This is a genomic window from Aequorivita sp. IT1282, assembly GCF_058068205.1.
Map to the genome: position 1 here is coordinate 57672 of NZ_JBYRHR010000007.1, position 57671 is coordinate 115342.

General features: G+C 36.6%; 47 protein-coding genes (2 of these 47 cut by a window edge). 21 read left to right on the forward strand and 26 right to left on the reverse strand.

Going from position 1 to position 57671, the window contains the following annotated elements; genetic code table 11:
* Both AC3RVG_RS15070 and greA read right to left on the reverse strand, forming a co-directional pair.
* Positions 1-30 carry the 5' end (the start) of an HIT family protein gene (locus tag AC3RVG_RS15070; protein ID WP_489692304.1) on the reverse strand. 366 nt of this gene lie to the left of the window's left edge, so only the first 30 of its 396 coding nucleotides appear in the window; the start codon lies at positions 28-30; the stop codon falls past the left edge of the window.
* Positions 31-32: 2 nt separating this feature from the next.
* Positions 33-509 (reverse strand): transcription elongation factor GreA, encoded by a 477-nt coding sequence (greA, locus tag AC3RVG_RS15075; protein WP_489692305.1) that lies wholly within the window; start codon positions 507-509, stop codon positions 33-35.
* Between the two features lie 294 nt (positions 510-803).
* Here greA and AC3RVG_RS15080 point away from each other — a divergent pair, with 294 nt between their 5' ends.
* Positions 804-1241 carry a hypothetical protein gene (locus AC3RVG_RS15080; RefSeq protein ID WP_489692306.1) on the forward strand — a complete coding sequence of 146 codons (438 nt, stop codon included), beginning with the start codon at positions 804-806 and terminating at the stop codon, positions 1239-1241.
* A gap of 44 nt (positions 1242-1285) precedes the next feature.
* On the opposite strand, the gene AC3RVG_RS15085 is transcribed toward AC3RVG_RS15080, so the two are convergent.
* Entirely contained in the window at positions 1286-3673 is a 2388-nt protein-coding gene (locus AC3RVG_RS15085; protein WP_489692307.1) for a TonB-dependent receptor, read from the reverse strand.
* Positions 3674-4004: 331 nt separating this feature from the next.
* Here AC3RVG_RS15085 and AC3RVG_RS15090 point away from each other — a divergent pair, with 331 nt between their 5' ends.
* Positions 4005-6479, forward strand: coding sequence for an ATP-binding response regulator (locus AC3RVG_RS15090; protein WP_489692308.1), 2475 nt, complete (start codon positions 4005-4007; stop codon positions 6477-6479).
* Positions 6480-6481: 2 nt separating this feature from the next.
* Here the strand turns inward: AC3RVG_RS15090 and AC3RVG_RS15095 are convergent, their stop codons facing one another.
* The 9 genes from AC3RVG_RS15095 to AC3RVG_RS15135 form a co-directional block, all read right to left on the reverse strand.
* Positions 6482-7861: a sigma-54-dependent transcriptional regulator gene (locus AC3RVG_RS15095; RefSeq protein ID WP_489692309.1), complete on the reverse strand. Its 1380-nt coding sequence runs from the start codon at positions 7859-7861 to the stop codon at positions 6482-6484.
* Between the two features lie 123 nt (positions 7862-7984).
* On the reverse strand, positions 7985-8374 hold the full coding sequence (locus AC3RVG_RS15100; RefSeq protein ID WP_489692310.1) for a hypothetical protein: 390 nt from the start codon (positions 8372-8374) through the stop codon (positions 7985-7987).
* Positions 8375-8592: 218 nt separating this feature from the next.
* Positions 8593-8997 carry an alternative ribosome rescue aminoacyl-tRNA hydrolase ArfB gene (arfB, locus tag AC3RVG_RS15105; protein WP_489692311.1) on the reverse strand — a complete coding sequence of 135 codons (405 nt, stop codon included), beginning with the start codon at positions 8995-8997 and terminating at the stop codon, positions 8593-8595.
* Complete coding sequence (locus AC3RVG_RS15110) at positions 8994-10520, reverse strand: DUF4301 family protein (protein ID WP_489692312.1); 1527 nt, start codon at positions 10518-10520, stop codon at positions 8994-8996. The genes arfB and AC3RVG_RS15110 overlap by 4 nt, the downstream gene beginning before the upstream one ends.
* 96 nt (positions 10521-10616) lie before the next feature.
* Positions 10617-11156 (reverse strand): AAA family ATPase, encoded by a 540-nt coding sequence (locus AC3RVG_RS15115; protein WP_489692313.1) that lies wholly within the window; start codon positions 11154-11156, stop codon positions 10617-10619.
* Complete coding sequence (gene pnuC / locus AC3RVG_RS15120) at positions 11153-11791, reverse strand: nicotinamide riboside transporter PnuC (protein ID WP_489692314.1); 639 nt, start codon at positions 11789-11791, stop codon at positions 11153-11155. The genes AC3RVG_RS15115 and pnuC overlap by 4 nt, the downstream gene beginning before the upstream one ends.
* A complete protein-coding gene (locus tag AC3RVG_RS15125; RefSeq protein WP_489692315.1) occupies positions 11775-12035 on the reverse strand; it encodes a thiamine-binding protein in 261 nt (86 codons plus the stop codon). The genes pnuC and AC3RVG_RS15125 overlap by 17 nt, the downstream gene beginning before the upstream one ends.
* A 102-nt stretch (positions 12036-12137) precedes the next feature.
* Positions 12138-12833, reverse strand: a complete 696-nt coding sequence (locus tag AC3RVG_RS15130; protein WP_489692316.1) for a phosphoglycerol geranylgeranyltransferase — start codon at positions 12831-12833, stop codon at positions 12138-12140.
* Between the two features lie 9 nt (positions 12834-12842).
* The gene (locus tag AC3RVG_RS15135; RefSeq protein ID WP_489692317.1) at positions 12843-13472 is read right to left on the reverse strand and encodes a 4'-phosphopantetheinyl transferase superfamily protein; all 630 of its coding nucleotides are present in this window, start codon (positions 13470-13472) and stop codon (positions 12843-12845) included.
* 93 nt (positions 13473-13565) lie between these two features.
* Between AC3RVG_RS15135 and ahcY the strand changes: the two genes are divergently transcribed.
* The 5 genes from ahcY to AC3RVG_RS15160 all read left to right on the forward strand — a co-directional run bounded on the left by ahcY (position 13566) and on the right by AC3RVG_RS15160 (position 20021).
* Positions 13566-14882 carry an adenosylhomocysteinase gene (ahcY, locus tag AC3RVG_RS15140; protein WP_489692318.1) on the forward strand — a complete coding sequence of 439 codons (1317 nt, stop codon included), beginning with the start codon at positions 13566-13568 and terminating at the stop codon, positions 14880-14882.
* Between the two features lie 197 nt (positions 14883-15079).
* Positions 15080-16222, forward strand: coding sequence for a methionine aminotransferase (locus tag AC3RVG_RS15145; protein WP_489692319.1), 1143 nt, complete (start codon positions 15080-15082; stop codon positions 16220-16222).
* Positions 16223-16354: 132 nt separating this feature from the next.
* The gene (gene katG, locus AC3RVG_RS15150) at positions 16355-18634 is read left to right on the forward strand and encodes a catalase/peroxidase HPI (protein WP_489692320.1); all 2280 of its coding nucleotides are present in this window, start codon (positions 16355-16357) and stop codon (positions 18632-18634) included.
* 74 nt (positions 18635-18708) lie between these two features.
* A complete protein-coding gene (locus AC3RVG_RS15155; RefSeq protein WP_489692321.1) occupies positions 18709-19182 on the forward strand; it encodes an ankyrin repeat domain-containing protein in 474 nt (157 codons plus the stop codon).
* 62 nt (positions 19183-19244) lie between these two features.
* Positions 19245-20021, forward strand: coding sequence for an amidohydrolase (locus AC3RVG_RS15160; protein WP_489692322.1), 777 nt, complete (start codon positions 19245-19247; stop codon positions 20019-20021).
* Here the strand turns inward: AC3RVG_RS15160 and AC3RVG_RS15165 are convergent.
* Both AC3RVG_RS15165 and AC3RVG_RS15170 read right to left on the reverse strand, forming a co-directional pair.
* The gene (locus AC3RVG_RS15165) at positions 20008-21612 is read right to left on the reverse strand and encodes an Ig-like domain-containing domain (protein WP_489692323.1); all 1605 of its coding nucleotides are present in this window, start codon (positions 21610-21612) and stop codon (positions 20008-20010) included. The genes AC3RVG_RS15160 and AC3RVG_RS15165 overlap by 14 nt on opposite strands.
* A gap of 80 nt (positions 21613-21692) precedes the next feature.
* Positions 21693-22355, reverse strand: coding sequence for a ComF family protein (locus tag AC3RVG_RS15170; protein ID WP_489692324.1), 663 nt, complete (start codon positions 22353-22355; stop codon positions 21693-21695).
* 83 nt (positions 22356-22438) lie between these two features.
* Between AC3RVG_RS15170 and AC3RVG_RS15175 the strand changes: the two genes are divergently transcribed.
* Both AC3RVG_RS15175 and AC3RVG_RS15180 read left to right on the forward strand, forming a co-directional pair.
* A complete protein-coding gene (locus AC3RVG_RS15175) occupies positions 22439-23323 on the forward strand; it encodes a hypothetical protein (protein WP_489692325.1) in 885 nt (294 codons plus the stop codon).
* Positions 23324-23407: 84 nt separating this feature from the next.
* The gene (locus AC3RVG_RS15180) at positions 23408-24946 is read left to right on the forward strand and encodes a glycine--tRNA ligase (RefSeq protein ID WP_489692326.1); all 1539 of its coding nucleotides are present in this window, start codon (positions 23408-23410) and stop codon (positions 24944-24946) included.
* A gap of 46 nt (positions 24947-24992) precedes the next feature.
* Here AC3RVG_RS15180 and AC3RVG_RS15185 read toward each other — a convergent pair whose 3' ends face one another.
* Entirely contained in the window at positions 24993-25382 is a 390-nt protein-coding gene (locus AC3RVG_RS15185) for a hypothetical protein (protein WP_489692327.1), read from the reverse strand.
* A 100-nt stretch (positions 25383-25482) separates the two neighbouring features.
* Positions 25483-28944, reverse strand: a complete 3462-nt coding sequence (locus AC3RVG_RS15190; protein WP_489692328.1) for a DUF8818 domain-containing protein — start codon at positions 28942-28944, stop codon at positions 25483-25485.
* Between the two features lie 214 nt (positions 28945-29158).
* Between AC3RVG_RS15190 and AC3RVG_RS15195 the strand changes: the two genes are divergently transcribed.
* From AC3RVG_RS15195 to AC3RVG_RS15205, 3 genes are all read left to right on the forward strand, one after another.
* Positions 29159-29941 carry an exodeoxyribonuclease III gene (locus tag AC3RVG_RS15195; protein WP_489692329.1) on the forward strand — a complete coding sequence of 261 codons (783 nt, stop codon included), beginning with the start codon at positions 29159-29161 and terminating at the stop codon, positions 29939-29941.
* Positions 29942-29986: 45 nt separating this feature from the next.
* Positions 29987-30538, forward strand: a complete 552-nt coding sequence (locus AC3RVG_RS15200; RefSeq protein ID WP_489692330.1) for a hypothetical protein — start codon at positions 29987-29989, stop codon at positions 30536-30538.
* A 95-nt stretch (positions 30539-30633) separates the two neighbouring features.
* Entirely contained in the window at positions 30634-31671 is a 1038-nt protein-coding gene (locus AC3RVG_RS15205) for an NADP(H)-dependent aldo-keto reductase (protein WP_489692331.1), read from the forward strand.
* A gap of 92 nt (positions 31672-31763) precedes the next feature.
* Here the strand turns inward: AC3RVG_RS15205 and AC3RVG_RS15210 are convergent, their stop codons facing one another.
* The 3 genes from AC3RVG_RS15210 to radA form a co-directional block, all read right to left on the reverse strand.
* Positions 31764-33128, reverse strand: a complete 1365-nt coding sequence (locus AC3RVG_RS15210; RefSeq protein ID WP_489692332.1) for an acyl-CoA dehydrogenase family protein — start codon at positions 33126-33128, stop codon at positions 31764-31766.
* Positions 33129-33194: 66 nt separating this feature from the next.
* Complete coding sequence (locus AC3RVG_RS15215; RefSeq protein ID WP_489692333.1) at positions 33195-34331, reverse strand: peptidoglycan DD-metalloendopeptidase family protein; 1137 nt, start codon at positions 34329-34331, stop codon at positions 33195-33197.
* A 33-nt stretch (positions 34332-34364) separates the two neighbouring features.
* On the reverse strand, positions 34365-35735 hold the full coding sequence (gene radA, locus AC3RVG_RS15220; RefSeq protein ID WP_489692334.1) for a DNA repair protein RadA: 1371 nt from the start codon (positions 35733-35735) through the stop codon (positions 34365-34367).
* A 47-nt stretch (positions 35736-35782) separates the two neighbouring features.
* Here radA and AC3RVG_RS15225 point away from each other — a divergent pair, with 47 nt between their 5' ends.
* From AC3RVG_RS15225 to AC3RVG_RS15235, 3 genes are all read left to right on the forward strand, one after another.
* Positions 35783-38644, forward strand: a complete 2862-nt coding sequence (locus AC3RVG_RS15225) for a sensor histidine kinase (protein WP_489692335.1) — start codon at positions 35783-35785, stop codon at positions 38642-38644.
* Positions 38645-39298, forward strand: a complete 654-nt coding sequence (locus tag AC3RVG_RS15230; RefSeq protein WP_489692336.1) for a response regulator — start codon at positions 38645-38647, stop codon at positions 39296-39298.
* A gap of 145 nt (positions 39299-39443) precedes the next feature.
* Entirely contained in the window at positions 39444-42467 is a 3024-nt protein-coding gene (locus tag AC3RVG_RS15235) for a sensor histidine kinase (protein WP_489692337.1), read from the forward strand.
* A 133-nt stretch (positions 42468-42600) separates the two neighbouring features.
* Here the strand turns inward: AC3RVG_RS15235 and AC3RVG_RS15240 are convergent, their stop codons facing one another.
* The gene (locus AC3RVG_RS15240; protein ID WP_489692338.1) at positions 42601-45828 is read right to left on the reverse strand and encodes a T9SS type A sorting domain-containing protein; all 3228 of its coding nucleotides are present in this window, start codon (positions 45826-45828) and stop codon (positions 42601-42603) included.
* Between the two features lie 383 nt (positions 45829-46211).
* On the opposite strand from AC3RVG_RS15240, the gene AC3RVG_RS15245 reads away from it, so the two are divergent.
* Positions 46212-46856, forward strand: coding sequence for a response regulator transcription factor (locus AC3RVG_RS15245; protein WP_489692339.1), 645 nt, complete (start codon positions 46212-46214; stop codon positions 46854-46856).
* A gap of 90 nt (positions 46857-46946) precedes the next feature.
* Here the strand turns inward: AC3RVG_RS15245 and AC3RVG_RS15250 are convergent, their stop codons facing one another.
* The 4 genes from AC3RVG_RS15250 to panC all read right to left on the reverse strand — a co-directional run bounded on the left by AC3RVG_RS15250 (position 46947) and on the right by panC (position 50359).
* A complete protein-coding gene (locus AC3RVG_RS15250) occupies positions 46947-48095 on the reverse strand; it encodes an alpha/beta hydrolase (RefSeq protein WP_489692340.1) in 1149 nt (382 codons plus the stop codon).
* A gap of 82 nt (positions 48096-48177) precedes the next feature.
* Complete coding sequence (locus tag AC3RVG_RS15255; RefSeq protein WP_489692341.1) at positions 48178-49149, reverse strand: lysylphosphatidylglycerol synthase transmembrane domain-containing protein; 972 nt, start codon at positions 49147-49149, stop codon at positions 48178-48180.
* 1 nt (position 49150) lies between these two features.
* A complete protein-coding gene (panD, locus tag AC3RVG_RS15260; RefSeq protein ID WP_489692342.1) occupies positions 49151-49501 on the reverse strand; it encodes an aspartate 1-decarboxylase in 351 nt (116 codons plus the stop codon).
* A 12-nt stretch (positions 49502-49513) separates the two neighbouring features.
* Entirely contained in the window at positions 49514-50359 is an 846-nt protein-coding gene (gene panC / locus AC3RVG_RS15265) for a pantoate--beta-alanine ligase (RefSeq protein WP_489692343.1), read from the reverse strand.
* A 129-nt stretch (positions 50360-50488) separates the two neighbouring features.
* On the opposite strand from panC, the gene AC3RVG_RS15270 reads away from it, so the two are divergent.
* The 5 genes from AC3RVG_RS15270 (at position 50489) to AC3RVG_RS15290 (ending at position 57035) form a co-directional block, all read left to right on the forward strand.
* Positions 50489-51298, forward strand: a complete 810-nt coding sequence (locus tag AC3RVG_RS15270; RefSeq protein WP_489692344.1) for a glycogen/starch synthase — start codon at positions 50489-50491, stop codon at positions 51296-51298.
* 148 nt (positions 51299-51446) lie between these two features.
* Positions 51447-52994: a BamH family beta-barrel-assembly machinery protein gene (bamH, locus tag AC3RVG_RS15275; RefSeq protein ID WP_489692345.1), complete on the forward strand. Its 1548-nt coding sequence runs from the start codon at positions 51447-51449 to the stop codon at positions 52992-52994.
* 9 nt (positions 52995-53003) lie between these two features.
* Complete coding sequence (gene glmS / locus AC3RVG_RS15280; protein WP_489692346.1) at positions 53004-54851, forward strand: glutamine--fructose-6-phosphate transaminase (isomerizing); 1848 nt, start codon at positions 53004-53006, stop codon at positions 54849-54851.
* Between the two features lie 330 nt (positions 54852-55181).
* Entirely contained in the window at positions 55182-56687 is a 1506-nt protein-coding gene (gene atpD / locus AC3RVG_RS15285) for a F0F1 ATP synthase subunit beta (protein WP_489692347.1), read from the forward strand.
* A 72-nt stretch (positions 56688-56759) separates the two neighbouring features.
* Positions 56760-57035 (forward strand): FoF1 ATP synthase subunit delta/epsilon, encoded by a 276-nt coding sequence (locus tag AC3RVG_RS15290; RefSeq protein ID WP_489692348.1) that lies wholly within the window; start codon positions 56760-56762, stop codon positions 57033-57035.
* A 135-nt stretch (positions 57036-57170) separates the two neighbouring features.
* Here AC3RVG_RS15290 and AC3RVG_RS15295 read toward each other — a convergent pair whose 3' ends face one another.
* On the reverse strand, positions 57171-57482 hold the full coding sequence (locus AC3RVG_RS15295) for a type II toxin-antitoxin system RelE/ParE family toxin (protein WP_489692349.1): 312 nt from the start codon (positions 57480-57482) through the stop codon (positions 57171-57173).
* Positions 57469-57671: the 3' portion of a type II toxin-antitoxin system ParD family antitoxin gene (locus AC3RVG_RS15300; RefSeq protein ID WP_489692350.1), read on the reverse strand. Its footprint extends 73 nt past the window's final position; 203 of the gene's 276 nt are visible here — the last part of the coding sequence; its start codon lies beyond the right edge, outside the window — the gene reads right to left on this strand; its stop codon occupies positions 57469-57471. Before AC3RVG_RS15300 ends, AC3RVG_RS15295 begins: the two co-directional genes overlap by 14 nt.

The window sequence follows — 57671 nt, forward strand, 5'->3', positions numbered from 1 at the left end:
TTCAATTATTTGTGTGAAAATTGACGCCATAATTAATCTCTTGTAATTTCTAAAATTTCAAATTTAAGGACGCCATTTGGCACTTGTATTTCGGCAACTTCGCCTTTTTGTTTACCCAACAATCCTCTTCCGATAGGGGAATCTACGGAAATTTTTCCGGTTTTTAAATCGGCTTCACTTTGTGCTACCAACTTATAGACCATTTCCATTCCGTTATTTTGATTTTTAATCTTCACATTTGAATGCACCAAAACTTTGCTTAAATCTAATTGCGACTCATCTATTAAACGGGCATTTGCAAGCACTTCTTCCATCTTCGCTATTCGCATTTCAAGCATTCCCTGCGCCTCTTTAGCAGCGTCATATTCGGCATTTTCACTTAAGTCACCTTTATCGCGAGCCTCAGCAATTGCGTTGGAAGCTTTTGGCCGCTCCACATCGCGTAATTGATCTACTTCATCTCTTAATTTTTTTAATCCTTCGACTGTATAATAAGATACTTTGCTCATAATTTCATCGTTTGTGTATGTAGAACATACATATTCTTTATATAACAAAATCCCGACAATTGGCGGGACTCACTTTAATAAATTGAAAAAATCCCATACGCAGACGGGATTGTGTTTAACAAATATACTAAAAATTTAGTTGTTGCGTAATTTGTTGTAATTTCGTCCAGAATATTTTTTTGATGAATTGCCCACTCACAGATTACAAACCAATTACAGCAAATTTTTAGGAGTATTTCACAGCCTTGGCGTGTGTAGCTTTAGTACCCCATTTTCTAAATATATTATATAAAAATGAAAAATAATATCCTTTTACTTTTACTTGTTTTAGTAACACTATCGTGTTCAAAAAATGACGACAAACAAGATCAAAATCCCTATTTAACAAACCCAGTAGTAAATTTAAATTTAAACCTAAATTTACCAGAATACAACCCGTTGAAATTTCCAGGAAATTACGTTATCACCTCCCAAGGCATCAAGGGGATTGTAGTTTATTGCGTTACCGAAACCCAATATTTCGCATATGATTTAACAGATCCAAATCACGCGCCAAGTAGTTGTTCACGGATGGAAGTTAACGGAATAATTGCAACTTGCCCTTGTACTACCGATGAAAATGAATACAACATCGTTAATTTTGGAAGACATGTTACAGAGCCAGATGCAAAATACCCTATGCAGCAATATCTTGCAATTAGAAATGGTAATACTGTAAACGTCACTAATTAGCACTTTAGCTCCGTTATAGAGAAACGGAGCTAAAGCGTAAATTCTTAAAACTTTACCGTCGCTCCCACCAAAAAGTTAATTGTTGCCTGCGGATAATAGCCAGCGCCTTCAACAGTAGTAATGGCTCCCGGATTGCTGAAATCGTCATCATACGTATAAAAATAACCGTTGGAGATATATTTCACATTGAAAATATTGTTCACCAAAGCTGAAAAAACAACTTCTTTTATCCACGGAAGTGTGTCTAAAGTGTAAACAATATTGATGTCATTTATGAAATAACTACTAAGTTTTGAAGCTTCACTATCAATATTCCCCATATACTGCTCCCCCACAAATTTGGAAAGAAAACCAAGTTGCAAATTATTAATTGGCGAGTATTCCAGCATATTTGCTGCAACAATTGAAGGTGAAAACGAAATATCTGTGTTTCCTAAATTTACCAATTCACCATCGCGGGAGCTAACAAAATCTATATTTTTATTCGTGCTAAGTGCTATATTTGGTAAGGTTCTCAAGTTTTTCAAAAGTTGAATTTCGGCATCTATTTCAAGTCCTAATCGGTAACTATTACCGCTACTTGTTCGTAAGGCAGCGCCCACATCGTTCAATTCGCCAGAAAGCACTAATTGATCTTCGTAATTCATAAAGTAAATATTGGAGTTCACCTTTGCTTTTCCTGAAGCGAAACGCCAGCCAAGTTCAAAATCGTCTAATTTTTCTGGTGTAATTATTCCCTGTTCGTAATCGTTTCTTGAAGGTTCGCGATGTGCTTTTCCATATGAAAAATAGAATTGATTCGAAGCACTTAATTTATAGGTTATTCCAGCTTTCGGGTTGAAAAATGCATAGTTTTCATCATAAATCATTTCAACTAAATCTGAAGTAATTCCGGAAGTTTTATAGTTTAGAAATCTTCCCTGCAAATCGCCAAAAACGCTCCATTGACTGTCTATTCTGTACGTAGCTTTTGAAAAAACGGTGAATTCACTTTTTTCACCATTACTGTCGTAATACCTATCGCGAATCTCAGAATTGCTGGCGTAGCGCGCCCAAATTACTTCGCCATAATGGTCGCCAGTATAGTAACTATAGAATGCGCCACCCGTAAAATCGATTTTATTGTTTTTGTAATTTACGTTTGCATTCGCTGCATAAAAATGGTTATCCAACCAACGACGACGTATTAAATCGGTTGAATTAATGGTGTCATTCCCTGTTTCAACAGGTTCAAAACCGTAGGTTTCAAAATCCTCACCTTCCTTGTACTGCTCAAAATAACCCTTTCCTCTGGTGTAGTTGAAAGATATATTCGTGCTCCAATTATTATCGAAGCGTTGGTTCCAAAGTAATTGATAGTGATCCTGCGAATAATTATCTACTTCCTTATCATAAAACTGAATATTTCCGTCTTCATCTGTGTACATACCAGCACTGTTGTATGTTCTATCATTCTCCAATTTTTCGGGGTCTTCAAGGCCGTTCCAAGATTGGTATGTTTCTTCCGTGCCACCAAAAACTAAGGCTTTTATAAGTGTGTTTTTGTTCACAAAGGCGCCTTGTAAAAAGTATGATTTTAAGTCGGAACTGGCTCTGTCAATATATCCATCAGATTTGATGGTAGATAACCTTCCCGCTAATTCAAAATGATTGGAAAGCAAGCCAGTGCTGAACTTAACATTGTGTTTATATGTATTATAACTTCCGAATGAATTGGAGAATTCACCATTTGCTTCATTTGAAACCGCATCGCTTAATAAGTTTAAACTAGCGCCAAAAGCCCCCGAACCGTTGGACGAAGTGCCCACACCGCGTTGTAATTGTAAGCTTTGAATCGACGAAGTAAAATCGGGTAAATTCACCCAAAACGATCCCTGACTTTCCGAATCGTTATACGGAATTCCATTTAGCGTAACATTCACCCGTGAAGCATCGCTCCCACGAACCCGAATGTACGTATAACCCACGCCTGCTCCCGCATCGCTAGTTGTAACTACCGATGGCAGGTAGTTAAGCATATACGGAATGTCTTGCCCAAGGTTTCGCTTTTCAAGCTCCTCTTTGTCGAGATTTGAGTGTGTAATAGGCGAATCTGCATCAACACGAACGGCGTGTACTAAAACTTCGTCTAAAGATTCTGGTGCTCTATTTAACGTAATATTCAATTCTAAATCGCCATTTAAGATTACAGAACGATTATCGGGTAAATAGCCGATGTGGCTAAAATGAATTGTTTGAATTCCAGAATTTAAAGAAACTTTATATTTTCCATCAAAATCTGTAATGGTACCCCCATCCCCTTTCAGAATAACATTTGTTCCAGGTAAAGGTTGCCCGTCAATATCAGTCACAAAACCCGACACGGTATATTCCTGAGCAAAAATGATAAAACTAAAAAAGGTGAAAACTGTAGAAATCAATAACTTTTTCATTCGTAATAATTTTAAATTATACGAATAAAAGGGGCATTATTCTTTATTAGTTAAATGTTAAAATAAAAAATCCCTGAAAACAATGCGTCGCGCATTATTACAGGGGGTTCCTATTGTTTCCCTTGGCAGCATTACCCGCCCAGGTTCTTTGGGTATAATCTCAGCTTTTCTCAATTATGAATTCAGAATTCAAAATTTCGATTGGCACCCCTTTGAGATGTTCGGCAAATGTACATTTCTTTTTTAAATTCCACTTTCATTTTCATTTTCAATTTCTACATTTTATCATATCATTAATACTTCGCCTTTTAATAGTCTTTATATTTGAACAATGACTAATTCAAAAAATAAATTCACTTTTAAAATAATCCTAAGCTACCTTGTTTTGGGAGCCTTATCGGTTTTGGTTGGCTTTTTTTTATATTCTGAATTTAAATCTTTCACTGCTGAATCTGCTGAAAAAACAGGTGAAAAAAAGTTTATTGAAACAGGCACGCTTATAAACCTTGTGTATAAAACCGATGGATTTTCAAGGCTCGCTCTTTTAACAGAAAGTGATGATGATTTTGAAAAATATATGGAAAAAACCGATTCTCTTTTCAAAAAAATTGAAGAGATTAAATCGCTTACCACAAACGAATTTCAAATAAAACAATTAGACAGTGTCCATTCGCTGCTCAAAGAAAAAAATAGAAATATTGAGCAATTACGCATACTAAGGCTTACAAATCAAAAAGATACTTCGCTTGACGATATAATGCGCGAAGTGCGTAAATTGGAGGCTTCCGTGGGCTTAAACTCTGTGGAATCGCTTATCCGCACCCCCTCAGATTTAAATAATCAAGAGCGCAATTTCTGGCAGAATTATGCCGATTACCTCAACAGTGATGCTATTCGCGATACTTCTACCGTTAAGTCTAAAACCGTAGATTCTATGCTTATTGCGTCGCGCTACATTGTGGCGGAGGCTAAAAAAGAAAACTCGCGAATTCGTGAATCTTTAATTCAAAAAGAGAATGACCTTATTCGCAATGACCTTAATATTTCCGAGCGTTTGCGCGAAATAATTGCAAGTTTCGACCGCGAGATTACCAAAAATAATAATCTCGAAAAACTACAGCGTGCAGAATCAATTGAGCGCACCAAACAGATTTTGAAGATTGCTGGGATTTTAGGCGGGATCGTGGTTTTACTATTTTCATATTTTATCCTTTCAGACTTTTTTAGGGCAGAACGTTTTAAAAAGAATTTAGAAGACTCAAAAAATTATGCAGAATCACTTCTAAAAAGTCGCGAACAGCTTATTTCTACAGTAAGTCACGATTTAAAAACCCCACTGAATACAATTAGTGGCTACGCCGAATTATTTCAAAATTCAAGCCTTTCCGAAAAGCAAAAATACTATTTAACGCAAATTACTTCCAGCTCACATTTTATTTCGCATTTAGTGGACGATTTGATGGATTATTCAAAATTGGAAGCGGGAGTATTGGCAATTGATAGTGTGCCTTTTTCACTAGAAAACATAATTGCCGAAGCCGGAAACGCTGTAAAACAACTGTATCCACAAAAACAAGTTGCTCTAAAAATATCAATTGCCGAAGAGATAAAAAACCAAATCTTCGAAAGCGATCCGTTGCGAATTCGGCAAATAATAAACAATTTGGTGGGCAACGCTTTTAAGTTTACCGAAGAGGGATGCGTTAAAATAGAAGTGGAAGAAATTGAAAAGAAAGGCAAAATTTCAACCATTCAAATTTCAGTAATCGATTCGGGAATCGGTATTTCAGAAGAAAAACAGCAACTTATATTTAACGAGTTTACGCAAGCGGAAAGCGAGATTGCACAGAAATTTGGCGGAAGCGGTTTGGGCTTGGCGATCTCTAAAAAACTTACTGAATTATTAAACGGAAATTTAAAAGTACAAAGCGTTTTAGGTGAAGGGAGCAGCTTCTCTTTAGTAGTACCACTTAAAAATTCTGATCGAATTTTAACCAAAGCGAAAGAGCAAAATTCCTTTAAAGGTTTGAACGCGGTGATAATTGACGATGACGAAGCAATGCGTGCGCTTTTACAGGAAATTTTTCAACAAATGGAGATTAGCTCACGGGCATTCAGCAGTTTTGAAAACTTCCTAGCTTCAAACTTTGTTTTCGGTACTCGAGCAGAGTTGAGGAACGAATTCGTTTTAACCGACATTCAAATGCCACAAACCGATGGTTTTACGGTTTTAAAAAGATTGAAAAATCGTGAAATTTCGTCGTATAACAATCAGCCAGTTATAGCAATGACGGGAAGTCGGGAGCACGAGCGCAGTTTTTACTTCGAAAAAGGATTTGCAGAAATGCTTCCAAAACCCTTCACTAAGCAGCAACTAACTGCAGTTTTGGTGAAAATTTTTCCTAAACAAAGCAATTTAGTAGTAGAAGAACAATTGGTTGAAACAACACAACAAAGTGCTTCCCAAGATGAAAAATTTGACCTTTCACTTTTAAAATCTTTTTTGAATACACCCGAAGCGATGGCAGAAGTGCTGGAAGTTTTCAATGATCAAACCGAGAATGATTTAAAACAACTGAACAGTTTGATAGCGCAAAAGGCCATTAAAGAAATCTCAGAAATCGCCCACCGTATGCTTACAATGCATCGACAAATTAGGGCGACGGCTGTAGTTTCAATTCTTGAAAAAATGGAAGATTACGATAAGATTGATGCCAAAAAAGTTGGAGAAATTGAATTGCAAAAGGATTATGAAAAGTTGATTTTGAATATAAAAGATTTACAAAAAGCGCTTGAAAGTCGGTGATTTTAAAGCTCAATTTTATAAAGCTCAAGCTTGTTGTAGAGCGTTTTCCGGGTAATATTAAGCAATTTTGCGGCTTTGGTTTTGTTGTAATCTGCTTCCTTTAAAGCGTTCAAAATAAGTTGTTTTTCGTTACTTTCTGTGGAATAATCTATTGTTTCTTTTTTTGATTCTGAAGAAAAAAGAACTTCTCTGGGAATCACTTCCAACGGAACTAAATCTGAATTGGTCAATAATACGGAGCGTTTAATAACGTTTTTCAACTCACGCAAATTCCCAGGCCAAGCGTATTTTTTAAAAGCTTCTTCCACTTCTTTTGAAAATCCTTTTACCTCTTTGTCCAAAGAAACATTTGCCTGCGCCAAAAAGTATTCTATAAATAAAAATAGATCCTCTTTTCGCTCATGCAGCGAAGGAATGTGAATTGAAAATTCATTTAACCGATGGTATAAATCTTCACGAAATTTACCTTCGGCAACGGCTTTTAACAAATCTTCATTTGTAGCTGATAGAATACGTACATCCACTTCAATTTCAGTATTGCTACCCACGGGTTTAATGCGTCTTTCCTGCAAAGCACGTAATAATTGAATCTGGTTTTCATAGGAAAGATTTCCTACTTCATCCAAAAAAAGCGTCCCGCCATCTGCAGCTTCAAAATGACCTTTTTTGTCGTTTACGGCACCTGTAAAACTCCCTTTTACGTGACCAAAAAATTCGCTTGCCGCAATTTCTTTTGGGATTGCACCACAATCTACGGCGATAAAATTGCAGTCATTTCGCTTGCTATAATTGTGGATGGCTTTTGCGGCAACTTCCTTTCCGGTACCGCTCTCACCTTGAATTAAAACGCTCATGTCCGTTGGGCCCAAGATTTTCAAATATTCATTGAATTTTTTCGAAGATTCACTAATTCCAACAACAAATTGAGGTTTTTCTATATGATTTGTCTGCTCGCTGGTTTCATTTTCTTCCGTGCTTTTCGATACTTGTGTTTGCGAAGAAACATTTTCTGAGCTTGTTTTATTCTTAGAATCTTCTTCAATAATCATCAACAATTCCTCTGGACGAAAAGGTTTCGAAATATAATCTAAAGCTCCCTTTTTTATGGCTTTTACCGCTGTATCTACTTCGGCATAACCAGTCATTAAAATTACTTTTGTTTTGGGAGATATATTTTGGGAGTATTCTAAAAGCTCCAAACCAGAGTCGTCGGGAAGTTGTAAATCAGTAATTAAAATGTCGAAATTATTTTCATTCAACATTTTTCGGGCATTTTCACCGGTTAGGGAAACGGTAATTTGAAAGCCCCTTTTTTCCAAAAAAGTAGTTAGCATTTTTCCAAAAGCTACGTCGTCTTCAACTATATGTATTTGCTGCGTCATTAGGTTTTTCAAGATGGTAAAAATAATCAGTAAATGAGCGGCTAACCTCTAAATTTTTCACAAAAAAAAGGCGTCCAAAATTGGACGCCTTTTCTGAAGTATTGAATCTAAAATACCCGCAGCTTACTGCTTCTTTAATTCATTTTTAATCCACTCACCTTTTGCGTTTGCATAAACAGTTGCGCTTTTTGCATCGGCAGTTGCAAGTTCGATTTTATATTCTCCTTTGGCATTTACATAAGCCTTAGAAATAGTAGCCTCGCTAAAATCTTTAGCTACGGCAGCTTGAACCGTTTGCGGTAATTTAGAAGCTTGTACTTCCTTATAATCTTGTGCTGCTTTAGCAACAATTACTGCATCCGTATCCTGAGCAACATCCAATCTGCTTTCCACTTGCGCTTCAACAGCGGTTTGTTTTTGCTCGTTCATTGCGGTTGGTTCCTTGTCTGTTTGCGCAGTTGCTGCAGTTAGACCTCCTAATAAAATTGCTGTACTTAAAATTAACTTTTTCATAATGTCTGTTTTAAATTTTACTTATTATTTATTCGTTTCTAAGTTTGTTTGTTGACTTGTATATAGAAAAAGTAGTGCCATAGAAATATAGCAACAGAACATAGCTGTAAGAACCTATAATACAGTAGTTTAGAAAATATTTATTTATTCTGAAAAACGTGGAAAGTGTATAAAAAGTAGAACAACTGTGTAAATTTTACACAACTATTGTATAATCGTTACTCAAGTTTGGGTGGTTTGCGATTGGCTTTTTTAAAGGCGTTCTCCTTTTTTGATTTTATTCGCCTTTCAATTGCCCCTCTCGAAGGTTTTGTTTTCTTGCGAGGTTTTGCAACTTTCAAATTGTGTTCAAGGATATTCACCAACCTTTCAATAACAATTGCCTTGTTACGATGCTGGCTTCTGGTTTCGCCGCATTGCAGCATTATAATTCCTTCGGAAGTAATTCGTGAAGATAATTTAAGATGAAGTCGCTCCTTTTCTCTTTCCGATAGCGCTTGTGAAGAATCAACGTTGAAGGATACCTCAACTTTCGAAGCCGTTTTATTTACGTGCTGTCCGCCCGGCCCGCTACTGCGGATGGCTTTAAAAGAGAGTTCAGATATTAATTGGTCTTTGTTCACTTTGGCTGGTGTGCTTCGTTTAAAAGGTCGTTTACGGTTTTTACAGGATTGAAAGTAATGAGCGGCACTTCAACAAAAACAGTATTCCAATTTGCCATAGCCCCATTCCAAAGTCCGGGAAGTTCTAATGCTTTTATGCGTTGTCCAAAAAATGATTTTTCAGAAATAAATCCTGTGTCTGGATTTGAAAATTTCGTCAAATCATATTTTTCACCTTTATAATTGCGAACCCCACAAACTAAATCTACAGGGTTAAAGTGAGTTGCTTTATCAACAAATTGCTTTTGTTTCGGATTATGGATGTCTATCTGCGACATTTCCACAATCTGATAGGACAGGTTTCCATTCTTGTCTTTTATAAGAAATGGTCCGCCGCCGGGAGCACCCGTGTTTTCAACCACACCGCAAATGCGAATTGGCCGTTCCAAAACATTTAAAAGCGCCTCTATATTTATAGGTGTATCCTTAATTTTTAATTCTTCGGAAATAAATTTAGAAGCAGATTTTAGAATTTCTTCGGAATAATTATTTGAATGAAGTTTTTCAACAAACTCGAAAATTTGCTGCTGAAAGGAAATCAATTTGCCGGCAAGTACTTTTTTCTGAAAAGCGATTGTTTCTACAAAGTTTTGAGAAACTACATTGTCTATATTTTTTATGAAAACAATATCTACATCCACATCATTTAAGTTTTCCAACAATGCGCCGTGACCCGAAGGACGGAAAAGCAAATTGCCGTTTTCATCTAAAAACAAATTGTTATCGGGTGTTGCAGCTACTGTATCTGTTTCATTTTTTTGAAATGAATACGAAATATTATACGTCACTCCAGTTTTGTTCGCCACTATTTCCTGTATTTCAAGGTAGCGTTTTTTGAATTTTTCTTCATGTTCTGCAGAAACGGTAAAATGCAAATTTGCAGTCCCATTTGAGGTTGCGTAGAAAGCCGCTTCGTACAGTTGTTCGCCAAAGGCAGTAACATAATTGGCGTCGTATTTATGAAAAGGAACAAGTCCTTTCGGCGTATTGCCGAAATTTAAACCTGTCTCTGCCAGCATTTCTTGAACGAATAAAAAGTACTGTTTCCCTTTATTGAAATCTTCAAAATTAGAATACTTTTCATTCAATTTTTCTTTCACCAAAGTAGAAAAAGCAAAATTGTCAATGCTGCCCAAAAATCTTTTTAGATTACTATTTTCCTCCTTTAGAAGAAATGTTTCAAAAACATCATTTTCGGGATTGAAATTATCTAAAAACTGATGCAAAAATTTAAACATACGCGTTGCTGCGCCTGAAGCGGGAACAAATTTAAGAAGCTCCAACTCATCTTTTTTACTATCAAAGAGTGAAACAAAATCTGCTTGCTGTGCTGTAGATAAGATTTCAATTCCATTATTTGCAGAAGCGGGAGCAACGACGTTTGCAAACGGAATTCCATTCTTAAATATTTGCAACTGTTCTTTAACCTTTGCCTCGGAAAGTCCGTGGGCTTTTATTTGATTTATGTCTTTTTCAGTAAACATTTTTTGTAATTATTTCTCTGTGACGCTCTTTGACTTTTCTCGGTGTAACTCTGTGTTATAGTTGTTTCACAGAGTAGCGCAGAGAACCGCAGAGGTTCACAGAGATTTTGATTTTAGCAATTGGTCAATAATTTCAACTGCGCTATTAAATCTCTCTTCTTTGTTTCCTTTTAATATTTTATAAGGGAAACCTTGCGTTTTTAATTCGGCCTCGAAAATACGAAACATTTCTTCGCGATTGTTTGGTCGATCCCGCAAAATATCTGCTTCCCAAGGCGTATCAATATATGTTAAAAGGTAGATGCTATTATTACTTTTGGTTGCTTCATTTTTAATTTCCGACGCGCAAAATCCGTTGTAATAGTATTCAGAATACACTTTTAATTCAAGCAGGTTTGTGTCGCAAATCAGAAGATTTTCAGCAAGTTGCAAGGCTTCATTTTCAAGTTTTAGCTGCCCTTTTGCGACAGGAATTAAATCTTCTTTTGAAATCAATTTTTTTTCAGAATCCCACTTTTCCTGAAGGTATTCCCGCATAAATTCAGGCACCCAAAGCGTATCGTAATGCTCCGCCAATTGTTTTGCAAGCGTAGTTTTTCCCGTAGATTCGGGGCCGTATAAAACTACTTTTATCAATTCAGCAGACTGGTTTCGGGTATGTTCAAGTTTCTCTTCCAAGCGCGGTATCCATAAATGGCAATAATAGTGAATAAAAGGTATTGAAACGAAGTAAACACGAGTCCTTTATAAAGATAGAGCGGCACCGAAATAATATCGCCAATAATCCAATAAATCCAGTTTTCAACTTTCTTTTTCGCCATAAGCCACATTCCTACAAAGAAAATGGCAGTTGTAATTGTGTCAACGTAAGCGGTCCAACTATTCCATTTTTCGAAAAATTCATAAAGTGCAAAAACTAAAATCAGTGATCCTACAAAAATATATATAGAAGTTTTTTGCTCTTTTTTTGTGGTTTTGGTAATTGGAGTATAATGGGTTTCATCCACTTTTCTTGTCCAAATATACCAACCGTAAATGCTCATTGCAAAATAGTAGGCATTTATCATCATATCGCCCAAAAGCCCATAAATTGCTAAGATATAAACGAAAATTGCCGTACTAATAATTCCCGTGGGATACACGAGAATATTATCCTGCTTGCTATACCAAACACTTAAAAACCCAAAGAAAACGCCAATCAATTCCAAAACAATTAAATGTGTTGGAACCTCAGCGTATTGGGCAAAAAACCAATCAAAAATGAGGTTCATAGTCGCTACGGTCTGATTTTACTATTTTTATATAAAGCAAACCTCTTTCCACGGCTTCCAATGCAATTTTCATTTCCTTTTGAAGCAGGCTCATTACAGCATCATAATCGCCGTAAACTTGTGTACTCAACGGATTTTCCAAAACTGTGAGTCCTGAATTTCGCAAACTTTTTATGAAGTCGATAATTGCAGGTTCGAAGTCGTCCTGTAGTGGCGAAAGCGTTAATTCTACTGAAATATTCATTTCTTTATTTTTCTTCAAAGTTACAAGTTCCTTTGCGTCCTTTACGACTTTGCTTGGCAATTTTACCGCAGAGGTGCAAAGAACACAGAGATTTAAAATCTTTTAAAATTCGTACGCCGTTCCCATTACAATCATATCTGCCCCTGCGTTATAAGCTGCCTTTTTCTGCAATTCAGTTTTTATACCGCCACCAACAATTAGCGGAATCTGAATAGCCTTTTTAACTTCGGAAATAATTTCTGGGTTTACAGGAAACTTGGCTCCGCTACCCGCTTCCAAATAAATTAATTTGGCGCCCATAAATTGTCCCGCAAGTGCTGTATTTACTATTGTTTCAATATTATCTTGCGGAAGTGGTTCCGTTTGAGTCACTTTTGAAACGGATGAATTATTTCCGCCATCAATCAAAATATAGCCAGTGGAGATAATTTCCAACGCCGATTTTTTAATTTTCGAAATAGATTTTATTTGCTGCCCTATTAAATATTCAGCATTTCTTCCCGAAAGTAAGGTTAGAAACAATAGCGCATCTGCCAAATGGGTAATATGCGAATAGTCGCCCGGAAAAAGAAAAATTGGAAGTTTTGTCTCTGCTTTTACAGCTTTTACTGTCGCCTCAGTTTCGCCATTTGCGACACTGCTTCCTCCTATAAAAAGATGTGTAGTTTCCTTCGGAATTTTACTTAGAAATGATTTTGTTTCAGAAATAGTAAACTTATCTGGATCTATTAAAATAGCAAGTTGCTTTTTCTTTTCGGCAATAGATTTCAGTAAAGAATTATAGAACGACTCTTCCATCTACTGTTTTCAGGATTTTAGGGCGTATGCACAAGTGAAACCTTCAAACTCCAAATAATCTACATTATAAATTTCGGTTTTGTCTTCGAAAGTTACCGTAGCAGTAGTTTTGTAGTCTTCAAGTGCAAATTCTTCCACATAAATATTTTGCAAAAAGCTAACGCCTTTTTCGGCAAAACTTTTATAGAGAGATTCTTTCGCGCACCAAACAATGGTAAGTTTTCTCATCATTGCATCTTCGTTTGCAATGGTTCGGTATTCTTCAATTGGAGTAAATTTATGAGCGATACGTAGAATTTTGTTGCGTTGCATTTCAATATCAATTCCCACTTCTTTATCGCTAATAATTATTGCAGAAAAATTGAAGGAATGTGTAATTGAAATATGCTTATCGCCCGTTAAATGTGGCTTTCCGTTTTCGTCGTAATATAAATCGTGATCGGTAAAACCCTCTAAAGCCATTAAATGCCGAATACTCATAAAGCCACGCTGATGCAGATCGCTTTTCATATTCAACACTCTATTAGAACAGTTTTCGGTTAAACTAATTTCTTCAGCGAGCGATTCAAACGACTCTTCAATCTTCCAAATGAAGACTTTAGTTGTGGGATTAACTGTTATAGTTTTGTAAAGTGGCATAGATTTTTAAGAGATAATTTGTACTTTTGCGGACTGAAAAACAGAAATTATTCTTAACAAATACCCGCATTCGAGGGTATAAATATAACAAATATGTCAACGAAAACTGTGCCTTACACGGCGTTTAAAGTAAAAGATATTTCCCTAGCAGACTGGGGAAGAAAAGAAATTGAGCTTGCTGAAGCAGAAATGCCAGGGCTTATGTCTCTTCGTGAAGAATACGGAAAAGAGCAGCCTTTAAAAGGTGCGCGCGTTGCTGGTTGTCTTCACATGACCATTCAAACCGCAGTTTTAATTGAAACTTTAATTGCCTTAGGTGCTGAAGTTACTTGGAGTTCTTGTAATATTTTCTCTACTCAAGATCACGCTGCCGCTGCAATGGCTGCTGCTGGAGTAGCAGTTTATGCTTGGAAAGGAATGACCGAAGAGGAATTTGAATGGTGTATTGAACAAACACTTTTCTTTGGCGAAGACCGCAAACCGTTGAACATGATTCTTGATGATGGTGGCGATCTTACTAATATGGTTTTAGATAAATATCCAGCACTTGCTGAAGCAGTAAAAGGTATTTCTGAAGAAACTACTACTGGTGTTCACCGTCTTTACGAGCGTGTAAAAAAAGGAACTTTGCCAATGCCTGCTATCAATATTAACGATAGCGTTACTAAAAGTAAATTCGATAATAAATACGGATGTCGCGAAAGTGCTGTGGATGCAGTGCGTCGCGCAACTGACATAATGATGGCCGGAAAACGCGTTGTTGTTTGTGGTTATGGCGATGTTGGTAAAGGAACTGCCGCTTCTTTTAAAGGAGCCGGAAGTATCGTTACCGTTACAGAAATTGACCCTATTTGTGCGCTACAAGCTGCAATGGACGGTTTTGAAGTGAAAAAATTAGAGACTGTTGTTGGAAATGCAGACATCGTAATTACTACAACTGGAAACAAAGACATCGTTCGTCCAGAACATTTTGAAGCGATGAAAGACAAAACAATCGTTTGTAACATTGGGCATTTTGATAACGAAATTGCTGTTTCTTGGTTGAAAAATAACCACGGAAAGTCACACGTAGAAATTAAGCCACAGGTTGATAAATATACTATCAACGGAAAAGATATCATTCTTTTAGCTGAAGGTCGTTTGGTAAACCTAGGTTGCGCAACTGGTCACCCAAGTTTTGTAATGAGTAATAGTTTCACCAATCAAACTCTAGCACAGATTGAGCTTTGGAAAAATGGCGAAAACTACGAAAATGAAGTATATATGCTTCCAAAGCATTTGGATGAAAAAGTAGCGAAACTTCACCTTGCCAAAATTGGTGTTGAACTTACAGAACTTTCTACCGAACAAGCCGAATACATTGGTGTAACTGTAGAAGGGCCATTCAAGCCAGAGTACTACAGATACTAATAATTCCCGCCTTTCGGCTATCGCTCAAGATAGACTCTGGCTGGAATCTCTTACTTTTAAAATTGAAACCCTTGTAGCGATGTGAGGGTTTTTTTATGTTTAAAAATGAGCTTCGATACATATCATTTTTGGACGAGTGAAAAATATAGTAACTTAGGCAGTCGCACTTGAAATAGACTTTTCAAATACCTTAAAAAATGACTAAAAACTCAAAACTTCCAAACATTCCAACTTCCATTTTTTCAGTAATGAGCAAAATGGCAACAGAACACAATGCTTTAAACCTAGCGCAGGGATTTCCGAATTTCCCCAGCGATCCGGCTTTAAATGCATTGGTAGATCAAGCAATGCGCGACGGATTTAGTCAATACGCCCCGATGCAAGGCGATTTTGAGCTGCGCATGGAAATCTCAAAAAAGATTGAAAACCTGCATAATCATTTTTACAATCCCGAAACTGAAATCACTATTACTGCTGGGGCAACGCAAGCTATTTTCACCATAATTGCAGCTACAATAAGTAAAGGAGATGAAGTAATTATTTTCACTCCGGCATACGATTGTTATGTGCCAACGGTGGAATTGTTCGGTGGAAAGGTTATCCCCATTCAACTAAAACCTCCATTTTACGCTGTCGATTGGCAGGAAGTTGCAGATAAAATCACTTCCAAAACGAAGATGATAATCATCAATAGTCCGCACAACCCAAGTGGAATGCTTCTTTCTGAAGAAGATATGCTTCACTTGCAAAATTTGGCAGAGAATAACGACTTATTGATTTTAAGTGACGAAGTTTATGAACACATTATTTTTGATGGCAATATGCATCAAAGCGCTTCAAAGTTTGAAGCTTTGGCATCGCGAAGTTTTGTTACTGCTTCCTTCGGAAAAACATTTCATAACACGGGCTGGAAAATGGGGTATTGTGTTGCGCCCGAAAGTTTGATGAAAGAGTTTCAAAAAGTACATCAATTTGTAGTTTTCTGTGTGAACCATCCTTTTCAAAAAGCATTTGCTACTTATCTGAAAGATCCTGAACACTATTTAAAACTTTCAAATTTTTACCAGCAAAAGCGCGATTTCTTTTTGCATTTAATGGAAGGTTCAAACTTCAAAATAATTCCGTCAAAGGGTACTTATTTTCAAATGCTCGATTTTTCAGAAATTTCAAATGAAAGTGATATCGCTTTCGCGGAAAGGCTTACGAAGGAATTTAAGATAGCCACAATTCCTACTTCAGTTTTCAACGAAGGGAAAAAAGACTTTAAGCAAATACGTGTTTGCTTCGCCAAAACAGATAAAACTTTAGCACAAGCAGCTGAAATTCTTAAACAATTCTAATTACTTAATTTTATTCCGTCTTTACGTCACAATAAGTTTTAGCAATCAAAACATTAAAACAACCGATTGCTTTTTAAAGCATTAGCACTTTTAATCGTTATTTTCGTAAAGCTCACAAAAACCCTTTCAATTATGGAAAATAACAAAGACAAAAACTACCACAAAAGCGGAAACCCAAGTGGAAATACAGGCGATGCTTGGGAAATAAATGATGATGGCGCAGCAGATCAATGTCCATATTTCGGCAATACCCAACAGCAAGTTGCTGGTGGTGGTACAACTAATGGCGACTGGTGGCCGAATAGTTTACGATTGAATGTGCTTCGTCAACAAAGCGCAAAGTCGAATCCGATGGAAAGTGATTTCGACTATAAAAAAGAATTCAAAAAACTAGATTACGGTGCTTTAAAGAAAGACCTCATAAATTTAATGACCGATTCACAAGACTGGTGGCCTGCAGATTATGGCCATTACGGAGGTTTATTCATTAGAATGGCTTGGCATAGCGCGGGAACATACCGTGTTACCGATGGTCGCGGTGGTGGTAATACGGCAAACCAACGCTTTGCACCTTTAAATAGTTGGCCAGATAACGGAAACTTAGATAAAGCACGTTTATTACTGTGGCCAATCAAACAAAAATATGGCAAGCAAATTTCTTGGGCAGATTTATTACTTCTTACAGGAAACTGTGCTTTGGAATCAATGGGTTTCAAAACCTTTGGTTTTGCTGGAGGTCGCGAAGACGTTTGGGAGCCAGAACAGGATGTTTATTGGGGTTCAGAAACACAGTGGCTCGGCAACGACAAAAGATATGAAGGGGGGCATCTTGAAAAACCTTTAGCAGCAGCCCATATGGGTTTGATTTATGTAAATCCAGAAGGTCCCAATGGTGAGCCAGATCCGTTAGGTTCTGCACATGATATTCGAGAAACCTTCGGCCGAATGGCAATGGACGATTATGAAACAGTAGCTTTAATTGCTGGCGGACATACCTTCGGAAAAGCCCACGGCGCTGGCGATGCTGAAAAATATGTAGATTCTGAACCTGCGGGAGCAGGCATTCAACACCAAAGTAAAGGGTGGATAAATAGTTATAAATCTGGATTTGGTGACGATACCATAACCAGTGGTTTGGAAGGTGCTTGGACGCCCACGCCAAATAAATGGGACCATGATTATTTTAGGGTATTGCTAGATTATGATTGGGAATTAACCAAAAGTCCGGCTGGCGCACACCAATGGAAACCAACGGCGGCTTCTAATGCGCACAAAGCGCCAATGGCTCACGATGCTTCAAAAACGCAGGATTTAATGATGTCTACCGCAGACATTGCATTAAAAATGGATCCTAAATATTTAAAAATCTCAAAGCACTTTCGTGAAAATCCTGAAGAGTTTGAAGATGCTTTCGCAAAGTCTTGGTATAAATTAACCCACCGCGACATGGGGCCAGTTTCACGTTATTTAGGTCCCGAAGTTCCGAAGGAGGAATTGCTGTGGCAAGATCCAATTCCCGCAGTTAATCACGCCTTAATTGACGAAAACGATATTGCTTCATTAAAGACTAGCATCTTCGATTCTGGTTTAACTGTTTCTCAATTGGTTTCTACCGCTTGGGCTTCGGCTTCAACGTATCGTGGGTCTGATATGCGTGGAGGAGCCAATGGTGCTCGAATTAGATTAGAGCCACAAAAAAACTGGAAAGTTAATAATCCTTCCCAACTTTCAATAGTTTTGGGAAAAATGCAAGAAATTAAAAACGATTTCAACAATAATCAAAATGGCGATAAAAGAGTTTCAATGGCAGATTTAATTGTTTTGGGCGGAAGTGCAGCAATTGAAAAAGCCGCTAAAAATGCTGGCCATAATGTAAATGTTCCATTTACACCAGGAAGAGGCGACGCTTCGCAGGAACAAACAGATGTTGATTCATTTAAACATCTTGAACCTTCTGCAGATGGTTTTAGAAATTATTTGAACCCAAATCAGCACGCTTCTTTTGAAGAACTTTTAGTTGATAAATCGCAACTTTTAACGCTCACCATTCCAGAAATGACTGTTTTAATTGGAGGAATGCGTGTTTTAAAAACTAATTACGACGGTACAGACCACGGTGTGTTTACCGATAAGTCCGAAACATTAACGAATGATTTCTTTGTAAACCTTCTCGACTTAGGGACTACTTGGAAAGCCATTGGCAATGACGATCGTGTTTTTGAAGGGCGCCATCGCTCATCAAATACTTTTAAATGGACCGGCACGAGAGCAGATTTAATTTTTGGTTCTAATTCAGAATTACGTGCAACGGCTGAAGTTTATGCGTGCGAAGATTCTAAAGAGAAATTTGTAAACGATTTTATTGCCGCTTGGCACAAAGTGATGAATTTAGATCGTTTCGATTTAAAATAAGAGAAATGTCAAATATTTTATAAATAAAACAGAGTTGCTAATTATGTGACTCTGTTTTTTTACTTTTATAACAAATGAAAGAACAACTTTTTAATGCCATCAGGCAGGAAAATTTAGGTGATGTTGAAAAAATTTTGAAGCAATCGCCAGAATTAATTTCTGTAAAAGATCCACGTGGATCTACACCTTTACTGCTTGCAACTTATTATGGCCTTTATGAAATTTCAGAAGTGCTTTTGAAGTATTCACAGAATCTTGACGAACAGGACGCATCAGGCAATACGGCTTTAATGGGTGTCTGTTTTAAAGGATTTGACACACTCGCAAAACTATTATTGGAAAACGGTGCAAACCCAAATATTGCGAATTTTAATGGCGCGACAGCACTTATTTTTGCCGCCACTTTTGGAAGAAAAGAAATAACAAATATGCTTATGAAAAATGGTGCGGAAAAATTTACTAAAGACGATAAAGGACTCAATGCTATAGACCACGCCAAGATGCAGGGAAATCGTGAAATAATAAACCTCTTGGAAAGTAAAAACTAATTTTTCATTAAGCTTATTCAATTAGGGAAAAACTATCAAACACTATCAAACACTATCAAATTTTGAAAAAAAATCTCAAAATAACAATCATTCAAAGTGAGCTTCATTGGGAAAATGCAGCGGCTAATCGCGACATGTTTTCAGAGAAAATAAAGAATATTGAAGGTGAAACAGACTTAATTATTCTCCCAGAAATGTTTACTACGGGTTTTACAATGAATGCCAAAAAACTTGCCGAGCCCAATGATGGTGAAACGCTGCAATGGATGATTCAGGAAGCGAAAAATTACAATACCGCCATTACGGGTAGTGTTATTATTACTGAAGAAAACAATTTTTACAATCGCTTGTTTTTTGTTTTTCCAGATGGAACACACGAAAAATATGACAAAAAACACACCTTCACTCTAGCCCGAGAAAATGAAACTTATACTAACGGAACAGAACGCATAATAGTAAACTACCACGGTTGGAAAATCTGCCCATTGGTTTGTTACGATCTTCGTTTTCCTGTTTGGGCGAGAAACACAGAAGATTATGACGTTTTAATTTATGTTGCTAATTGGCCAAAGGTACGCACCGTTGCTTGGGACACGCTACTTCGCGCTCGAGCAATTGAAAATATGGCATATTGCATTGGTGTAAACCGTGTAGGCTATGACGGCAATGATCACGAATACATTGGCCACTCCGCAGTTTATGATGTATTGGGAATACAAATTTCTTCCTCAGCTTTTGGAGAATTTATTGAAACTGTGAGTTTAGAAAAAAAGTATATTTCAACTAACAGAAAACACCTTCAATTTTTGAATGATCGCGATCAATTTACTTTAAAATAAACGTCTCGTTTAAGCCCCAATTAGCGCGCACTTCAATTTGTTTGGGATAATAAATTATTTTTTCGGGTTCCATACGGGTTAGGAAATTACCAGAATCCCACCTTTTATTTTTGTTATCGTCGTAAATAATCCGCAGAAAATATTTGTCTGGCGATAGCGCATCGAAAAACACATTTTTGTTTTCGAAAAGGTATTCTTCTGCCACCATATTATACTTACTATCTAACAATTGTACAATTATTGGCAACCGATCAATATTTTCGATTTTAAGGCTTAAAGTGCCGTAATCTGACGCTAGGCGCGTGTTTACATTAAATAGAATAGAGTCGTTAGTTTTTTCAAAAAAATCGGTCAATGCTCCTGGCAATACTTTAATGGAATAACTTTGCTCTTCCTTTTTCGGAAAAAATATTTCAGCCCAGTTGTATTCTGTGTTCAATCGTACCGTTGATTCAACTACTGTTGAATCTTTCGTCATTACTTCAAATTTTGATGCATCAAAAGAAATAATCGGAGTATTGGCGCGCAATTTAAACGTATCCTTCAGTTTTAGCGTTCCTGTTTTCAATGCTGAAATATTCAACGAATCCTTAAAAAGAGCTCGCATTCGCACTGTAGTTGTATCGACACTATTTTTGTTCGCAACTTTAAAAACCAAAGAATCTACTTCTATTGCGGGCTTAAACCAATAATGAAGCGAGTCCTTTTTTTCATCTTTAAAAACTGCAGAAGTATAATCTTCCGGCACTTCAGAAAGCACATCAATCGCTAGACTATCGGCACGACCTTCGTAACCAAAAACTATATGGTTTTTACCAACTTGGGTTGGACGAATAAACTTATAATCGGGGGTTTCCTTAAATAGCGTCAATGCGTATGTAGAATCTGTGGGCAGTGTAATTAGCTCTTTCACAAAACCAATCTTATCGTTTTTTGGCTGAAAAGTGTAATCGTTACTTTTTTCTTTTAATGCTAAAAGCAGATACTTGCCTTCCTTTAAATTGCTTAATTCAAATATTCCTGTTGAGTCTTTAGTTACGGTAATGTAGGTTGGTTTTTCAGAATAAATAAGTGAATCTGAAAAGGTTTCATTTACCTCATAAAGCATTACTGTAGTAGGGAATTCTGGCGCAATTAGCTTTGCATCTTTAATCTTTCCTGAGAGTTTTAAACTATCTATATAACTTCCTGTGGAGAAAATATATTTAAAATAATCATACTTATTTTCTTCGTTATTATCCACAATACTGTTTCCGAAGTTGAAGGAATAGGTAGTATTTGGCTTTAAAGTATCGAGAATTTTTATCTTCAAACTTTTAGAAGTACTTAAAGGTGTTATAAGTGGCGCAAATTTCATTGGTGGTGAAATGATGAGCTCTTTAGTTATTTCCTTTAGTTTTATGTATTCGTTAAATCTGATTTCAATTTCGTCACCCGAAAAATTGGTAGTGTAGTTTTCAGGGATGCTCCTAACAATAACCGGCGGAATGGTATCGCGTGGGCCACCCGATGGCGATCCCTTTTTTGCACAGTCTACAAAAGAGAGTATAAATAAAAAGGCGATGGGAATATAAAGTAGGCGGTGTTTCACTTAGAATTCTTTAAAATTACTTGACGCAGGGTTATGACTTCAAAATTAAACAATAAGTAGCTACAATTAACAAATAACTTTTAAGCTATCGCAATTGTGGCTATACTGATGGTTACCTTTTCTGCTTTTAATAATTGGATGGCGCATTTTTCTAGGGTTGCCCCCGTGGTTATAATATCGTCAACCAACAAAACATGTTTGTTAGTTATTGCTTCCAAATTTTGAATTGTAAACATTTCTTCGGCTTCAAAGCGTAAAACTCGGGTTTTAAAAACTTGCGACCCAGATTTTGATACTTTTATTAAAACATCATCGCGATAGGGAACATTAAGAGCTTTGGCAATTTCTTTTCCAAAGCCTTCCACCTGGTTGTATCCGCGTCTTTTCATCTTTTGTTTATGAAGCGGCACAGGAATTACCACCTCGATTTCTTTATACGAATCTATTTCTGCTAGTTCAGCACCCAGCCATTTTCCGAAAAAACTACTCACCTCCTTCTTACCTCGGTATTTTAAATTATGTAATAATTCTTGGGTCAAACCTCTCTTTTGAAAATGAACAATTGCCGTGGCGTTTTTCACTAAAAACCTGCCGTAAAATCTATTTATTAGTAAATTACTCCCTGATTTATGAATATTCGCCAATGGCAGTGAGTGAATGCATTTTATACAAATCACCTCTTCGCCCTTTAATAACAGCTGTTTACACCCTGTGCAAACCTTCGGAAAAAGTAGATTTAACATAATTTAAGAATTTTTACCATTTTATAAACGTTTGTTAAAGAATTACCTACCTACATTTACGGACTAAACTTAACTAGTTAATTATGACAACAAACGAAAACAATAGTGGTAAATTTAAGATACTCATAGGAGTACTTTCTGTTTTACTTATCGCCCTAGCCGTATACACGGTTACCCTATTTAATGATAGTAAAAATACGGTTTCAAATCTTGAGATGCAAAAAGCAGACATCGAACAAGAACTGGAAGGATTAATTGCGAATTATGATGAAGTAATAAAAGACAACGAACTGAAAGACAAAGACTTATTAGCTGCTCGCGAGAGAATTACAGTTCTTTTAGATTCAGTAAAAGACTCACAAGCAAACGTATCTCTTATAACCAGATACAAAGCAGAATTAGGCCGATTAAAGCAAGAACGCATCATGCTTTTTAAACGTGCTGACAGTTTAATTGCGGTTAATAGAAAACTGGTTGTGGAACGAGATAGCACTTCGAATGAACTTCAAAATACACGTATGGTTGTAGATTCTGTGAGCCAAGAAAATGTGGTAATGAACGAAACCATTAAAAAAGGTTCTGTCGTTAAAGCGACAGATTTACGGGGTGAAGCGGTAATTATCAGAAACAGCGGTAAAGTAGTTGACACAAAAAGAGCAAGTCGTGCAGACAAAATTAGAGCATGCTTTACTTTAGCTCCAAATGCTATTGCTCAAAAAGGAGATAGAACGCTTTACATTCAAGTAATCAACCCAAGAAACAAAATGATGGGCGATGATGCTGTTAAGCAATTTGAAGCCAAAAACATTAACTACAGTGCATCCACAAACGTTTTCTACGAAAATGAAGAATTAGATGTTTGTATTTTAGTTAATTCTTCTGAATCAAACCTAATTGAAGGTCGTTATACAATTAATCTTTATGACGGTGCAAACCTAATAGGTACCACAACAATGGAGCTGAAATAAACTTCTTAGAAAATAAAGAGAAGGTTAGTTTAAAATAAATGAAACCGCTGTGAGTTATCACGGCGGTTTTTTTATTTTTGCGCTATGGCAAACAACGACGATCAATTTAAGAAAGTAGTCTCTCACGCAAAGGAGTACGGTTATATTTTCGCATCGAGCGAAATTTATGACGGACTTAGCGCAGTATACGACTATGCTCAAAACGGAGTAGAATTAAAGAAAAACATTCGCGAATACTGGTGGCGAAGCATGGTGTATATGCATCAAAACATTGTAGGTATCGATTCTGCAATTTTAATGCACCCAACAATTTGGAAGGCTTCCGGCCACGTTGATGCTTTCAACGATCCGTTGATAGACAACAAAGATTCCAAAAAACGTTACCGCGCAGATGTTTTGGTTGAAGATTATGCCGAAAAAATCTATCAAAAAGCCCAAAAGGAAATTGAAAAAGCTAAAAAGCGTTTCGGCGATAGTTTTGATGAAGCGGAATTTGTAACAACAAATCCACGCGTTGTAAGATATTTAGAAGAACAACGCACCATTTTAGAACGTATGGCTCGCTCGCTCGAAAAAGAAGACTTGGCAGACGTAAAAGCGTTAATTGAAGAGCTTGGCATTGCCGATCCAGACACTGGTTCTAAAAATTGGACAGATGTTCGTCAGTTCAATTTAATGTTTGGAACTAAACTGGGTGCTTCTGCCGAAAGCGCAATGGACCTTTACCTTCGCCCAGAAACTGCGCAGGGTATATTTGTAAACTTCTTAAACGTTCAGAAAAGCGGAAGGATGAAAATCCCTTTCGGAATAGCGCAAACAGGAAAAGCTTTCCGTAATGAAATTGTTGCGAGACAATTCATTTTCCGAATGCGAGAATTTGAGCAGATGGAAATGCAATTCTTTGTACGCCCAGGCGAAGAGCTTAAATACTACGAATACTGGAAAGAAACTCGTTTAAAATGGCACCTTTCCTTGGGAATGGGAGAAGAAAACTACCGTTTCCACGATCACGAAAAAATGGCGCATTACGCAAATGCCGCAACAGATATTGAATTCAACTTTCCCTTCGGCTTTAAAGAATTGGAAGGTATACATTCCAGAACCGATTTCGATTTAAAAGCACACGAAAAATTCTCTGGCAAAAAGCTACAATTTTTCGACCCAGAATTGAACGAAAGCTATGTTCCGTATGTTGTGGAAACCTCAATTGGTTTAGACAGAATGTTTCTTGCCGTAATGAGTAATTCGCTTCAGGACGAAACTTTAGAAGACGGTAGTGTAAGAACTGTTCTAAAATTACCAGCAATTTTAGCGCCTATAAAAGCCGCTGTTCTTCCGTTAATAAAGAGAGACGGTTTACCCGAAATTGCACAGAAAATTATTGACGCTCTGCAATGGGATTACAATGTAATTTATGATGAAAAGGATGCCGTTGGAAGACGCTACCGTCGTCAAGATGCCGTTGGAACACCGTTCTGTATTACCGTAGATCATCAAACTATTGAAGACAATTCAGTTACAATACGATACCGCGACACTATGGAGCAGGAACGTATTCAGATTTCAGAAATTTCAGAAAAAATGAAGGAAACCATTTCATATAAACACTGGCTTTCCGAATAATTTTTCAAGTGATTAATTCTATATTTCCAAAAAGGAGCGTATTAATTTACGCTCCTTTTTTTATGTCAATAATCTCAGCCGGGGTGGCTCTATCACAACGGTTCATTCTTCGTAATCCGTTGAATTTTATCCATACTTTTAGACCATCTTTTTTGTAAGTTTCTTCCAGATTCATAGGATCTAAATAGTAAAATTCCATTTTATCGCCAGGCATTTGGATGGTATAAGGACAGTCGCCTTCTTTATCTGAATATACTATCGTACCCAGCAAATAGCCTTCAGCCATCAATTTTTGAGGATCCATTGTTTCAGTATTTATTGTGGTTTCTGTAGTTGTGGAAGTTTCAGAAGTGTTAGTGCTTTGTGTTTTCTTTTCTGTGGTGCCACAGGAAAGAACTAATGCTGAAAAGACTGCGATTACTATTTTTAAAAACATTTTTTCCTTTTTTTAAATGATTTATGAAGATACAAAAAAGGAAACATCAATTCAGCAATGAGAATTGAAATATCTCGCAGCATTCCGCGTGGCGCTCACCTTAAAAATACGCTCGCAACTGTACACTGCCCGTATGCACTGTTTTGGTGGTTTCACTTTTTCTTCCAAAATAGGAGAAATTAGCATCTAAATATTTCGTAATCCGCTTCTGAAAAAGCATTCGCCACGTAAAATTTGTTCCCGGTTGTAAGCCTTCCAACATTTGATAAGCAACGGGAGAAAAAGGATTTCCTTCAAAATTGTTGTCGATGTAATTAAACTCACCGTTCATTGAAATCTTTTCGGCGTTGGTGTATGCGAAAGAAAAACCAAGCGTTTGCTGGTTTAGCGACTCCATATTCCCCAACTTATTGTCTTGATTTGCAAATTCATAAAACACATCGAAACGTGTCTGCTGACTAAGCAAGTAAGAAATTTTCGGGTTGAATTCATTCGAATTAAGAAGATAGTTTCTGCTAGCAAAATTCTCCGAAAGGCTTTCATTGCTGCCCGTTGCGCCCTTTAAATTAAGCAACCAGCTTTCATAAAATTTATGATTGAAATTAAATTGATGACTTTCTAAATTATTGCGTTGCAAACCTACGGCGAGCAAATTATCTGACGAGGTTGAAATAAATGTATAGCTGGTTGTGTAACGTTGCTTCCCGCGATTGAAGAACAAAGCGTTTCTAAAATTCAGTACCAATCCCAATTGATCATCGCCGCCATCTTCAAACGGATTTATGTTGAAACCATCCTTTTTTCGCTTTACTTTTCTATCTAAAACGTAAGAAGTTTGATTGTAAAAATGTGACAGCAGCTTTTTGAAACCTTCTTTATTAGACCAGTTTTGTGGGTTCAAAGTAAGAATCTGACTAAATTTATTCTGCCTAATTTTTAAAAAAACTTGATTGGGTAGCAATATCCGTATATATTCTGCTTGGTCTTGAAATTGTGCCACTTCAAATTCTTCCAATTCTTGAATTCCGTTATTATTATAATCAATCCACACATAAACACCCTGCCCTGGCTCCGTTTTTACATACGTAAATTCTTGCTGCGCAATAACTCCGTTGTTAGATTCTAAGGCTGTATTTAAGCGAACTCCACCATCAAATAAAGCCTGATTATAAAGGAATCTCGAATTCAATGAGCGTTCCGTTTCGCGCTTGTCGATAATTAAAATTGAATCATTTGGGTTGAAAGCGGGACCCGATTTTGGTTCGTAATTCAATGTTCTATAATTCGCAAAAGCCGAAAGCTGCGTGTTTTCAGTATTTATAAGTCTCGATTTTAAATAGTATGTCTTCGATGAATTCACTTTTTGAAGCAAATTATTGCGAACACTATCGTTTACACGAAATTGATAACCGGCTTCCACAAAAACTTTGGTGCTGTCACCAATTCCAGAAAATACTTCGTACGAACTAAATTTCTGGCTAATGGGCGAAATACTATCGCGAACCACGTCTTTAATTTGATTGTCTTCCAAGGCAATTTTTCCACCAACCCAAGCTTTTTCGAAAGAATAAGTAGTTCTGTTATTGAACCTAAGAAATTTAGAAGAAATAGAATCGGCTTTGCTATCTAAATAACTTCCGTAGGTAAGAAATCGCAGTTTTTTCAGCTTTAAATCTGAAGTAATTACATGCCGTGTTCCGTTGAAATTTTCGGAATAATTTAAATTTTGAAATTCATAACGGCCACCTCCATTTTTAAGATGAGAAAACTCAACCCCCGAAGTAATCAAACTTTGATTCCCCACAGGATTAATAAGGTTCCAATCGCGATTGAATTCAATATTATAAAGTCTTTCGATAGTCCGGAAATCTCGTTGAACAAAATCTAAAGTTCCAAAAGCTTCTACTTTTAAAGTATCTACGGTTGTTAAAACGCGTTGCTTAAAAGCCAACCTTCCCGCAAAACCATCGTTGTTATTATCGTCAATATCGCTGAAAAGGTTTAAGTCGTTTTTACTACCTGCAACTTCAAAATCTACAATTGTTTTTTCCGATGGATGAAACCTTCCGTTTAAACCACCAACCTGCAGTTTTATTGGAGCATTCAACCTAATAACAGGAGCATAATTTCCTTGGGGCACGCCGTTTACTGGCGGCACATATTCAAAAATACGGCTAATGGCGTTGGTATCGCTAATTACATAATCGCCATTATTTGCTCCTACAAGAGAAAAACGCACGGTAAAAAGTTCGTCGTCTGGGTTACTTGAAAAAACAAAAGCCTCCTGCCCATTGATAATTTCCTTTTTGTAAAGAATTTTGTTTTCAGCATACGTGTCGGGAGCGGCTGATGGCGCATTCATCAAATCACGATCGTCGCCCGCAGCCATGAGGATTGCTACTTGTTCTTCGGAAAGATTTTGTTGCAACGGCTGATTTTTCGCATCGTTTTCTGAATATACATACACGCCCAAGTCTAAGTTTTCACTAGAATAATTACCGCCGCCGAAACCAATAAAACGCGTGTAACTTCTATCGGTATATTGATATTCTACCGAAATACGCATGTTGCTAGTGATAGGATATGTTGGGTTAAATTTTATTTCGCCAGCATTGTAATCTATTACATAATCTTCGTTTTCGCCGCGGTTTAAAAGCAATCCATTTACATAAACCCGCTCGCTGCCCGAAACCACCAAAATATAAAGTTCGCCGTTAGGACCAACTAATTTATACGGACCTTGGTTTCCTTCCTGCCCAATAAATTCACTTTTTGAAAAAACGCCGCGCACCAAAGCACCCGAAGCATAGGCCGAAATTTTTGAACCGTCTTCATTGTTATTAGTTCCGCCAAGCGATATTCCCTGTACTTTTTTGGTAAATCTTCCAAAATAACTATTGTTGTTTTGAAGATCGATATCGCCAGCGCGTATGTTCCAATTTTCACCATAAAGTTCAATAAAAATCTGGTCGAATTCATTTAAACTTTGCGAATAGCCACCTTCCTGCGTTGGAATATTGGCATCTTGAATGGAAGCACGAATGGAAACTTTATCGCTCAGTTTCCCCGTAATTTGTAAATCGAGTTCACTGTTTACCACCGCGTTTTGATTATTCCCAATAGTGATGCCGCGCGTAATACTTCCCGAAGTATTTAAACCATCAAAAGGCGTGAAAACATTTGTATTCGTGCTTTCGTCCAGCGAATATAACTTGTCCATTTGCCCTGTATTTTCAACAATAATTTTTGGGTCGAGGGTGTAGTAATCTCGTGTTAAAAAATCGGGATACTGTAAATATTGAATGCTAAGCGAATCCTGCTGTTGCTGCAATTCTTCTGAAAAAATAATAATCCCCTTTTTGAAATCTATTCGATAGCTGAATGGATTCGGAGAATTTCCATCTTTATCTAGAATTACGAACCTCTTTGGGTTAATACCCGCGCTGTCTAAAACCACGGTATCCCTCAAAGCAACCTTCTTCTCTTTATAATTTGAAGAAATATCCTGCCCATAGCCAGAGGCCGCAATTATAAATAGGAAAAGAAACAGGTATAACTTCATCAACTATAAAACTAAACACTTGGGTTTTTATTTCGTCGGATATTTTATGATAACCTTTTAAGAAATATTTAGGGTAAAAATACAATCTTATTTACTTTAGCAATTCATAACATCTCTGTGAAACATTGTCGCTCGTAGTACAACTCAGTGGAATATTTTTACCACAAAGAACAGGAAGAAGGCACAATGTTCCGCAAAGAAAAAGGATTTAAGTTTGAAAATAATATCATACAACGTAAACGGAATTCGCGCTGCTATGCGCAAAGGATTTATTGAATGGCTACAAGCTGCAAACCCAGACGTAATCTGCATTCAGGAAACAAAAGCGAATTTTGATCAAGTGGAAGTTGAAGCAATTGAAAAAGCTGGTTATCCGTATCACTATTGGTATAGCGCCGTAAAAAAAGGATATAGCGGTGTTGCAATTTTTTCGAAAATTAAACCGAATCACATAGAATACGGTACCGGAATAGAATATATGGATGCCGAAGGAAGAAACCTTCGCGTAGATTTTGATGATGTTTCTGTGATGAGCTTGTATTTACCCAGCGGAACAAATATTGCCCGTTTGGAACACAAGTTCACGTTTATGGACGATTTTCAGAAATATATTGACAACTTAAAAAAAGAGATTCCAAATCTAGTTATCTGCGGCGATTATAATATTTGCCACGAAGCGATTGATATTCACGATCCAGTTAGAAATAAAAATGTTTCTGGCTTTTTGCCAGTGGAAAGAAAATGGCTCGACGGATTTATGAAAAGTGGCTTTATAGACAGTTTTAGACATTTCAATAAAGAGCCCGATAATTATACGTGGTGGAGTTATCGCGCAAATGCCAGAAACAATAATAAAGGCTGGCGAATAGATTATAATTTGGTTTCGCAACCGCTATTAGATAATCTTAAACGTGCCGTTATTTTGCCGGATGCAATGCATAGCGATCATTGTCCGCTTTTGGTGGAACTTGAATTCCCGCGTAGGCGGGAATCTTAGGTCAGAATTTGATAGACCTTTCTGAAAAAAATAACCTATAACACAATGAAAAATTTATTCTCGCTTCTTGCTATTATTTCTTTCGTTGGATGTGCATCTTATACCGATGCTAAATATTTCGATTGTCCAAAAAATGAAAATTATAGGATGGACACTGACAAAAAAGAATTGATTTATAAAATATTGAAACGCGCCGTTGTTCAAGAAAAAGACGTTCCAGACAATGATTTAATAAGAGATAAGCAGAAAATTTATATTTCAGATTTTTACTACGGTGCTTTTGAGGGCGAAGAAGCGAAAAGAACTTTTCCGCTTTCTCATTCAGAAATACCTTCAGAAATCAAAGGAATTTCATTTTGTATGAAATCTAAACCCGAGTTACAGATCATCGCAGATAAAACTACGGATTTTCTATACCTAACCTTCGGGGAAATTGAAATTGATGAAGATACTGCTACAATAGGAATTTCTACTAATTGGCAGCCAATAACGAATAGCAAAGTTGCATATTTAAGCGGTGGCGGTTATGTTTGGCAGTTTAAAAAATTGAATGGTGAATGGAAATTTGAAAAGATTTTATTTCAATGGGTATCCTAATTTTACTGCATGTTCATCAAAATATCCTACAAGGTTTTTGAAACCTTGCAGGTCCAACAAATAATAAAAAGATTCCCGCATACGCGGGAAATAGTATGAAATACACAACCCTGCCCAATACAGATTTAAAAATAAGCAAACTCTGCCTCGGCACTATGACTTGGGGACAGCAGAATACTGAATTGGAAGCCCACGAACAGCTCGATTTTGCAATTGAAAAAGGAATAAATTTTATTGACTGTGCCGAAATGTATCCCGTGCCAGCAAATCCAAACACACAAGGCAGAACGGAAACGTATATTGGCAGTTGGTTGGCTAAAAAGAAAAATCGCGAAGATTTAATTATTACTTCAAAAATTGCGGGGCCCAGCCGATCGATGGACCATATTCGCCAACCTTTAGATTTCAGCAAAAAATCTTTGGAAGACGCTATCGATAAAAGTTTGAAGCGCCTGCAAACGGACTATATAGATTTATTCCAACTTCATTGGCCAGAACGCAATACCAATTATTTTGGGCAATTGGATTACACGCACAAAGAAGACGAATCTTGGAACGATAATTTTGCTGAAGTGCTTCAAACTTTAGAGGAATTCGTAAAAGCAGGGAAAATTCGCCATGCGGGACTTTCAAACGAAACGCCTTTTGGCGTGATGCGCTTTTTGGAAGAATCTCGAAAAGGAAACTTGAAAATGATTTCTGTTCAAAACCCGTATAATTTGGTGAATCGGAAAGACGAAATTGGTTTGAGTGAAATTCTTCAGCGTGAAAATATTGGCTATTTGCCCTATTCGCCTTTAGGATTTGGTACCCTTACCGGGAAATATTTAAACGGAAAAGCAGATGAAAATTCACGAATCAATCAGTTTAAGCAATACAGTCGTTACAGCAGTAAAACCGCTTTTGAAGCAACGGCAAAATATTACGAAATTGCCAAAAAGCACAATCTAAGTTTTGCGCAAATGGCGTTGGCTTTTATACTTCAGAAGAAATTTGTTACCGCCCCAATTATTGGCGCTACTTCAATCACTCAACTTTCAGAGAATATTGAAAGCATCAACATTTCACTTTCAAAAGAAATTTTAAAGGAGATTGATGCCGTTCATAACCAAATTCCGAATCCAGCGCCATAACCAACCCCGTGCGCAAGCGGACACCCCTCCTTAAAAAGGAGGGGAACAGTGCCTCCCCCTATTTTCAAAGGGAGGTGCCGAAGGCGGAGGGGTTATACAAACGCACTATACCCCGTAATTGCTCGACCAACAATTAAAGAATTAATTTCTTTGGTGCCTTCATAACTGTAAATTGCTTCGGCATCTGCCACAAAACGAGCCACGTCATATTCTAGCAAAATTCCGTTACCGCCCATAACTTCGCGGGCTTTACTTACTACGTCTCGGGTTCGCATACTACAAAAAACCTTTGCGAGTGATGCATGTTCATCGGTCAACAATCCTTCATCCTGCAATTCCGAAAGTCGGAAACACATAGTTTGCATAGCGGTTAGGTTTGCAACCATTTCCACCAAATGATTTTGAACTAACTGAAACGACGCAATAGGTTTCCCAAATTGTTCGCGTTTTTTGGTGTATTTCAGCGCAGCTTCGTAAGCACCGCGGGCGCAACCAACAGCTTGCCAAGCCACACCGGCGCGGGTCATTCTTAGCACTTTTGCCGTGTCTTTAAACGAATCGCATTTTTGAAGTCGGTCGCTTTCGGGAATGCGACAGTCGGTTAAAGTTATAATCGCATTCTGCACTGTGCGAAGCGCCATTTTATTCTCCATCTTTTCGGCTACAAATCCTGGGTTTCCTTTTCGCACTAAAAAACCTTTCACTTGGTCGGAAGCCTCATCGCGCGCCCAAATAATTATTACATCGGCAAATGTGGCGTTCCCAATCCATTTCTTTTGTCCGTTTAAAATCCACTCATCGCCTTCTTGTCTGCAAGTAGTTCCCAAACCGCCTGCAACTGCAGAACCTACTTCCGGCTCAGTTAAACCAAAGGCGCCAATAAGCTCCATTCGAGCCATTTTAGGGAGCCATTCCTGTTTTTGCTCCTCACTTCCGCAGATATAAATTGAGCCCATTGCCAAGCCGCTATGCACTCCAAAAAATGTAGAAATGGACACATCCACACGCGCAAGTTCCATTGCTATTATTCCTTCCATTACGTAACTTTCATCTGGCGTGCCGTAGCCTTTATAAGTGAGGCCGCAAATATTCAACTCTGCCATTTTTGGAATAATCTGAAACGGAAATTCGGCTTTATTCCAATATTCATTGGCTATCGGCTTTATTTCGTCTTCCATGAAATTGCGAACTTTTATCTGTAATTCGCGTTGTTCGGGAGTAAGCTTTAAAGCTAAATCGTAAAAATCGCCGTCAATGGGCGGCAGTTTGTGCTGTCCCTTTTTTCCACCTTTGTGTTTCAACATTTTCATTAAACCAGCTAATTGCCGATCATCGAGTTCACCAACGGTTTTCATAATTTCAGAAAGATCTACTTTTTGAGAAAGTTTGCCGAGCGCATCCAGATCAATCTCTTTCATTAAATGAAGGGTCTGTTTTATTTTGGAAAAAATGGACATAGTTTGTTTTTTCAGAATTGAATTCTAAAGATAATACTATGCACTTCTCTTTAGGCTAAATAAAAGTTAATTTGGAGATAGTGGTTTTATAACCGTTTCGTTTATATAACCCTTTAAACCGCTTGAAGTTTGAATGTGAAACCACTTTTGATTTTTGCCCAAAACAAGAAGTGTATCGTTCTTTTTCAAACTTAAAAATTCTTTATAAACCGCAGCAGGGCCTTTGTGAATTTCAGATCTATTTTTTAAAGTGACTGCTTTTGTGATAGTTGAAGATATTTCACTGACTTGAATTTCGGTTTTTTTAATAAACGAAAGAGGATTCACCGCGCCTTGCGATTTGTAAATTCCAAAATGAAGATGCGGATCGGTGGTTATTGCATTGCCAGTGTTACCAACAAAACCAAGCGTATCGCCAACTTTTACTCTTTTCCCTTCAGAAACCGCTATGCTGTCTAAATGTGCGTAATAAATAGTTTTTCCGAAAAGGCCATCTCGCAACCAAACCTGTTTTCCGCCAAGACCGCCATCGCCAACAGAAGTAATCCTTCCATCTGTTACCGCCACAACCGGCGTTCCGCGAGCAGCAAAAATATCTATTCCTTCGTGCGAACGGCTTCCGTCACCGCGCGGGTCTGCCCAAAAACTCTGAATATTTTTATTATCCGCACCACTTACGGGAAATTCGTAAAGCGGTTCAGTATAAATTTTCAAAATAAAGGGAAACTGCAATTGCATTTGTGGTTGTACAATTACTTTGTAATAACCAGAAATTTCAATTTCTTGTGAAAGTTTTGACTGTTTATCTTCGGCACTTTTTAGATGTTTAAATATTTTAAGTGAATCGGTCTTCGCTTGAAAAAGATCGATAAAGATCGAAGCTGAATCGGGAGTTTTTTCAATCTCAACTACGATGCGTTCTCCCTCTTTTAATTGAATATTATAACTGTAAACATTAAAATTATCTCCGGAAAAAACGCCGCTTTCAGAATACGGAAGGGTAATTTGTATGCTATCGCGTTTTGCGCTTTCAAATGCAATATTCCAACGAAGCAATAGCGAATCGTTTTTTGAAAAATTGCGTTCGTAAACTTCGCGCGCGGTTGGTTTTACAAATACATCTGCCGCTTTTTGAATTTCTTCTTTGCAGCTCGAAATAAGTATTCCCAAAAGAATTAATGCGGAAAAAAACCTCTGATTCATAGCGATGTTAAAGTAACAGAAATTATACCACAATCAACCAAAAAGATGATGCACCACATCGTGAACCTTCGCCACTTTTATAATGTTTATATGAAAGTTGTTCTTCGGAATTTTGCAGTATTTTGAAATAACGATGGAAGTAAAACCTAATTTTTCGGCTTCCAAAATGCGTTGCTCTACGCGAGTCACGGGACGAACTTCGCCCGCTAAACCAACCTCAGCAGCAAAGCAAAGACGTTTATCTATAGCAATATCGATATTTGAAGAAAGTACTGCGGCAACAACGGCCAAATCAATCGCGGGATCGTCAACGGTGATTCCGCCGGTCACGTTTAAAAAAACATCTTTTGAACCAAGTTTGAAACCTGCGCGTTTTTCTAAAACGGCAAGTATCATATTTAGGCGTTTCGCATTGTAACCTGTTGCGCTTCTTTGCGGTGTGCCGTAAACAGCGCTGCTCACCAAAGCTTGAATTTCAATCATTAAAGGTCGCATTCCTTCGAGAGTTGCGGAAACTGCGGTGCCGCTTAAATCTTCGTCATTTTTCGAGATTAGTATTTCTGAAGGGTTTGAAACTTCCCGAAGACCACTGCCCTGCATTTCATAAATACCGAGTTCATTTGTGCTTCCGAAACGGTTTTTATTAGCGCGCAGAATCCTATAAATATGGTTTCGGTCGCCTTCAAACTGCAAAACCGTATCTACCATGTGTTCCAAAATTTTTGGTCCAGCGATATTTCCATCTTTAGTAATATGACCAATTAAAATTACGGGAGTTGCAGTTTCTTTTGCAAATTTTATAAGCTCAGCAGTTGTCTCCCGAATTTGAGAAATACTTCCGGCGGAGCTTTCAATAGCGTCTGTGTGTAACGTTTGAATAGAATCGATTACTACAATATCTGGCTCAATTTCGGCTATATTTCTAAAGATGTTTTGAGTTTTAGTTTCAGTGAGAATGTAGCAATTTTCAGAAATAGGTTGAATACGTTCCGCTCGCATTTTTATTTGTTGAGCACTTTCTTCACCTGAAACATAAAGTGTTTTATAGGGTAGCTGTAATGCAATCTGAAGCATCAACGTACTTTTACCAATGCCAGGTTCGCCACCCAAAAGCGTTAAAGACCCGGGCACCAATCCACCGCCGAGTACTCGGTTTAATTCGTTGTTTTTTGTGTTCAGTCGCGCTTCTGCTAGTGTTGAAATTTCAGAAATACGAAGAGGCTTGGCGTGTCTATTACGCTCGGCTCCGGATGAATCTGGAGATTTCCAACTTACCTTTTCGGCTTTTTGGATAATTTCTTCTGCAATAGTGTTCCATTCTTTGCACGCGTTGCACTGCCCTTGCCATTTAGCATATTGAGCACCACAGTTTTGACAGAAAAATGTTGTTTTAGTTTTAGCCATAATATTTCCGCTAAAATAAATATATTTACGCTATCAACCTTCGCTAAATGAAATACATATTCCTCACATTTTTTTTCTTTGGCATATGTTCAATGGTTGCAACCGCCCAGCGATACCAATTTAAAGGATACAAAACAGAGGAAGGGCTTGTTAGCAATGAAACATTTGCAATACTTCAAGATAGCCAAAACAGAATTTGGGTGAGCACTACTGGCGGACTCAGTTGTTTTAACGGTAAAACTTTTACCAATTACACTACTGAAGACGGGCTGGCTTCAAATATAGTATTCAGCATTTTAGAAGATTCTAAGAGACGCATTTGGGTGGGAACTCTCGATAATGGCGTAAGCATAATTGACAGCGGTAAAATCACGAACCCAAAGGGTGAAGATTATAATAGTATGGGAGGCGTAACTTCTATATTGGAAGGCGCTGATGGCCTGATATATGTTATTTTTATAAATGGCATAGCAGTTTATAAAAATGGCAAGTTGGAGAACTTGTTTAAAGATGCTACTAAATACCAACTTTCGGGGCTTCAAAGTGCTGCTTGGTATGATGATAATACAATGTACTTGGCTTCTACGAATGAGGGTATTTATAAATTGACTTTAGACCCCCTTAAAATTGAAAATATTTATAACCAAAAAGATGGTATAAATAATATTTGTTATTCCACTTTGGTGGATTATGAAAAGAACATTTGGGTGGGTGGATATGGCGAACTCTATAAAATAGCTAATGGCAAACTCACCTTATATAAATTTAAACCTGAAGATTTTGATAAGAATCGAATCTACGGAATTTTCGAGGAAAATGACACCGAGCTATATTTAAGCCTTGAGGGTAATGGATTTGGAATTTTTAATAAGCAAACAGGCCATTTAGAAATAATAAACGAAGCACAGGGACTCCCTACAAATTATATTTACCAAATCATAAAAGATACGGAAGGCAACCACTGGATGACTTCTTATGGCGAAGGAATTATTCGATTTAGAGATACTTCATTCAAAATTTATGACGAAACACAAGGGTTAGCATCGGTGAATGATATTGTGGAATGGAATGGGAAATTAATATTAGCAACGAATGATGGAGTAGTTGAGCTAGACGACAACAAGAATATCCGTCAAATTACTAAAGGCAATCCTATTAAAAATCTGTTTATTACAGCAGATAATAATCTTCTTTATAATACTGGCACAGCGGTTTTTGAACTCGCTATAAATAGCACCTCAGCCAAACTTATTGATGAAGGCGACTACAGTTTAATTTTCAATAACAAGAATAAAACATTTCTATTCGAGACCGATAGAATTAAGGTTCTTGCTAAAGACTCCACCTATTATATAAATTCAAAAAGATCCATTGCCATAGAGTCTATTGGAAACCGTTATATACTTTGTAAAGTAGGCGGTTTGTTTCAAATGAAGAATGATATAATAGACACTATTCCTGGCCTAGAAACTAATTTGCACCACGATTTTAGAAGTTTAGATGTTATCAACGCCAACGAAGTAATTGCTGGAGGTGATAAAAAGTTATATCATATAAAACTAGAGAACGACCATTTTAAAATTCAGACTTTTAATATGAGTCGTTTTGGCTCAATAAATCATTTTAGAGCCTTAAAAGTAGATGGCAACGATTTATGGCTAGCTGGAAGAGATTTATTGATAAAAGTAAATCTTGATATTTTACTAAAAAAGGACTCTATAGTTGCAAAATATTATGGCACTGCCCCCCATTTTTTGGGAAATGACATCGACTTTAATTCACTTTTAATAACAAAAAACAAAACAGTATTATCTACCTCGTTAAACGGAATTATTGCCTTCAATGAAAATGCATTCATACCCAATACCGAACCGCCGAAACTAGATCTTTCAGATGTTTATTTATTTTCGGAACCTTTAGACGATGGCATTTACAGGACTCCAGACGGCATAATCCTTCCATATCAAAAAAACTATTTAAGTTTTTCGATGGAAGCTATAACGTTTACTAATCCCGAAAATGTTAAGTTTAAATACCGAATGAAAGGCCTTCGAGATGATAACCATTGGTCTGAACCCACAACCGATTCAAAAGCTGTATTCTCTTACTTACCACCTGGAGATTATACTTTCGAGTTTACAGCTGATAACGGTAATGGTCTTTGGCAAATACATCCCTATGAATATTCTTTTAAAATAGAACTCCCCTTTTGGAAAACCTGGGTTTTTTGGGTTTCCTTATTAGCATTTACCGCTATAAGTATTTTTACTATTCAATATTATAGAAGCAAAATAGAACGCAAAAGAAATGAAACTTATACCCATAATCTCATTAAAGCTCAAGAGGAAGAACGCACTAGAGTGGCACGAGAACTTCACGATAGCGTGGGGCAAAAACTGATGCTTCTTACTAAAAAAACAAAAAATATTGGGAATCCTGAGATGGAAACACTAGCAAGCAATACGCTCGATGAGCTGCGAACAATTTCTAGAGGACTCCATCCAGCAACCTTAGAACGGTTAGGGCCAACAGCCGCAATCAAAAATATGATTGACGAAGTAGATACAAATACAAATATTTTTTTCACCCATCACATTGAAAATATAGACGATTTATTGAGCAAAGAAGCCTCCTTGCATTTGTATAGAATAATTCAAGAAGTGCTAAATAATATGGTAAAACACGCCGAAGCTAAAGCAGGTTCTGTGACGATTGAAAAAAAGAAAAACACTATTGAAGCAATTATAGCAGACAACGGAAAGGGTTTTGAAATTTCGGAGAAGGCTAAGACAGTCGCAAGTCTGGGAATGAAAACCTTGATGGAACGCGCAAAAATTTTAAATTCAAAAATTGACATTAAAAGCCAAATAAATAAAGGCACTAAAGTAACCCTTACTATCCCTATTTAAATGTTAGACAAAAGTAAAATCTCCATTGTAATTGCAGACGATCATCCCATGATTTTGAAAGGATTATTCGACGAGCTTAATGATAACGAGTATAATGTTGTAGCCCAAGCCACAGATGGTATGCAAGCTTTGGAAAAGATTTTAGTCCATAATCCAACCATCGCACTGCTGGATATTGACATGCCAATTTTAACAGGTTTCGACGTGATAAAAATGGCAAAACAAAAAGAAGTAGACACTAAGTTTATCGTGCTTTCTTTTCACAAGGAAACCGAATACATCTCGCAAGCACGGGCGCTTCAGATAAATGGATACCTATTAAAAGAAGATTCATTTTCGGAAGTTGAAGAATGCATTCAGGGTGTTTTGAATAATGATATTTACTTTAGTCGTTCTTTCGAAGCTTCTTCGCTTGCCAGTATTTCGGAAGATTTAAAAAAGTTGACGCTTCTAACTACTTCCGAAAAAAAGATTTTAAAACTAGTCTCCGAACAATTGAGCAGTAGTGAAATTGCCGATAAATTATTTATATCGGTTCGCACGGTAGAAAAACATAGAAGCAATATAATCACGAAACTGGCAATTGAAAACATATCGTCCAATTCACTTGCGGCTTGGGCGTATTTAAACAGGTTGACTATTAAAGAACTTTAGCGGTAATACTCAAAAAACCTAACTTTTCAGCTTTTAACATTTTCACAAAAACATTTCAAGTCTTTGAAATATAATCGCATACCTAAATATTTAAAAAAATAAGTACCTTTCAAAACAACTAAACAAATATTCTTCCAAAAATAGAATGACAAAAATATTCTTTTATTTTTTTCTGCTACTATGGACGGCCAATTTCGCTCAAACCGGACGAATACTTCAAAAAACATATACAAAACAAGAAGGTCTTGATATTGATGTTATTTCGGCCATGGCATTCGATAATGATGGTTTTTTATGGCTTGGTGGAGAAAATCTTTCTGTCAGAAAAATAATAATTAGCGATAAAAAACTTGTTTTACAACGCTTTAACGGGAATACATTTCACAATATCTCTTTACCTCAATACAAGAATAGGATTCTTAAAGTAAATCAAATTTATAAACGGGATGATGGCAAATTCTATGTAACAGTATCACTTGATCAAGGAGCTTTGGTGCTGTTGTTTGATCCTTACACCAATCGTTTTCAGAAATGCAATTTTCCAAACTTCGGAAACCCTATTGAAGCGACCTCATCAATTTTTAAATATAAAGGCAAAGATTATATATTATTCCAAAAAGAAGGTAGCATTACCTTGTGCATAATTGAGAGTAGCTCTAAAGTTATTCCTGTCTTTTCCTTTAAGCCAGAAACAACTAAATTTTTCGTAGATCTTTCAACTCGTTTTATTCCGTTTGATGATTTCTGTATAATTAGCGATGATAATTTTTTACCTACCGCATTCGATTGGAAAGGTAATAAACTAAGGAATTTTACGGATATATCTTTTAAAAACTCAAATACAAATCTAAAAAAAACGTGGATCGATGAGGTTTTTAAACACAACGATACCGTCTATTTTTTCAACTTTAATAATCCGCAGTTATATTTTGTTGATGAAAAAAACATAGCTATTCTTCCTGTAAATGGCAAAGCGAATTTTTTAGCAAGCGATAATTTATCTACCGTAAATGATGGTTTTAACAACAATTCAATAGTTACGGTTAAAAACAATCAAATAAATTTTCATGAATTTAAAAAAGGCAACTTAGAGTCACTTTTTACTGAAATAGATTTTGATTCCGGAACGGGTGTTCAAGTAATTTCAAATAATCTTAAAAATGAAATTTGGGTCGCAAATGGAAAAAGACAGCTGCATCAATTTAAATTTCCGTCGCAGAAAATAAAAACGTTCCTATTAAATAAAGGAATCCGTAGCCTCTATAAATTAAAGGCAGAAGAATATCTGGTAGCGACAGAAAAAGATGGATGGTACAAACTAAATACGAAGACCCAAAAAATTGAGCCGTATATTCTTACTGATGGGCAAAATAACGTATTGCCAATTTCTTCGAGAAATATAATAGCAGGGGAAGATGGGCTTTGGTCCAATGATTTTGGAAATATTATAAAGGTTGATACGACCTCGCATACCGTACACGAATGGCGTCATTTTCCAGTTATTTGTATGGAAAAACCCAACGATTCTACGATTGTTTACGGCACAAATGAATATTATTTGATGTCCTTCAATACGCGTCTCAAGCAACATAAAAGTCTGTTGTTGACAGATTCTTTGTACATATACGATTTGGCTTTTAAAAGCAAAGATCCGCTTATAGTTGCAGGAACAGATAAAGCTCTTCTAACCTATAATCTGGAAACGAAGAAGCATAAATTTTACGGTACGTTACAAGGTCTTGAAGATCCTTTTATTTTAATGGTAGATTATACTGATGAAAATGGATTCGTATTAGGCACACGCTCTGGGAATGTGGTTTCTTTTGACCCAAAAACAGAAAAATTTAAAACAATTTATAAAGATGAATTAAAAGCTGGAATTGCAACCATACTTTATGAAGATACGCTGTGGTGGATAAATACATTTAATGGGCTTGTGGCCTTTAATAAATTAGACTGTTCAACAACGCGTTACTCTACTCAAGATGGATTGAGTGATAATGAAGCCAATAGATATAGTGCACTTAATACCGAAGAAGGCTTTTTGGTTGGAACATTGAACGGCTTAAATTATTTTAATCCACATGATTTAAGACCTCAGGAGAGCATTTCGAAATTAGTCCTACTGAAGGTTAAAAAATATGACTCCGAGAAAAATAAAGTTGAAGAAATTTTAAACAGAAATGCTTTTGAAACTAACAAAACAATTGTTCTTTCATCAGAGAACAGGGCTTTAGAATTAGATTTTTCAGTTACCAATGCAGTTTCGTCTCCTGAAAACACTTATAAATACAGGCTTAATAATGAAGAATGGATAAATTTAAACAAACAACAATCTATTCGGTTTCCCAATCTTGCTGCAGGGAACTATTTATTGGAAATAGAAGCTTTGGATTTTTCAGGAAAGAAAATCGCAGAATCACTCTTTTTGAATATAGACTCCAAGAAATTCTTTTATAAAACAGGGTGGTTTTATCTTTTACTATCATTGGCGTGTATTTTATTTATGTTTTGGATGTTGAATCAAACGCGAATACGACGAAAACTTCAAGAAAAATTTTCGCACGATCTTATGCAATCTCAAGAAAATGAACGCACGCGTATTGCTCGTGAATTACACGATAGTGTGGGACAACAACTCACTCTTATTAAAAAGAAAGCCCAGAACCTCGAGCAAGATGAAATAACCAATTTAACCCATAATGCGCTTGAAGAAGTACGGGAAATTTCACGGGGGTTGTATCCTTCAGTTTTGAAACAATTGGGGCTTTCGGAATGTATTGGACAATTACTTTATGATCTCGATGAAGAAACTAATATTTTTTTCACAATAGAAATTGAAAATATAGACACATATTTTAATGAAGAAGCAGCCTTGAATATTTATAGATTTATTCAAGAATGCCTTACAAATATTATAAAACACGCTGAGGCAAAAGCCGTTTCTTTAATGATACAAAAGCAGAAAAATTCGATTTTAATTTTTATAAGCGATAACGGAAAAGGGTTTAATACTTCCGATTCATTCAAACAAAAAAGTCTGGGACTTAAAACCTTGTCGGAGAGAATCCGTATTTTAAATGGCAGTTTCTTAATTGAAAGTAAACCGGGAAAAGGAACAACCATAAAGGCACATTTGTCTATAAAAGATGGAACAAAAAAAGACTAGCAACAAACGATTATCCCCTACTTTTAGAAGGTTAACACAATGAGTTGAAGAGCTACAGTTTTTAAGAAAGTGTAATAAAAAAAGCTATACCAGAAACAATCCGGTATAGCTTTTTAAATGTACTGAACACTTTTTATTGCTTGAGGAGTTTTTTAGTAACGACTCCTTTTTCAGAAATAAACTGAATAAAATATAAGCCGGAATTTAAATTTTCAGCTTTAAATGTGAATGAATGTTTACCCGCCTCTATCAATGAGTCGGTTAGAATGGTAACTATTCTTCCACTAATATCCTGTACAATTAATTTTCCATGGATAGACTCGTCCAGACTTACCGTTATTGTTGATTCATACGACATTGGATTAGGATAAACTGAAATATCAACCATATCATCCCAAGACTGGGTTTTGTTATCTATAGATTTTTCAGAATTACTAACTGCTATTACTTCTGGAGTTCTATAATTAACCACGTCCTGACACGAAACACTTATTACAAGCGGTTCAAGGAATCGATGGCCAGTGTATCCTGAATTGTCTTTAAATTTAATTGTTTCCGCATAGCAACTACCTTCCAGTAAACTGTCATCAAATTCCACTTTACCCTCTGGTGCTATAATCGTTCCTTGAACTAAAGATTCCTTAAAATGTGTGGAGCCATGACCATCTACAAAGTAAAATATATCGCGTGTTGAAGTTCCGTTTATTGCAACAAAGGATAGATCTTTTTTATTCGCATCCCATTTGTGGAGAAATAGGTTTACAGGCCCTTGTGTAGCATCAAACTGAACAGTAGCATGATCCTTAGAAAATTTCCAATCTTTAATATAGTAATCTCCCGATTGAAGTATAAGAACAGCATTCTCCTCTAATTTTACTTCCTTGTACGTACCCGGCGGAAGCATGAGGGTTTCATTTCTTGCTACTTTTATCTTTATTTTACTAGTATTTATAGGGAATGAGAGTGCAGGAATTTGCGGCAACGTTGCACAAGAAGAATATTCACTTATTTGACCTAATGCTTCAAATTCTGCTTTATTCCCTGAAATATCGATATAAGAACTAGTTTGTACATAATCTACAATTACATCAGATTCTCCTTTCACTTCTATCTTTTCTCCTGAATGTAAATCTCCTACAATAATTGCAGGCCCAGAATTGTATTTTGAAACATTTTCAAATTTAATTTTTTCAGTGGCACCAGCATTTCCTTTTGAGGTGCGTTGCGTTTTACTGAAAGTTAAATACTTTGTACTATACACTGCAAAATCTTCTAAGGAAGAAATTACACTTGCGCCAAGGTCAACAGTTTCAACAATATCTGGCGCCGTGGTCGATAAAGTACACTGATTGAAATTACTTTCTACAACTGTGCCAATAGGACTGATAGCAAATGCTTTTGAAGAAACATCATAGGTTACGGTACCAAAACATCCATCACCTAGGATTGCTGAAGTTTCAGGTTTGACTCTAACTAATATTTCAATAAATTTATTTTCATTAACAGCAATGCTATTCGATACATCTAATAAATTAATTTGTTGATCCCCGTCAAAAGTTGCGCTCGTAAAAAAAGAATCACTTGTAATACATTCTACTGAAAATGATTCAGTTGAAGCAAATGTTGAAGCCAAGTCAAAATCTACCCGAACATCGTTTAAAACAACATCTCCATTATTCTGAACACCAATTTTGTAAACAACCAAGCGTTCACCTCCACCAGCATTCACCACATCTTCTACAGTTACCGAACTAATAGAAACTACTGGATTTTCAGGATCTAAAATAAAATTAGGCAACTGAAATACATTCGACGGTTCAAGGTGTATCGTATGATCAATAATCGTATTTTCTCCTACCATATTACGATTCGTAGTAAGCTCAACAAGTGTTTCATTTATAACATTTGGAACATTAATTTCTGCAAATTTCACTTCTACACTTTCAAAGTATTTTTGCTTTGAGAGCGATTTAAAATCTCCATTCATAAAAGTAGTCCCAGAAGCATTTTGTGGTTGGTTTAAATCTGAAGGAAATTCTGCAATAATGTATTGTCCAGCTATTAATGATACAAGTTGATTGGTTCCGGTATGAGATACTGTGTTGTTTTCATTATAAACGGTATAAATCATGGATTGGCCCAGATCAATTTGCAAATTCACCACAGGAGTAAAATCAAATTGCATTTCCTGATCTACAGTAAATTTTGGTGAAATATCGCCTAAATCCATACTTCCTAAACCACCACCTAAGCTGAAACTAGTAGTAAAACCTGCATAATCTAGAAACGAAACCAAATCGTATTTCAGATCGCTCAAATCACTTTTATTCCCCGAAACAGAAATTGTTCGGCCCCCATTACTGGCTGAAAAGCCCAATTCTGAATTCGATACTTTTTTAAAAGTTCCTTCAATTTCAGGTAATGTTGGGCCATTTGGCGGTAAATCTGGAAGAGTAACAGTAACCGTATTTTGATTTGGGAAAGTCGCTACCGAATAGCTAGTTCCATAGGCTCTATTATATGCATTGATTAGTGTCTGACTAATATTTAGTAATGGCGTAGCAGGTGAAAGAGCCCCGCAGGAAAATAATTGAGCTTCATTAGCATTCGGTCCGAACGCATTTTCACAAATGTTTAGCACGGGAGGAAAACTGGGGATTCCAGGACCATCAAATGAAAATTCAAACCCTTGATTAAACGTATATAATGTTTTACAATAACTTGGAAGTGGGTCTGGAGGGTTAACACCAATTCCGAAATAAGCATTAACGCCTACGTTTGCGTGAAAATCTAGGTTTTGAAGCAGCGGACCTACCTCTTGATTTATAAATGGAGGGGTCACCTTTAACTTATCTTGCTTAGAAGGTTCCAAGATTGTATATGCGGTATTAATACGGATGTCATCACCACACCCAAAAGTATTCTGTTCCGGATAAGTGATTGTAATTTCAACAGGATAATCAATTTCAATATTTGAATTTCCAACTTCGCGAACTAGATAATATCCACCTGCATCTACAGAAGCACCCACAGAAAAGGTTGGCGTAAATCCTGAACATAAAATTCCGCCGCCACTATTCGCAGCATTCTGTAACCAACCCGGTATGCTAATTCCGTTCGCTCCAAGCAAACCAACAGCCACATCCAGCCCAATATTTGGAGCCCGGTCGCTTTGGAAATTCTTTGTGAAGCTCACTTGAGAGGCACCTCCAACTAAAGGAGTAGGGTCTAATTGTACATTATTCATATTTTCTTGATAACTAAAGTTCTGTGATACAGAACTAGTAGTTCCAGCAACTTGCCCAATCAAGGCAGCACTAGAAAAAATACTTAGTATTAAAAAAGAGTAGAATTGTTTCATAATATTGGTTTTAAAAGTTAATACCACAATTGAAACAGAAGATGCGTGAGGCAAACTAAACGCATCAAAACGCAGGAAAATTTAAAAGTAAGAAATGGGAAACCTTCTATAATAATACGAATTATTATTATAGAATTTTCGTCAATTTTTACGTATGGGTACGTAGTAAAACCTGTTAATAGCCCATTTTACTAGTGGTTGCAAATGTGTGAAATTTTAGTCGCCTTTCAAATATTAAGAAACATGCTTAAGCAAAAGCCGTATCTTTAAAAATACTAAGGAAAAAATTACGATTTTAAGTTTTATTCGCAACAACGGAAATAGCGTAATTGAAAGTAATCCGGGAAAAGGAGCGAAAATAAATACAGAAGCTCTCAAAATAAATGAACAGCAAAATAAAAATATTAGTAGCAGACGATCATCCCATGCTTTTAAAAGGTTTGAGCGACGAGTTAAAAAGCTTTGGTTATACAGTTTTGGAAGGTGCCTCTAATGGTGCCCACGCATTAGATTTAATTACCGAACTACAACCTGATATTGCAATGTTGGATATTGAAATGCCTTTACTTTCAGGGTTTGAAGTAATAAAAAAATGCAAGGAAAAAAATTGTAAAACCAAATTTATTTTACTCACTTCGCATAAGGAAAAAGCTTTTGTGCTGCGCGCAAAAAAATTGGAAATTCAAGGATATTTATTAAAAGATGAGCCCTTTTCAGAAATAAACAAATGCATCCAGGCTGTATCAAAAGGCGAGTATTATTTTAGTAATATATTTGAAAATGTGTTTAGCACTGAAATTTCGCCTCAGCTCGAAAAAATAAAATTTCTTTCCCCTTCTGAAAGAACCATTGTACGCTTGGTGGCTCAAGAAAAATCTTCTAAAGAAATAGCAGAGTTACTTAGCATATCGTTTCGTACTGTACAAAAACATCGCACCAATATTATTTCAAAACTGGATTTACCTGCCAGTACAGATGCACTTTCAGTTTGGACACAGGAAAACAAAGAAATTATTTCCTCCCTTTAATTTTATTTTAAAGTACGTAAATCAACCCGATATAGAAATCGTTAATCTTAAGCGACCCAAGTGGTTTGAATTTTTGATGTAGTATGAAATTTAATACCCAAAATCACTCTTTATCTTTTCCGCTCTATCTAATAGTTTGTCTATTGTAATAAAATCTACTTCCTCTTTATCATAAGCTCCTTGAAAGATTTTCATTGCTTTTTTGGGTTCGCCAGTTTCTTCATAATAACGTCCCAAATAGTAATCGCCAAGAACAGTTTCTGTGTATTGCTTTTTCGCCAATGTGGCAATTTCTCGAAGTGATTCCCACTGCTTTAATTTTTCTGAAGCAGTAGCTGCAGCTATATAATCGTTTACTCGAATGTTATTTGTAATCCCGAAAAGATCTTCAATAACTTTATATTTATCAAAGAGATATTGACTAACAGGCGTTTTCAATTGTAGCAAAACTTCAGAATATTCTTTTTTGCTAATGGGTCTATAAACCGAAAATATTTTTTCCAAAGCATTCGGAATACCGCGTCCTCCTAAAGAGTAATGGGTTGCACCATCAAAGTTGTCATAATAATAGCTAAACGTTTTGCTTTCTAAGCCACTTAACTGTTTGTTTAAATCTTCAGTTGCTTCCATCAACCCTTTTATATCATCAGTTCCAGTAGCTAAATAGTAAAATATTTTTTCCTTTATTTGAGGTATTCTGTCTACCAGCCGTTGCTCCATCATTGGGGCCATATCCGGACTCAGATTGATATATCCATTAAGTAACGGTGGATCTTTAAAAAGATAATAGTTTAAAAAGTTGGCTGTAAAGTCGTGCCCAACCCCAATAATAAATTTAGCCGTGCGGTATTTTTTATCAATATATGGTATTAGTTCCAGCCCAATAAATTCAAAGAATTTTGCGCCTTTATCATCTGGAAAGAAAGTATTGTCATCATAAGAGCAATCAAAATAACGCGAATCGTCCTGCATAATTCCAACAACAATAGACTCTGGCATGTCTTCCCAATAACTAAAATAATCTACGTTTCCTGCCACAGGCTCAAATAGATAATCAGCATCTAACACTAAAACGATGGGGTATTTCTTGTCAACGTTTTTATCGTAATTTCTGGGAAGCTGAATTTTCAATCTACGGTTCTGGTCTAGTTTAGTAGATTTAAATTGTTCGTATATAATTTGCGAAAAGGATGCGTTGCTCAGTAAAACGCACATGGAGAACATCAAAATATTTTTCATTACCCTAATTTTTTAATAATTGGAAAGGTAACAAATTAATCATTTGTAAATTTTAAGAAATCAAGATTTACGAAATAAAGGGCTACAATTTTAGTCGTTTCCTGTTATAAATAGGAAGCAATACCAAAGATAGCACGCCAAAGAAAACAATTGAGCCAATGTTTGAAACCCAAACAATCCAACCGAATGCAATGCCCACAGTTGTGGCTATCCCGAAAATAGTTAGAATACCAGCAACCGCAGCAGGATAGGTTCCAAAGCCACTATTAGTAAAAGCAAAAGTGAAACTACCCACTACAAAAGCAGTAATTATAGTGCTAAAAGGAATGTTGGAAGTTTCAGGCAAAGCTTGCAGTGCAGTATAAAAGGAAAGTAGGTACAAGCCCCAAATAATAAATGTGTGAAAAATAAAAGCTCCTTTTTTGCGCATTTTCAAAATACTGAAAACACCTTCTTTTAAGCCTATTACGAAGTTTTTCAACTTCTTATTAATGTTTGATTTTGAAAATTTAATATAAAGCGGAATGCTTATGACGCCCAAAATAATTCCGAAGATAATAACGTATAATAGCGAAGAGGGAATACTACTAACAACATAATCGTACAACACTTCAAACTTTACTACTAAGGCCACAACAGTGAAGAAAAGCAGAAATATTAAATCTACAACTCTTTCAGAAATAATGGTTCCGAAGCCTTTTTGGAACGGCACTCCTTCATATTTATCTAAAATAATACCTCGGGAGAATTCGCCACTTTTCGGAATAAAAATATTCATTAAGTAGGCGACAGAAACGGCCATAAAATTGTTAGCCAATTTAGTGTGATAGCCCAATGGTTCCAACATAAACCCCCACCTGTAGGCTCGCGAAAGATGGCTTAAAATACTAAGCAATACCGAAAGCAATACAAAGCCGTAATTAGCATCTGTAAAATACTTTTTGGTTTCGGCGAGTTGTTGTGGGGTGAAGGATTGATAAATATACCAAATCAAGAAAATCCCCAAACCTAACGGAACGGCAATCTGTAAAAATTTTGAAAGGGAACGACTCAATTTAACGAAGTAAATTTGTTTCCTCGTCTGGGAAAACTAAGGATGGTTTAAAGGCTTTTGCCTCTTCCACCTCCATAATTGCATAGGTAATAAGTATTAGCACATCGCCTGGGGCCACGCGTCTTGCAGCGGCACCATTAAGTGTTATTTCACCACTATTGCGAGGACCGGGAATGGCGTAAGTTTCGAGTCTTTCGCCGTTATTATTATTTACTATTTGAACTTTTTCGCCTTCAATAATGTTAGCGGCGTCCATTAAATCTTCATCAATAGTAATGCTGCCAATGTAATTTAGATCGGCGCCTGTAACTTTTACTCTATGGATTTTAGATTTTACTACGTGTATTTGCATGGTGCAAAGGTATTAATTTAAAGACATATTATCAATCAGCCTAATTTCGCCTGAAAATGCTGCAATAAAAGCTCTGTATTTTGAAGCTTTACTTTTACGCTTTGCGGTTTTCAGCGTTTCTTCGTTGGCGATTTCAAAATATTCTAATTCTATATGTGAATTTTGCAAAAACCGTTCCGCAACCAAAGCATTCAAATCTGCAATAGATGTTGAATCAAATTTTTCGCGAATTTCTTTTAAAGTTTTATGAATAATTGCAGCTTCATCAAACTGTTTTGGGCTTAGTCGTTTATTTCGCGAACTCATTGCAAGACCGTTGTCCTCTCTTAAAATAGGGCATCCAACGATTTTTACAGGAAGTTTTTCGATAGCGACTAATTTTTTTACTATCTGTAATTGCTGAAAATCCTTTTCGCCAAAATAGGCCGCATTTGGTTGTACAATCTTTAAAAGTTTGCTCACCACGGTTCCCACTCCGTCAAAATGTCCTTTTCGGTGTTTGCCTTCCATTTCATTCTCCAAAGCGCCAAAATTATATTTCTTTGCTGCAACAGAATCGCAATACAAATCTGAAATCTCTGGCAAATACACGATTATTTGTCTCTTTAAATTTTTTAATAGCAAAATATCGTCATCGGGCGTACGTGGATATTTTTGAAGATCTGTGCTGTTATTAAATTGAGTTGGATTTACAAAAATGCTTACCACCACTTTATCATTTTCTTCCAAAGCTTTAATAACTAAGGACATGTGCCCTTTATGTAATGCACCCATCGTTGGCACAAAACCTATTTTGTCATTTTTCGCCACGGAAGACAAGGCATGTACTAAGGATTCTTTCTGGGTATGTATTACCATAAAATTGCTTTAAGAGCGGGCAAAATTAATATATTAAAGACAATCTACATAAATTTTCGTAATTTTGCGTGTTTTTAAATGCCTCGATACTTCGAAGCAAATTGCAAATAATTCTAAAAAATCTAATAGATGAAAGATAAAAGAGTCTTGTATGTGTCATCAGAAGTAATACCTTATCTTCCCGAGACCGAGATTTCTTCAATGTCGTTTGAAGCTCCTAGAATGATCAACAACAATGGCGGCCAGATAAGAATATTTATGCCCCGCTATGGCAATATTAACGAAAGAAGGCACCAATTGCACGAAGTGATTCGTCTTTCGGGAATGAATTTGGTAATAAACGACCTAGATATGCCATTGATAATTAAAGTGGCTTCAATCCCAAAAGAACGCATTCAGGTTTATTTTATTGACAATGAAGATTATTTCAAAAGAAAAGCAACTTATGCAGATGAAGAAGGCAACTTCTATAAAGATAATGACGAGCGTGCTATTTTCTTCGCAAAAGGTGTAATTGAAACGGTTAAGAAATTAAACTGGGCTCCAGATATTATTCACGTTCACGGGTGGCTTGCAGCTTTTTTACCTTTGTACTTACGTAATTATTACGGCAACGAACCATTATTCGAAAACAGTAAAATTGTTACCTCTGTGTACAATACTGGCTTTGAAGGCTCGTTAGCTAAAAACACAATAGATAAAATAAGGTATGATGCTATTGATGATGAGGCGATAATAGAACTTGAAGACCCAAGTTATGTAAACCTTATGAAAATTGCTATTAAAAATTCAGACGCAATTATAGTTGCTTCTGAAGTAATTCCGAAGGAGCTTGAAGATTTTATTAACACTTTAGACAAACCTGTGTTAAAATATCATAATATGGAAAATTTTTCACAAGCATATTTAGACTTTTACAGCTCAGAAGTTTTAGAATAATCTCATCAACAATTTGGTTGGAATGTTTATAAAACATTTGATTACTAGAACTTAAAAAACAGATGAAGTTTCTCCCCATTATTTACAAAACAAATTAAACAAATAAGTTAGGCAAAATTCTTTCCTATTTATAAAACATTCTATGCAGATGAAAATTAAATCTTTGTTGCCAATTGCTGGTGCTATTTTCTTTATTGTAATCGCGCTTTCTTCTTGTGAAAAAGAAATTACAAATATCGGTTCCGAAGTGCTAGGTACCGAAATTCCAAACGGTATTTTAGACGACTCGCAAACCATTATATCTTACAGCCGAAAATTAGGTCCATTACAAAGCAACAGGCTTCCCGTATATCAATTTGGCGTTTATAACGATCCTGTTTATGGAAAATCAACGGTAAATTTACTATCCCAACTTACGCTTGAAAGTAGCGACCCAAAATTTGGAGACAGTCCTATTGTAGATAGCGTATTTGTTTACTTACCTTATTTCAGCACCGAAACGATTGCAGACAGTGTATCGACCTATGAACTAGATTCAATTTATGGGTCTGCGCCTATAAATCTATCAATTTTTCAATCAAAATATTTTTTGAGAGACTACGATCCTAACACTGGATTTCAGGAATTTCAAAATTACTATACCAACCAAGGGCCAACCTTCGAACAATTTTTAGGTGAAGAATTGGCCACAGTTACCAATTTTATTCCAACATCTAATGGTTATGTATTTAACGCAGGAGAGGATGAAGAAGTAAAACTTCCTCCCGGACTTCGCGTAAAACTGGATTCTACATTCTTCCAAACCAATATTATTGATATGGAAGGCACTCCAGAATTGCGAAATAGCAATAACTTCAAAAACTTTTTAAGAGGACTTTATTTCGATGTAAGTTCGACAACAGACGACGGAAGTCTTTTCATTTTTGATGCTACCAAAGCTTCTGTAACTATATATTACAGTTATAATAACGAAGATGATCCTGACGTGCGAGAAAACAGCACTTTCAAATTAAATTTTAGCGGCGGTGTTAGTGTGAATACATTTACAAACGAGCAGTTACCGCAACAAATACAAACCGCAATCGAGAATCCAAATATTCAAACCGGAGATGAAAATCTTTATCTGCGTGGTGGTGATGGTATTATTTCAGTAGTGGAATTATTCGGAAAGGATAACGACAACAATGGTGTGGCAGATGATCTTGAAACACTTCGCGATAAAAAATGGCTTATAAATGAAGCCAATCTAATATTTTACGTAAATCAAGATTTAATGGTTGGCGGTGCAACAGAGCCTGAACGAATTATAATCTACGACCTTAAAAACAGTAATGTTTTGGCAGATTACAATTTAGACACTACAAACGGTTTAGATCCCGTGGACGCTCTTACAACCCATTATGGCAAATTGCAACGAGGTAGCGATGGTAAAGGCGAATATTACAAATTGAGAATAACTAACCATATCAGTAATTTGATAAACAAGGACAGTACAAATGTACCATTAGGTATTGTTGTTTCTCACAACGTACTTAACGTTACAACTCAAAAATTACAAAATCCTATGGAACCTAGTATTAAACAAGTTCCTACAAGTACTGTAATTTCTCCAGAAGGCACTATCTTGCATGGTAATGCGTCGTCTAATCTAGAGAAAAGATTAAAACTTCAAATTTATTATACCGAACCAAATTAAAAGTCGATTATGTGTGGAATTGTAGGCTATATTGGCAAAAGAGAAGCATACCCCATTATTCTTAACGGATTAAAACGCTTAGAATACAGAGGATATGACAGTGCAGGAATTGCACTTTTTGACGGCACTGATATTCAACTTTGCAAAACAAAAGGCAAAGTTGCAAACCTGGAGACTAAAGCCAATAAAGAGATTACCCGAAAAGGAAATTTGGGAATTGGTCATACTCGTTGGGCTACCCACGGAATACCAAACGATGTAAACAGCCACCCGCACTATTCTAATAGTGGTGATCTAGTTATAATACATAACGGTATAATTGAAAATTACGGTTCACTTAAAAAAGAATTGATAAAAAGAGGATACACTTTTAAATCTGACACAGATACCGAGGTTCTAGTAAACCTTATTGAGTATATTCAAATTAAAGAAAACGTAAAACTTGGAAAAGCCGTGCAGATTGCTTTAAACCAAGTGGTAGGTGCTTATGCAATAGCACTTTTTGACAAAAAGAAGCCTAACGAAATTGTGGTTGCAAAACTGGGCAGTCCATTGGCAATTGGTATTGGCGATGACGAATTTTTTGTGGCCAGCGATGCTTCACCCTTTATTGAATTTACGAACAATGCCATCTATTTGGAAGATGATGAAATGGCAATTATTCGTCTTGGGCGCGATGTGAAAATTCGCAAAATAAAAGACGATATACTTGTTGCACCGTATATTCAAGAACTTCAACTTAATTTGGAGCAAATTGAAAAAGGAGGCTATGAGCATTTTATGCTTAAAGAAATTTACGAACAGCCTTCTGTTATTAAAGATACCTATCGAGGAAGATTACTTGCCGATAAAGGAATAGTAAGACTTGGCGGACTTGAAGATTATATAGAGAAATTTATAAATGCAGACCGCATTATAATTGTTGCTTGCGGAACTTCGTGGCATGCAGGCTTAGTAGCCGAATATATTATTGAAGATTTAGTACGCATTCCGGTAGAAGTAGAATACGCTTCTGAGTTCCGTTATCGCAATCCAATTATTTCAGAGAAAGATGTGGTTATCGCTATTTCTCAAAGTGGTGAAACAGCAGATACACTTGCTGCAATAAAACTTGCAAAGTCAAAAGGCGCTTTCGTTTATGGGGTTTGTAACGTTGTTGGCTCTACTATTTCAAGAGAAACCCATACAGGTACATATACACACGCCGGGCCAGAAATTGGCGTTGCTTCTACTAAAGCGTTCACAACACAAATAACAGTTTTAACAATGATGGCGTTGCGTTTGGCAAAAGCCAAAGGCACTATTAGCCAAAGCGATTTTATGCTTTATTTACGAGCGCTAGAATTGATTCCAAGCCAAGTTGAAGAAGCTCTAAAAACAGATGATAAAATAGAGGAAATCTCTGCTGTTTTTAAAGATGCTACAAACTTCCTTTACTTAGGAAGAGGTTACAACTTTCCAGTAGCTTTGGAAGGTGCTTTAAAACTAAAGGAGATTTCATACATCCACGCAGAAGGTTATCCCGCTGCCGAAATGAAGCACGGACCAATTGCTTTGATAGATGAACAAATGCCTGTTGTGGTTATTGCTATAAAAAGCGATCATTACGATAAGGTTGTAAGCAACATTCAAGAAATAAAAGCTAGAAAAGGAAAAATTATCGCCGTGGTTACTAAAGGTGATACTGTGGTAAAAGAAATGGCAGACTACGTTATGGAAGTGCCACATACAGCAGAAGCTTTAACACCTCTATTAACAACCATTCCTTTGCAATTGCTTTCCTATCACATTGCAGTAATGTTAGGCAGAAATGTAGATCAGCCACGTAATTTGGCGAAATCTGTTACTGTTGAATAATATTTCTTAGGGAAGAGAAACAAGAAAATTAATAAAATGATTTGCGGCTTGAACTACTTTGTGGTTTCAAGCCGTTTTCTTTTGATTTCCATAATTCATTTTTTGAAAATATCCTGTTTCCTGTTTTCCTATGGTTCTAAATTAAGGGCATGAAACTTTGATTTCACAACACTTCAGAGGTTTTTGAAACCTTTAAGGTGTTTTACTATATAACCGTAAATTTTTTCAACATTCACGTTGCAATTTTCATTCAGAAAAAACTATCTTTGCACCGTTCAAAACAGGGGTGGTTTATTCGCCCTTAGATAACTATAAAATAAACAGTTACTCATGTCACAAAGCATAGGAAAAGTTGCACAGATTATTGGCCCGGTAGTTGACGTTGCGTTTGATAGCGGATCGGAACTTCCAAAAATATACGACTCGTTAGAGGTAAACAACAACGGAAACCTTTTGGTTCTTGAAGTTCAATCGCACATTGGCGAGAGCATGGTACGAACCATATCAATGGATTCTACTGACGGTTTAAGCCGTGGTGTAGATGCAGTTGCAACTGGAGCACCTATTCAAATGCCAATCGGTGATGATATATACGGTCGACTTTTCAACGTAATTGGCGATGCTATTGACGGTATCGGAAACTTGCCAAAAGCTGGCGATAATGGTCTTCCTATTCACCGTGATGCACCAAAATTTGAAGATCTTTCAACTTCTACCGAAGTTCTTTTCACAGGTATTAAAGTAATCGACCTTATTGAGCCTTATGCAAAAGGTGGTAAAATTGGTCTTTTTGGTGGTGCTGGTGTAGGTAAAACGGTACTTATTCAGGAGTTGATTAACAATATCGCGAAAGGCCACGGTGGTCTTTCAGTATTCGCTGGTGTAGGTGAACGTACTCGTGAGGGTAATGACTTGCTTCGCGAAATGCTTGAGTCTGGCATTATAAAATACGGTGATGACTTTATGCATTCTATGGAAAATGGTGGATGGGATCTTTCAAAAGTTGACAAAACTGTAATGAAAGAATCTAAAGCTACTTTCGTATTCGGACAAATGAATGAGCCACCTGGAGCACGTGCACGTGTTGCACTTTCAGGCTTGACTATTGCTGAGTACTTCCGTGATGGAGCTGGCGAAGGTCAAGGGAAAGATGTACTTTTCTTCGTAGATAACATTTTCCGTTTTACACAAGCAGGTTCTGAGGTTTCTGCACTTTTAGGGCGTATGCCTTCAGCGGTAGGTTACCAACCAACTTTGGCGACAGAGATGGGTGCAATGCAAGAGCGTATTACTTCAACTAAAAGAGGTTCTATTACTTCTGTACAGGCGGTTTATGTACCTGCAGATGATTTAACAGATCCAGCACCGGCAACAACGTTTGCCCACTTGGATGCTACAACTGTACTTTCACGTAAAATTGCTGAGCTAGGTATTTATCCAGCAGTAGATCCATTAGATTCTACTTCTAGAATTCTTACTGAGTCTATTCTTGGAAAAGAACACTACGGCTGTGCTCAAAAAGTAAAAGAGCTTTTACAGCGTTATAAAGAATTACAAGATATTATCGCGATTCTTGGTATGGAAGAACTTTCTGAAGAAGATAAAATGGCTGTAGGTCGCGCGCGTCGTGTACAGCGTTTCCTTTCTCAGCCTTTCCACGTAGCAGAGCAATTTACAGGTATTCCTGGAGTTTTAGTTGATATTAAAGAAACTATTAAAGGTTTCAACATGATTATGGATGGCGAATTAGATCACCTTCCAGAAGCAGCCTTCAACTTAAAAGGAACTATCGAGGAAGCAATTGCCGCTGGTGAGAAAATGCTTGCTGAAGTCTAAAAAAAGTATGCAGTATTCAGTGGCAGTTAGCAGTAACTGCCAACTGTAACTGCGAACTGAAAACTTATAAATATGTACTTAGAAATAGTAACCCCCGAAGCATCTTTAGTTGCTGGTGAAGTAGAAAGTGTAACTGTTCCAGGAGTGGATGGTGAATTCCAAATGCTGAACAACCACGCGCCTATCGTTTCTGTTTTACAGGAAGGAAAAGTGAAATTTAAAGGAAACCCTACTATTGCAGAAGGATTTCAGAATAAATTCACCCAAGAAGATGGCAAATGGATTCTTCATATTTCTGGAGGAACCGTTGAGTGCAATCATAATAAAGTAATGGTGTTGGCAGATTAAATTCTGAATACCTTTAAAATATAAAATCCCAGATTCCTAATAATGGAGTTTGGGATTTTTCGGTTTTTTGAGCAATTTTCACTTGTTAGTAGGAAGTGGAAAACTTTATCGGTCTTTCTTTATTTCAAATTGTTATTAGAAGTATTCCTCGACGTTTTGGCTTTGATGTAAAACTCTGACTATAAGAATTGTTTTATCATATATTGAATAGAAAATGATATGAGATTGGTATGGTATGCTTCGGATATTTTCAGTAATATCTTTTCTTAAGATACCTTCTTCGGGAAAAATTGTTAATTGCTCCAGAAGATGATGAATACCTTCTAAATATTCCTCCGCTTGTGTAAATCCAGATTCCAAAAAAGAATAATTAAAAATACTCTCAAGATCGGAATCGGCAAGTTCTGAAAGTTCATAATTCCCATCAGTATGCTCAGTAGATACCATGTTCCGCCCTCTTTGCGTCTATTATATCTTTTACAGTCCTATTACTTACCCCACTATCAACGCCCTTTTCTATTTCCACACGCAAATTATCTAACTTTCTATCATTAATCTCATGGGCACGTAAGGCCTCGCGAACTACTTCGCTCGCATTCATATAATCACCCGACTTTACTTTATCGTCAATATATT

Coding starts and splice junctions, on each gene's coding strand:
- greA (WP_489692305.1), bottom strand. CDS start 509: ATGAGCAAAGTATCTTATTATACAGTCGAAGGATTAAAAAAATTAAGA.
- AC3RVG_RS15080 (WP_489692306.1), top strand. CDS start 804: ATGAAAAATAATATCCTTTTACTTTTACTTGTTTTAGTAACACTATCG.
- AC3RVG_RS15085 (WP_489692307.1), bottom strand. CDS start 3,673: ATGAAAAAGTTATTGATTTCTACAGTTTTCACCTTTTTTAGTTTTATC.
- AC3RVG_RS15090 (WP_489692308.1), top strand. CDS start 4,005: ATGACTAATTCAAAAAATAAATTCACTTTTAAAATAATCCTAAGCTAC.
- AC3RVG_RS15095 (WP_489692309.1), bottom strand. CDS start 7,861: ATGACGCAGCAAATACATATAGTTGAAGACGACGTAGCTTTTGGAAAA.
- AC3RVG_RS15100 (WP_489692310.1), bottom strand. CDS start 8,374: ATGAAAAAGTTAATTTTAAGTACAGCAATTTTATTAGGAGGTCTAACT.
- AC3RVG_RS15110 (WP_489692312.1), bottom strand. CDS start 10,520: ATGTTTACTGAAAAAGACATAAATCAAATAAAAGCCCACGGACTTTCC.
- pnuC (WP_489692314.1), bottom strand. CDS start 11,791: ATGAACCTCATTTTTGATTGGTTTTTTGCCCAATACGCTGAGGTTCCA.
- AC3RVG_RS15125 (WP_489692315.1), bottom strand. CDS start 12,035: ATGAATATTTCAGTAGAATTAACGCTTTCGCCACTACAGGACGACTTC.
- AC3RVG_RS15130 (WP_489692316.1), bottom strand. CDS start 12,833: ATGGAAGAGTCGTTCTATAATTCTTTACTGAAATCTATTGCCGAAAAG.
- AC3RVG_RS15135 (WP_489692317.1), bottom strand. CDS start 13,472: ATGCCACTTTACAAAACTATAACAGTTAATCCCACAACTAAAGTCTTC.
- ahcY (WP_489692318.1), top strand. CDS start 13,566: ATGTCAACGAAAACTGTGCCTTACACGGCGTTTAAAGTAAAAGATATT.
- AC3RVG_RS15145 (WP_489692319.1), top strand. CDS start 15,080: ATGACTAAAAACTCAAAACTTCCAAACATTCCAACTTCCATTTTTTCA.
- katG (WP_489692320.1), top strand. CDS start 16,355: ATGGAAAATAACAAAGACAAAAACTACCACAAAAGCGGAAACCCAAGT.
- AC3RVG_RS15155 (WP_489692321.1), top strand. CDS start 18,709: ATGAAAGAACAACTTTTTAATGCCATCAGGCAGGAAAATTTAGGTGAT.
- AC3RVG_RS15170 (WP_489692324.1), bottom strand. CDS start 22,355: ATGTTAAATCTACTTTTTCCGAAGGTTTGCACAGGGTGTAAACAGCTG.
- AC3RVG_RS15175 (WP_489692325.1), top strand. CDS start 22,439: ATGACAACAAACGAAAACAATAGTGGTAAATTTAAGATACTCATAGGA.
- AC3RVG_RS15180 (WP_489692326.1), top strand. CDS start 23,408: ATGGCAAACAACGACGATCAATTTAAGAAAGTAGTCTCTCACGCAAAG.
- AC3RVG_RS15185 (WP_489692327.1), bottom strand. CDS start 25,382: ATGTTTTTAAAAATAGTAATCGCAGTCTTTTCAGCATTAGTTCTTTCC.
- AC3RVG_RS15190 (WP_489692328.1), bottom strand. CDS start 28,944: ATGAAGTTATACCTGTTTCTTTTCCTATTTATAATTGCGGCCTCTGGC.
- AC3RVG_RS15200 (WP_489692330.1), top strand. CDS start 29,987: ATGAAAAATTTATTCTCGCTTCTTGCTATTATTTCTTTCGTTGGATGT.
- AC3RVG_RS15205 (WP_489692331.1), top strand. CDS start 30,634: ATGAAATACACAACCCTGCCCAATACAGATTTAAAAATAAGCAAACTC.
- AC3RVG_RS15210 (WP_489692332.1), bottom strand. CDS start 33,128: ATGTCCATTTTTTCCAAAATAAAACAGACCCTTCATTTAATGAAAGAG.
- AC3RVG_RS15215 (WP_489692333.1), bottom strand. CDS start 34,331: ATGAATCAGAGGTTTTTTTCCGCATTAATTCTTTTGGGAATACTTATT.
- radA (WP_489692334.1), bottom strand. CDS start 35,735: ATGGCTAAAACTAAAACAACATTTTTCTGTCAAAACTGTGGTGCTCAA.
- AC3RVG_RS15225 (WP_489692335.1), top strand. CDS start 35,783: ATGAAATACATATTCCTCACATTTTTTTTCTTTGGCATATGTTCAATG.
- AC3RVG_RS15230 (WP_489692336.1), top strand. CDS start 38,645: ATGTTAGACAAAAGTAAAATCTCCATTGTAATTGCAGACGATCATCCC.
- AC3RVG_RS15235 (WP_489692337.1), top strand. CDS start 39,444: ATGACAAAAATATTCTTTTATTTTTTTCTGCTACTATGGACGGCCAAT.
- AC3RVG_RS15240 (WP_489692338.1), bottom strand. CDS start 45,828: ATGAAACAATTCTACTCTTTTTTAATACTAAGTATTTTTTCTAGTGCT.
- AC3RVG_RS15245 (WP_489692339.1), top strand. CDS start 46,212: ATGAACAGCAAAATAAAAATATTAGTAGCAGACGATCATCCCATGCTT.
- AC3RVG_RS15250 (WP_489692340.1), bottom strand. CDS start 48,095: ATGAAAAATATTTTGATGTTCTCCATGTGCGTTTTACTGAGCAACGCA.
- panD (WP_489692342.1), bottom strand. CDS start 49,501: ATGCAAATACACGTAGTAAAATCTAAAATCCATAGAGTAAAAGTTACA.
- panC (WP_489692343.1), bottom strand. CDS start 50,359: ATGGTAATACATACCCAGAAAGAATCCTTAGTACATGCCTTGTCTTCC.
- AC3RVG_RS15270 (WP_489692344.1), top strand. CDS start 50,489: ATGAAAGATAAAAGAGTCTTGTATGTGTCATCAGAAGTAATACCTTAT.
- bamH (WP_489692345.1), top strand. CDS start 51,447: ATGAAAATTAAATCTTTGTTGCCAATTGCTGGTGCTATTTTCTTTATT.
- glmS (WP_489692346.1), top strand. CDS start 53,004: ATGTGTGGAATTGTAGGCTATATTGGCAAAAGAGAAGCATACCCCATT.
- atpD (WP_489692347.1), top strand. CDS start 55,182: ATGTCACAAAGCATAGGAAAAGTTGCACAGATTATTGGCCCGGTAGTT.
- AC3RVG_RS15290 (WP_489692348.1), top strand. CDS start 56,760: ATGTACTTAGAAATAGTAACCCCCGAAGCATCTTTAGTTGCTGGTGAA.
- AC3RVG_RS15295 (WP_489692349.1), bottom strand. CDS start 57,482: ATGGTATCTACTGAGCATACTGATGGGAATTATGAACTTTCAGAACTT.